The 57,232-nt window shown below is 74.8% G+C and carries 48 protein-coding genes, 1 tRNA gene and 1 other RNA gene (2 of these 50 cut by a window edge); 14 read left to right on the plus strand and 36 right to left on the minus strand.

Annotated features, from left to right (window positions below):
• The 5 genes from C229_RS0119780 to C229_RS0119795 all read right to left on the minus strand — a co-directional run.
• A protein-coding gene (locus C229_RS0119780) for a hypothetical protein (protein WP_018656839.1) crosses the window boundary here: on the minus strand, nt 1-363 show its 5' portion. It extends 57 nt beyond the left edge of the window; only the first 363 of its 420 coding nucleotides appear in the window; it begins with the start codon at nt 361-363; the stop codon falls past the left edge of the window.
• Between the two features lie 107 nt (nt 364-470).
• An RNA gene (gene rnpB / locus C229_RS33060) (RNase P RNA component class A) lies at nt 471-863 on the minus strand.
• A gap of 29 nt (nt 864-892) precedes the next feature.
• Nucleotides 893-1,990: a bifunctional RNase H/acid phosphatase gene (locus C229_RS0119785; protein WP_018656840.1), complete on the minus strand. Its 1,098-nt coding sequence runs from the start codon at nt 1,988-1,990 to the stop codon at nt 893-895.
• Nucleotides 1,987-2,730 (minus strand): zinc ribbon domain-containing protein, encoded by a 744-nt coding sequence (locus C229_RS0119790; protein ID WP_018656841.1) that lies wholly within the window; start codon nt 2,728-2,730, stop codon nt 1,987-1,989. The genes C229_RS0119785 and C229_RS0119790 overlap by 4 nt, the downstream gene beginning before the upstream one ends.
• Nucleotides 2,727-3,545, minus strand: a complete 819-nt coding sequence (locus C229_RS0119795) for a Nif3-like dinuclear metal center hexameric protein (RefSeq protein ID WP_018656842.1) — start codon at nt 3,543-3,545, stop codon at nt 2,727-2,729. Before C229_RS0119795 ends, C229_RS0119790 begins: the two co-directional genes overlap by 4 nt.
• A gap of 144 nt (nt 3,546-3,689) precedes the next feature.
• Here C229_RS0119795 and C229_RS0119800 point away from each other — a divergent pair, with 144 nt between their 5' ends.
• From C229_RS0119800 to C229_RS0119810, 3 genes are read left to right on the plus strand one after another with little or no spacing between them, the layout of a single operon-like run.
• Nucleotides 3,690-4,205 (plus strand): pyridoxamine 5'-phosphate oxidase family protein, encoded by a 516-nt coding sequence (locus tag C229_RS0119800; RefSeq protein WP_018656843.1) that lies wholly within the window; start codon nt 3,690-3,692, stop codon nt 4,203-4,205.
• Nucleotides 4,206-4,251: 46 nt separating this feature from the next.
• Nucleotides 4,252-4,599 (plus strand): DUF6191 domain-containing protein, encoded by a 348-nt coding sequence (locus C229_RS0119805; RefSeq protein ID WP_018656844.1) that lies wholly within the window; start codon nt 4,252-4,254, stop codon nt 4,597-4,599.
• 43 nt (nt 4,600-4,642) lie between these two features.
• Entirely contained in the window at nt 4,643-5,008 is a 366-nt protein-coding gene (locus C229_RS0119810) for a hypothetical protein (RefSeq protein WP_026313959.1), read from the plus strand.
• Between the two features lies 1 nt (nt 5,009).
• Here C229_RS0119810 and C229_RS0119815 read toward each other — a convergent pair whose 3' ends face one another.
• The 4 genes from C229_RS0119815 to C229_RS0119830 all read right to left on the minus strand — a co-directional run bounded on the left by C229_RS0119815 (nt 5,010) and on the right by C229_RS0119830 (nt 15,488).
• On the minus strand, nt 5,010-6,242 hold the full coding sequence (locus C229_RS0119815) for a glycosyltransferase (RefSeq protein WP_155884940.1): 1,233 nt from the start codon (nt 6,240-6,242) through the stop codon (nt 5,010-5,012).
• Between the two features lie 349 nt (nt 6,243-6,591).
• Nucleotides 6,592-6,864 carry a hypothetical protein gene (locus C229_RS31195; RefSeq protein ID WP_018656847.1) on the minus strand — a complete coding sequence of 91 codons (273 nt, stop codon included), beginning with the start codon at nt 6,862-6,864 and terminating at the stop codon, nt 6,592-6,594.
• Complete coding sequence (locus tag C229_RS31200; RefSeq protein ID WP_033424572.1) at nt 6,861-14,273, minus strand: acyltransferase domain-containing protein; 7,413 nt, start codon at nt 14,271-14,273, stop codon at nt 6,861-6,863. Before C229_RS31200 ends, C229_RS31195 begins: the two co-directional genes overlap by 4 nt.
• A gap of 111 nt (nt 14,274-14,384) precedes the next feature.
• Complete coding sequence (locus C229_RS0119830; protein WP_018656849.1) at nt 14,385-15,488, minus strand: alpha/beta fold hydrolase; 1,104 nt, start codon at nt 15,486-15,488, stop codon at nt 14,385-14,387.
• A gap of 278 nt (nt 15,489-15,766) precedes the next feature.
• Here C229_RS0119830 and C229_RS31205 point away from each other — a divergent pair, with 278 nt between their 5' ends.
• Nucleotides 15,767-17,515: a RelA/SpoT family protein gene (locus C229_RS31205; protein ID WP_018656850.1), complete on the plus strand. Its 1,749-nt coding sequence runs from the start codon at nt 15,767-15,769 to the stop codon at nt 17,513-17,515.
• A 19-nt stretch (nt 17,516-17,534) separates the two neighbouring features.
• On the plus strand, nt 17,535-18,473 hold the full coding sequence (locus C229_RS31210; protein ID WP_205624519.1) for a hypothetical protein: 939 nt from the start codon (nt 17,535-17,537) through the stop codon (nt 18,471-18,473).
• Here the strand turns inward: C229_RS31210 and C229_RS0119845 are convergent.
• Nucleotides 18,361-19,035 carry a hypothetical protein gene (locus C229_RS0119845; protein ID WP_018656852.1) on the minus strand — a complete coding sequence of 225 codons (675 nt, stop codon included), beginning with the start codon at nt 19,033-19,035 and terminating at the stop codon, nt 18,361-18,363. The genes C229_RS31210 and C229_RS0119845 overlap by 113 nt on opposite strands.
• Nucleotides 19,036-19,263: 228 nt before the next feature.
• Here C229_RS0119845 and C229_RS0119855 point away from each other — a divergent pair, with 228 nt between their 5' ends.
• The gene (locus C229_RS0119855) at nt 19,264-19,887 is read left to right on the plus strand and encodes an ArsR/SmtB family transcription factor (RefSeq protein ID WP_205624520.1); all 624 of its coding nucleotides are present in this window, start codon (nt 19,264-19,266) and stop codon (nt 19,885-19,887) included.
• Between the two features lie 66 nt (nt 19,888-19,953).
• On the opposite strand, the gene glnII is transcribed toward C229_RS0119855, so the two are convergent.
• Nucleotides 19,954-20,973, minus strand: coding sequence for a glutamine synthetase (glnII, locus tag C229_RS0119860; protein ID WP_018656855.1), 1,020 nt, complete (start codon nt 20,971-20,973; stop codon nt 19,954-19,956).
• A gap of 234 nt (nt 20,974-21,207) precedes the next feature.
• Here glnII and C229_RS0119865 point away from each other — a divergent pair, with 234 nt between their 5' ends.
• On the plus strand, nt 21,208-21,477 hold the full coding sequence (locus C229_RS0119865) for a hypothetical protein (protein ID WP_018656856.1): 270 nt from the start codon (nt 21,208-21,210) through the stop codon (nt 21,475-21,477).
• A gap of 80 nt (nt 21,478-21,557) precedes the next feature.
• Complete coding sequence (locus tag C229_RS35830) at nt 21,558-22,544, plus strand: pentapeptide repeat-containing protein (protein WP_155884941.1); 987 nt, start codon at nt 21,558-21,560, stop codon at nt 22,542-22,544.
• 34 nt (nt 22,545-22,578) lie between these two features.
• Here the strand turns inward: C229_RS35830 and C229_RS0119875 are convergent.
• The 3 genes from C229_RS0119875 to C229_RS0119885 all read right to left on the minus strand — a co-directional run bounded on the left by C229_RS0119875 (nt 22,579) and on the right by C229_RS0119885 (nt 23,902).
• Nucleotides 22,579-22,651, minus strand: a tRNA-Val gene (locus C229_RS0119875).
• A gap of 83 nt (nt 22,652-22,734) precedes the next feature.
• A complete protein-coding gene (locus tag C229_RS31220; protein WP_155884942.1) occupies nt 22,735-23,133 on the minus strand; it encodes a response regulator transcription factor in 399 nt (132 codons plus the stop codon).
• Entirely contained in the window at nt 23,126-23,902 is a 777-nt protein-coding gene (locus tag C229_RS0119885; RefSeq protein ID WP_169513852.1) for a HisA/HisF-related TIM barrel protein, read from the minus strand. The genes C229_RS31220 and C229_RS0119885 overlap by 8 nt, the downstream gene beginning before the upstream one ends.
• Nucleotides 23,903-24,342: 440 nt before the next feature.
• Between C229_RS0119885 and C229_RS0119890 the strand changes: the two genes are divergently transcribed.
• Complete coding sequence (locus C229_RS0119890) at nt 24,343-25,095, plus strand: AfsR/SARP family transcriptional regulator (RefSeq protein ID WP_018656860.1); 753 nt, start codon at nt 24,343-24,345, stop codon at nt 25,093-25,095.
• Between the two features lie 7 nt (nt 25,096-25,102).
• Here C229_RS0119890 and C229_RS0119895 read toward each other — a convergent pair whose 3' ends face one another.
• Nucleotides 25,103-26,350, minus strand: coding sequence for an FAD-dependent oxidoreductase (locus C229_RS0119895; RefSeq protein ID WP_018656861.1), 1,248 nt, complete (start codon nt 26,348-26,350; stop codon nt 25,103-25,105).
• A 172-nt stretch (nt 26,351-26,522) separates the two neighbouring features.
• Between C229_RS0119895 and C229_RS0119900 the strand changes: the two genes are divergently transcribed.
• Genes C229_RS0119900 through C229_RS0119910 form a run of 3 tightly spaced genes read left to right on the plus strand, consistent with a single transcriptional unit; the run spans nt 26,523 to nt 28,875 of the window.
• Nucleotides 26,523-27,221: a hypothetical protein gene (locus tag C229_RS0119900; RefSeq protein WP_155884943.1), complete on the plus strand. Its 699-nt coding sequence runs from the start codon at nt 26,523-26,525 to the stop codon at nt 27,219-27,221.
• Nucleotides 27,218-27,874 (plus strand): hypothetical protein, encoded by a 657-nt coding sequence (locus C229_RS33050; protein WP_018656863.1) that lies wholly within the window; start codon nt 27,218-27,220, stop codon nt 27,872-27,874. Before C229_RS0119900 ends, C229_RS33050 begins: the two co-directional genes overlap by 4 nt.
• Nucleotides 27,871-28,875, plus strand: a complete 1,005-nt coding sequence (locus C229_RS0119910) for a zinc-dependent alcohol dehydrogenase family protein (RefSeq protein ID WP_081639956.1) — start codon at nt 27,871-27,873, stop codon at nt 28,873-28,875. Before C229_RS33050 ends, C229_RS0119910 begins: the two co-directional genes overlap by 4 nt.
• A gap of 21 nt (nt 28,876-28,896) precedes the next feature.
• Here the strand turns inward: C229_RS0119910 and C229_RS0119915 are convergent, their stop codons facing one another.
• The 3 genes from C229_RS0119915 to C229_RS0119925 form a co-directional block, all read right to left on the minus strand.
• Nucleotides 28,897-31,965, minus strand: coding sequence for a non-ribosomal peptide synthetase (locus C229_RS0119915; RefSeq protein ID WP_018656865.1), 3,069 nt, complete (start codon nt 31,963-31,965; stop codon nt 28,897-28,899).
• A 49-nt stretch (nt 31,966-32,014) separates the two neighbouring features.
• On the minus strand, nt 32,015-32,686 hold the full coding sequence (locus C229_RS0119920; protein WP_018656866.1) for a hypothetical protein: 672 nt from the start codon (nt 32,684-32,686) through the stop codon (nt 32,015-32,017).
• Between the two features lie 151 nt (nt 32,687-32,837).
• Nucleotides 32,838-34,037, minus strand: a complete 1,200-nt coding sequence (locus C229_RS0119925) for a metal-dependent hydrolase family protein (protein ID WP_018656867.1) — start codon at nt 34,035-34,037, stop codon at nt 32,838-32,840.
• A 354-nt stretch (nt 34,038-34,391) separates the two neighbouring features.
• On the opposite strand from C229_RS0119925, the gene C229_RS0119930 reads away from it, so the two are divergent.
• Nucleotides 34,392-35,624, plus strand: coding sequence for a histidine decarboxylase (locus tag C229_RS0119930; protein ID WP_018656868.1), 1,233 nt, complete (start codon nt 34,392-34,394; stop codon nt 35,622-35,624).
• A 41-nt stretch (nt 35,625-35,665) separates the two neighbouring features.
• On the opposite strand, the gene C229_RS0119935 is transcribed toward C229_RS0119930, so the two are convergent.
• Genes C229_RS0119935 through C229_RS31230 form a run of 18 tightly spaced genes read right to left on the minus strand, consistent with a single transcriptional unit; the run spans nt 35,666 to nt 56,093 of the window.
• Entirely contained in the window at nt 35,666-36,721 is a 1,056-nt protein-coding gene (locus C229_RS0119935; RefSeq protein WP_018656869.1) for a C45 family autoproteolytic acyltransferase/hydrolase, read from the minus strand.
• The gene (locus C229_RS0119940; protein WP_018656870.1) at nt 36,718-37,332 is read right to left on the minus strand and encodes a GNAT family N-acetyltransferase; all 615 of its coding nucleotides are present in this window, start codon (nt 37,330-37,332) and stop codon (nt 36,718-36,720) included. Before C229_RS0119940 ends, C229_RS0119935 begins: the two co-directional genes overlap by 4 nt.
• A gap of 2 nt (nt 37,333-37,334) precedes the next feature.
• On the minus strand, nt 37,335-37,595 hold the full coding sequence (locus tag C229_RS0119945) for an acyl carrier protein (protein ID WP_018656871.1): 261 nt from the start codon (nt 37,593-37,595) through the stop codon (nt 37,335-37,337).
• The gene (locus C229_RS0119950; RefSeq protein ID WP_018656872.1) at nt 37,585-39,081 is read right to left on the minus strand and encodes an AMP-binding protein; all 1,497 of its coding nucleotides are present in this window, start codon (nt 39,079-39,081) and stop codon (nt 37,585-37,587) included. Before C229_RS0119950 ends, C229_RS0119945 begins: the two co-directional genes overlap by 11 nt.
• The gene (locus C229_RS0119955) at nt 39,078-41,060 is read right to left on the minus strand and encodes a class I tRNA ligase family protein (RefSeq protein ID WP_018656873.1); all 1,983 of its coding nucleotides are present in this window, start codon (nt 41,058-41,060) and stop codon (nt 39,078-39,080) included. Before C229_RS0119955 ends, C229_RS0119950 begins: the two co-directional genes overlap by 4 nt.
• The gene (locus tag C229_RS0119960) at nt 41,057-42,103 is read right to left on the minus strand and encodes an NAD(P)/FAD-dependent oxidoreductase (RefSeq protein ID WP_018656874.1); all 1,047 of its coding nucleotides are present in this window, start codon (nt 42,101-42,103) and stop codon (nt 41,057-41,059) included. The genes C229_RS0119955 and C229_RS0119960 overlap by 4 nt, the downstream gene beginning before the upstream one ends.
• A gap of 4 nt (nt 42,104-42,107) precedes the next feature.
• Entirely contained in the window at nt 42,108-43,415 is a 1,308-nt protein-coding gene (locus C229_RS0119965) for a lysine N(6)-hydroxylase/L-ornithine N(5)-oxygenase family protein (RefSeq protein WP_018656875.1), read from the minus strand.
• Nucleotides 43,416-43,459: 44 nt separating this feature from the next.
• The gene (locus C229_RS0119970) at nt 43,460-44,596 is read right to left on the minus strand and encodes a saccharopine dehydrogenase C-terminal domain-containing protein (RefSeq protein ID WP_018656876.1); all 1,137 of its coding nucleotides are present in this window, start codon (nt 44,594-44,596) and stop codon (nt 43,460-43,462) included.
• On the minus strand, nt 44,589-45,632 hold the full coding sequence (locus tag C229_RS0119975) for a saccharopine dehydrogenase (RefSeq protein WP_018656877.1): 1,044 nt from the start codon (nt 45,630-45,632) through the stop codon (nt 44,589-44,591). Before C229_RS0119975 ends, C229_RS0119970 begins: the two co-directional genes overlap by 8 nt.
• Nucleotides 45,625-46,758 (minus strand): cytochrome P450, encoded by a 1,134-nt coding sequence (locus C229_RS0119980; RefSeq protein WP_018656878.1) that lies wholly within the window; start codon nt 46,756-46,758, stop codon nt 45,625-45,627. The genes C229_RS0119975 and C229_RS0119980 overlap by 8 nt, the downstream gene beginning before the upstream one ends.
• Nucleotides 46,755-47,930 (minus strand): acyl-CoA dehydrogenase family protein, encoded by a 1,176-nt coding sequence (locus tag C229_RS0119985; RefSeq protein WP_018656879.1) that lies wholly within the window; start codon nt 47,928-47,930, stop codon nt 46,755-46,757. The genes C229_RS0119980 and C229_RS0119985 overlap by 4 nt, the downstream gene beginning before the upstream one ends.
• On the minus strand, nt 47,927-50,014 hold the full coding sequence (locus C229_RS0119990) for an iron-containing redox enzyme family protein (protein WP_026313968.1): 2,088 nt from the start codon (nt 50,012-50,014) through the stop codon (nt 47,927-47,929). The genes C229_RS0119985 and C229_RS0119990 overlap by 4 nt, the downstream gene beginning before the upstream one ends.
• A 5-nt stretch (nt 50,015-50,019) precedes the next feature.
• A complete protein-coding gene (locus tag C229_RS0119995; protein WP_018656881.1) occupies nt 50,020-50,700 on the minus strand; it encodes an SGNH/GDSL hydrolase family protein in 681 nt (226 codons plus the stop codon).
• A complete protein-coding gene (locus tag C229_RS0120000) occupies nt 50,693-51,820 on the minus strand; it encodes a ferritin-like domain-containing protein (RefSeq protein WP_018656882.1) in 1,128 nt (375 codons plus the stop codon). Before C229_RS0120000 ends, C229_RS0119995 begins: the two co-directional genes overlap by 8 nt.
• Nucleotides 51,820-52,794 carry a transglutaminase-like domain-containing protein gene (locus C229_RS0120005; RefSeq protein ID WP_018656883.1) on the minus strand — a complete coding sequence of 325 codons (975 nt, stop codon included), beginning with the start codon at nt 52,792-52,794 and terminating at the stop codon, nt 51,820-51,822. Before C229_RS0120005 ends, C229_RS0120000 begins: the two co-directional genes overlap by 1 nt.
• Nucleotides 52,791-53,027 carry an acyl carrier protein gene (locus C229_RS0120010; protein ID WP_018656884.1) on the minus strand — a complete coding sequence of 79 codons (237 nt, stop codon included), beginning with the start codon at nt 53,025-53,027 and terminating at the stop codon, nt 52,791-52,793. Before C229_RS0120010 ends, C229_RS0120005 begins: the two co-directional genes overlap by 4 nt.
• The gene (locus C229_RS0120015; RefSeq protein ID WP_033424573.1) at nt 53,024-54,634 is read right to left on the minus strand and encodes an AMP-binding protein; all 1,611 of its coding nucleotides are present in this window, start codon (nt 54,632-54,634) and stop codon (nt 53,024-53,026) included. The genes C229_RS0120010 and C229_RS0120015 overlap by 4 nt, the downstream gene beginning before the upstream one ends.
• A gap of 40 nt (nt 54,635-54,674) precedes the next feature.
• Nucleotides 54,675-56,093 (minus strand): DHA2 family efflux MFS transporter permease subunit, encoded by a 1,419-nt coding sequence (locus C229_RS31230; protein WP_081639957.1) that lies wholly within the window; start codon nt 56,091-56,093, stop codon nt 54,675-54,677.
• Between the two features lie 599 nt (nt 56,094-56,692).
• Between C229_RS31230 and C229_RS31235 the strand changes: the two genes are divergently transcribed.
• A protein-coding gene (locus tag C229_RS31235; RefSeq protein ID WP_018656887.1) for an ArsR/SmtB family transcription factor crosses the window boundary here: on the plus strand, nt 56,693-57,232 show its 5' portion. The gene runs 159 nt beyond the window's last position; the window shows 540 of its 699 coding nt (coding positions 1-540); the start codon lies at nt 56,693-56,695; its stop codon lies beyond the right edge, outside the window.

Consider the following 57,232-nt stretch of genomic DNA (forward strand, 5'->3'; position numbering starts at 1 on the left):
GTCCTTCGCGAGCGGAATCCCCTGCTCGGTCGGCCGGATGCCGCCCTCTTCGCGCATCCCCGGCGTCTTGAGGTACAGGCCGACGAGCCCGCCCGCGAACCCGGTCAGCGCGGCGCCCGCCACCGCCGTCGGGACGAACGGCGCGAGCAGTGCGGCCCCGATCGCGATCTCCGCCTTGGACAGCGTCGCGGTGAACCGCTGCGGGTCCTGCTCCTTGAGGAACGGATACGCGCCGGACGCGAACCCGTGCAGCCCCTCCGCGGCCTCCCGGTCGGCCTTGGCCTTGGTCAGCCCCGAGTTGAGAATGAACGCCCCGGTGGCGATCCGGGCGGGCCACTGATGAAACCGAGCGAACAACGACATGAGTCCTCACCTGCACAGACGTCGAATGGATCACGACCACCGACGGTGATTCCCCGCCCCGCCCACCCGGAATCCCCCACCGCGGCACGGTTCGGCCGAGGGGGCGGCGGACGAGGCGGCCTGTAAGCCGGGTTCTGTGCCCGCCCCCGGGGGGCGGGTGACGGTCATCCATCTCGGACCGCCGTTGCCGGCGGCCTCCAGCGGTCTACCCGCAGGCTCGGGCGGGCCGCCCTCAGGCACCTGCGCGGAGCTGCTGCGCGGCTCCTTCTTGACCTTGCTCCGGGTGGGGTTTACCTAGCCGCCCACGTCACCGTGGGCGCTGGTGAGCTCTTACCTCACCGTTTCACCCTTACCGCCGGGCCGGAGCCCGGAGGCGGTCTGCTTTCTGTGGCACTGTCCCGCGGGTCGCCCCGGGTCGGCGTTACCGACCACCCTGCCCAGTGGAGCCCGGACTTTCCTCGACGGGAATCGCTTCCCGACGCGACCGTCCGGCCGGCTCGTCCGCCGTGCGCACCACCCTAGCGCGCGATCACGCCAGATGATGCGTGTCGTTGAACGCCCGCAGCGACGCCGGGCCGTCGTCGAACCACTGCACCGACGACAGCGACGCCACGTCCAGATGCATCCGGAACAGCGCCTCCATCGGCGCGCCCAGCGCCGCCCGCACCAGCAGCTTGATCGGCGTCACGTGCGACACCACCAGCACCGTCCGGTGCCGGTACCGCACCTTCAGCTTGTCCAGCGCGGTGCCGACGCGGCGCGCGGTGTCGGCGAAGCTCTCCCCGCCCGGCGGCGCCACGTCCGGACTGGCCAGCCACGTGTTCAGCGCCTCGGGCGTCCGCTCCCCGACCTCCGCGAACGTCAGTCCCTCCCAGGCGCCGAAGTCGGTCTCGCGGAACCCCGCCTCGACCCGCACCTCCAGCCCGAGGACGTCCGCGACCTCGGCCGCCGTCGCCCGGCAGCGCGTCAGCGGCGACGACACGATCGCGTCCACGCCCCGGCCCTTGAGCGCCTGCGCCGCGTCCCGCGCCTGCGCCAGGCCCCGCTCGGTCAGCGGGTGGTCGCCCGTGCCCGCGAACCGCTTCTGCACCGACAGCGGCGTCTCACCGTGCCGCAGCAGCAGCGTCGTCGTCGGGACGGTCGACGGCGGCGCCCACGCCGCGACCGGCGGCCCCGGCTCCTCGACCTCGGCCTTCTCCCACTGCTCGCCGCGCGCCGCCGCGTCCATCGCCTCGTTGGCGAGCCGGTCGGCGTCGGCGTTGCGGGCGCGGGGAATCCACTCGTAGGTGACCGACCCCAGCGACGAGGCGATCTCCCGCGCCTCCAGCGCCAGCGGGATCATGTCCGGGTGCTTGATCTTCCAGCGGCCCGACATCTGCTCTACGACGAGCTTGGAGTCCATGCGGGCCTCGACCCGCGCCGTCTTGTCGAGCACGGCCGCCGCCCGCAGGCCCGCGATGAGCCCCCGGTACTCGGCGACGTTGTTGGTGGCGTGCCCGATCGACTGCGCGTGCTCGGCCAGCACCTCGCCCGTCAGCGCGTCCCGGACGAGCGCCCCGTACCCGGCGGGCCCGGGGTTGCCGCGCGATCCGCCGTCGGCCTCGACGATCAGCCTGCGGCCGCTCACAGCCCGGACTCGGGCGTGCGGACGAGGATGCGGCGGCACTCCTCGCAGCGGACGACCTCGTCCTCGGCGGCGGCGCGGATGCGGTTCAGGTCGACCGTGTTCAGCGCCAGCCGGCAGCCCTGGCACGAGCCCCGGTGCAGCACCGCCGCGCCGACGCCGCCGAACTGGGCGCGCAGCTTCTCGTAGAGGGCCAGGACGTCGTCCGGGACGTCGCCCGCGACACCGGCGCGGGCCTTGCGCGTCATCTCGGCCTCGTCGTCGATGGACCGCTGCGCCTCGTCGCGGCGGGCGGCGAGGGCCGTCAGCTCCTCCTGCGCCTTGGCGCGCTCGTCGCGGAGCGCGCCGACGCGGGCGTCGGCCTCCTCGCGCCGCTCCATCACCTCCAGCACGACCTCCTCCAGGTCGCCCTGGCGGCGCTGGAGCGAGGTGATCTCGTTCTGGATGTTGCTCAGGTCCTTCGCGGAGGTGACCTGGCCGGAGTCCAGGCGCTTCTGGTCGCGCTCGGCGCGGGACCGGACCTGGTCGACGTCCTGCTCGGCCTTGCGCTGCTCGCGGTCCAGGTCGCCGACGGCGGTCTCGGCGGCGACGATCGCGTCGCGCAGTTCGGTCAGCGACGCCTCCAGCCGCTCGATCTCGGCGAGTTCGGGCAGCGTGCGGCGGCGGTGGGCCAGCCGGTCCAGCGAGCTGTCCAGCTCCTGGAGGTCGATCAGACGCTGCTGCGCGTGCGGTGCGGCTTTCACTTCACTCCTTCGTGGTGCAGGCGCCACGCGTCGGTGACGAGCGTGGAGACCCGGGTCTCCAGTGTGCCGGGCGGCAGTGCCTCCGCGAGCCGGGACGCGGCGTCGGCCAGCCATGGCCATTCGGTCGCGAAGTGGGCGGCGTCCACCAGGGCGGGGCCGTCGTGCTCGGCGAACTCGGACGCGGGATGGTGCCGCAGGTCGGCGGTGACGTAGGCGTCCACGCCGGCGGCGCGGGCGGTGTCGAGCAGCGAGTCGCCCGCGCCGCCGCACACGGCGACGGTGGACACGGGACGCTCGGGGTCGCCCGCGGCGCGGACGCCCCAGGCGGTGCCGGGCAGCCCGGCGGCGACGGCGGCGGTGAACGCCGCCAGCGGGACCGGCTCGGGCAGGGTGCCGATGCGGCCGAGGCCGCGGCGGGGATCGTCGGGGCGCGGCACCATCGGCCGCAGCTCGCCGGTGAGGCCGACCGCGCGGGCCAGCGCGTCGGAGACGCCGGGGTCGGCGACGTCGGCGTTGGTGTGCGCGGTGAACAGGGCGACGCCGCCGGTGACGAGCCGGTGGATCAGGCGTCCCTTGGGCGTGGTGGCGGCGACGGAGGTGACGCCGCGCAGCAGCAGCGGGTGGTGCGTGACGATGAGGTCGGCGCCCCAGCCGAGCGCCTCGTCGACGACGGCGGCGAGGGGGTCGACGGCGAACAGGACCCGGCGGACCTCCTGCCCGGGGTCGCCCACGGTCAGCCCGACGGCGTCCCACGACTCGGCCCAGGCCGGTGGGTACAGCTCGTCCAGGGCCGTGATCACGTGGGAGAGGCGCACGCCCCGCAGGCTACCGCCCCGGAGCGTTCCAGCCGAGCCACCCTGCGCGACGCACGCGCGGCGGGCGGGGCGGGCGCTGTGGTGCGGCGCGCGGGCGGGGGTGTTGCATGGTGGTACGCAGGGGTTCGCCGAGGGGAGACGCTGATGACGGGGTCCACGCCGCCGGAGCCGGACGCCGACCGTCCGTACATGCCCGGCTACGGTACGCTCGGACCGGACGAGGGAAGCGGCCTGCTGCCGTGGTCGTGGGCCGTCGAGCGGATCGCCGCGAACCAGTACTACTGGCTGTGCACCGTCCGCCCGGACGGTCGCCCGCACGCGATGCCCGTGTGGGGCGCGTGGTGCGGGGAACGCTTCTGGTTCAGCAGCAGTGCGGCCTCGCGCAAGCTCGGCAACCTGCGGCTGAACCCGCAGGTGGTGGTGACGACCGAGGAGGCCGAGGAGCCGGTGGTGATCGAGGGCGAGGCGGAGATCGTGACCGAGCCGCGCGAGCTCCAGCGCTTCATCGACCTGGTCAACGCCAAGTACTCCACCGGCTATGGTGTGGACTTCCTGGACCCGGACGTCAACGCCACCGTCGCCGTCCGGCCCAGCCGGGCGTTCGGGCTCCGGCAGGCCGACTTCGCCGGTTCGCCCACCCGCTGGTCGTTCGGGACGTGATCCGCCCGGCGGGATCAAATCGAGGCACCATCGCGTTGGAGTGTGTGTGAAGTCACCCTTTCGCCGCCGCAGGCGCGTCAAGGGCCGTGCGATCAAGCGCACGCCCGTCGAGCAGGAAGTCGTCGAGTGGCCCACCGAGGGCACCGGCAAGTCGTCGCTGATGGGCGCGATCCGGGGCGACGGCGAGACGGGCGCGGGCTTCGGCGGCGGCATGTTCGAGGACCTGGCGTCCGCGTTCGAGGGCTCCCGCAAGGTCAAGATCGAGGAGCAGGAGGCGCAGAAGGTGCGCCGCCAGGACGACCTCCAGCAGGCCGGCGGCGGCCGCGACGACCTCGACTCGGGGCGCATCCGCATCCGCCGCGCGGGTTCGGAGGAGGCCGGCGGCACCGCGTGACCGCACTCGAACATCTGTTCGGCCGCCGGGGTATCCTGGCGGGGTGAGCACCTCTGTCCCGTCCGGCTGGCCGCCCCAGGTGCATCCGCCGGGCTCGGAACGCTTCGCCGACACGGCGCTCACCTGGCTGCTGGAGATCGTCCCGCCGGAGTACCGGCGGTACGGCGTGCTGCGCCGGTACCCGTCCGCGCTGGCCCGCATGGCCCGCCACCACGTCGAGGCCGCCGTCGAGGCCGCCCGGACGGGTTTCCGCACGGCCCGCGTCGACCTGGCCGCCACGGTGCCCCCGCACGGTGTCGACGCCGTCATGGACGCCTACCGCACCGAGGGCACCCGGCTGGCCGAGCTCGCCCGGGCCGTGACGCTGGTCGAACGGGCGCTCCGCGCCGAACGCCCCCCGGCCGTCTAGGTCAGGTCAGCTTCTCCAGGCGGTCGGCGGCCGCACCGGCGCCGCCCGCCTCGGCGAACGCGTCGCGGACGGTTCCGGCGGCGGTGCGGTACGCGTCGTCGCTCAGGACGTCGAAGAGCGCATCGCGGATGTCGTCGGCGGTGACGCGGCCGAGCCGGAGCCGGACTCCGGCCCCGGCGGCCTCGATCTGACCCGCGACGACGGGCTGGTCGTCGCGGACGGGCGCCACCACCATCGGCACGCCGTGCGTCAGTGCCTCGCCCACGGCGGTGTGGCCGCCGTTCGTCACGAACGCCGCCGACCGCTCCAGCAGCGCCGCCAGCGGCACGCGCGGGCGGGCGACGACGCCGTCCGGGACGGCGCCGAGCGCCTTGCCGGGCGCCGCGACGACCACCTGGGCGTCCAGGCCGGCGGCGGCCTGGACGGCCGCGCGCAGGAAGCGGCGGCCCGGCTCGCCCGCCGTGCCGTGCGAGCCGAGCCAGATCGGGACGAGCGGGCGGTCGTCGTCCAGCGCGTCCCACGGGAAGTCGGTGTCGAGGGCCCGGTGGGACGCGGGGCCGACGAACGCGATGTGGTCGGGGAAGAACGACACGTCCCCGATGAGTGCGCCGGTGGAGAAGACCAGGACGAGGTGGTCGGAGAACCGCAGGTCGATGAGGTCTTCGATGCCGTGTTCGTCCTGGAAGTCGCCGATGAGGTCGCGGACCCAGCCCTCGACCGCCGGGAAGGCGGCCAGCGGACGGGTGAACTCGGCCGACGTCGGCGCCAGCGTCGCCCACGGCAGTCCCCTGAGCCGCGCCGCGACCGGGGCGGCGAGGATCTGCTGGTCGCTGACGACGACGTCGGGCCGGAACCGGTCGATCGCCGCCTGGACGCCGGGCAGCATCGCGTGCCCGAGCGGGACGAGCACGTCCTCCCACAGCGACCGCAGCGCGGCGGGGCCGCGCAGGGCGTGCGTCGCGGCGGGCGGCTCGACGCCGTCGGCGTGCAGGACGCGGGCGCCGGGCGGCAGCACCGCCTCAAGCCGTGCCTTGGGCCCCGTCCAGGTGACGCGGTGCCCGCGCGCCGTCAGCTCGGCGGCGACGGCCGCGGCGGGCCCGACATTCCCGGCGACCGGCGGCACGGCGAACAGGAACCGCCGCCGCACCGGCTCCTCCGGCGGCGGCTCCGGCGCCCCGCCCATCCCCGGCATGTCCCCCAGCAGTGACGGCACCCGCACCCGACGCGCTCTCACGACCCCTCCCCCACACTCACAACGACCCCGACCCGACCCACGAACCACCCAGCTACAACGGCGACACCACCCCGACGACACCTCGCGGACACCGCACCGACAGCGACCCCGGGACGGCATCCCTCTCCCGCACGTCGCGAACGGTGGACGCGGCGTCGCCACCGGCCGCGCCGGGGCCGGACATCGCCACCCCGTGGCGACGGCCTCTCGCGAACACCGAGCCGCCGTATCAGAGCGGCGTGCTTTCCCTGCGCGTCGCACGCGCTCGGCGGGCGCCGCCGCCTCGGGTGGCCCGCCGGGTTTCGTGTGTGCTGGACGGGCCGCGGCCCGGCTGGTCGGGGCGTGGGCATCAGGCGTCCGGGGCGTCGATGTGGGCGGCGAGGTTCCCGATCGTGAGGGCGATCAGCTCGTCGATGTCGAGGGCGGCGAGCAGGCCGGGGACGTCGGCGTCGTCGCCGTAGCGGGCGGCGAGGCGGTCGGTGAGGTCGGTGAACTCGGCGGGCTCCAGGTCGAGGTCGCCGTGCAGCGTCGTGTCCGGGCCGAGGGCGGCCCGCGGCTCGTGGCCGATCACCGCGACGAGCATCCCCTTGATCTCGTCGAGCGTGCTCTGCGGCTGGGTCATCGTGGTGGCTCCCCCGTGGCGTCGTCGTTCGGTCGTGCGGCATCGGTCGGCGGGGCGGCGATCTCGCGCAGCAGCGCGGCGGCGGCCGTGTCCGGGTCGTCGGACGGCACCGGGTCGGCCACCAGCACGCGCGCGCCGGTCGTGGCCCGCCAGGCGGGCGCGACGCCGGGCGGCGAACCGTCGGCGGACCGCCCCCGCTTCACCGCATCCGACCCGACCGGCGCGACGTCGGCGGATCGTCGAGACTCCCGTCGCGCCGCATCCGGGCCGTCCGGCGCGGCCCCGGGCGGCGGGACCTCAACGGATACGGACTCTTCACCCCGTTCGGCCCCACCCTCGCCCGGCAGAGCGTCAGCGGGGCGACGAGGTTCCCGCCCCGCCTCCGCGAGCTCGACCGGTGCGGTTTCGGGCTCGGCCGGGGACGTGCCCCGAGCCGCATCATCCGCGCCAGGTCCGGCGTCCTCGCGGGCGCGGGCACTCGGACCGACCGGCCGTGCGGGCGCCTGCTGAGCCGTATCGCTCCCGTCGGCCGCCAAGTCGAAGCCGCCGTCGCCGCCCGTACGGACGCTCGGGTCAATTGATCGTCGGGCCGCGTCGTGTGCTTCCGTCGGTTCGTCGTCGTTCGCCAGAGCGTCCGGCGCCGCGGGTGGCGCGGGGGTAGGTGGGGCGGGTTCGGTGTTGTCGCGCTGCGTCTGGGGGCTCGGTTCGGACGGCGGCGGGGCGGGTCGCGTGGGTGCGGTGCCCGGTCGGGGGTTCGGCGCGGCCGGGGTGTGGCGGGACGGACCGCTTGCGTCGGGGCCGGGCGCCGGGTCGGGCGGGGTGGTGAGGTCGGGGAGGGACGCGAGGATGCGGGCGCGGGTGGCCTCGTTCAGGGGCGGGTGCGGGTGGGCGGGGCCGGCGCCGAGGAGGCCGAGGACGACGTCGCGCTGGGCGGCGGCGAGTTCGCGGGTCGCGCGCAGGTACTCCACGACCGCCTGGGCGGTCTCGGCGGAGGGCTGCGGGACGGGGTCGGCGGACGGCGCGGGCGGTGCCGGGGCGGTGCGGGAGCCGTCCGGGGCGCGAACGACGGGGCCTTCGACCGTCCACGTGGGCGCGGGCGGCGCGGCGTCGAGGACGTGCGCGTCGCGGCCCGCGAACAGGGCGTGCGCGTCGACCGGGACGCCCACCGCCGCCAGTTCGGCCAGCGTCAGCAGCAGCCGGGGCACGCCGGGGTCGCCGGGCACGTCGCAGGCGACGGCCGTGTGCGGGCGGTCCGCGAGGATCTGCCGGACGAACCCCGTCAGCGTGTCCCCGGGACCGGCCTCCACGAAGATCCGCGCGCCCGCCGCGTACATCGCCTCGATCTGCTCGACGAACCGGACCGGCGCCGCCACCTGCCCGGCCAGCGTCGCCGCCAGCTCCACCGGGTCGGCGTCGTAGGGCGCGGCGGTCGCGTTGGACCAGACGGGGAACGCGGGCGAGCGCAGGTCGCGGCGCGCCAGCTCGCGCCGCAGCGGCGTCGCCGCCCCCGCGACGAGCGGACTGTGGAACGCGCACGCGGCCGGGACCGGCTCGGCGTCCAGCCCCTGCTCGGCCAGCCGGACGAGCGCCCGCTCCAGCGCGGGCGTCGCGCCGGAGACGACGACGTGACGCGGCGCGTTGTGGTTCGCGACCACCACCTGCGACACCTCGGCGATCGCGGCGCGCACGTCCTCCAGCGACGCCGCGACGACGGCCATCGCGCCGCGGTCCTCGTGGGAGTCGCCGCGCGCGGCGGCGGCCCCCAGCACGGCGCCGGCGCGCGCGGCGCCGACGGCGGCCAGGTCGTCCTCGGCGATGACCCCGGCCGCGCACAGTGCGACGAGTTCGCCGTACCCGTGCCCGGCGGCCAGGTCGGGCCGGACGCCCAGCTCGGTGAGCAGCCGGTGCACGGCCACCCCGGCGGCCCCGGCCCGGTGCGCGCTCGCGTGGCGCAGCAGCCGCTGTGAACGGGGGAAGGCGACGAACAGGTCGGTGGGCACCGGGACGCGGCCGACGTCCCCGCCGGGGAACAGGAACGCGACCGCGCCGGACGTGCCGCCGCCCGTGAACACCCCGCCGCCGGGACGGAACGCGCGCGCCCGCTCGGCCGACGCGACGACGTCCGCGACGTCCGTCGCGACGAACGCCGCCCGCACCGGCCCCGTGGACTCCGCGCACGTCCGGGCCAGGTCGCGCAGCCGCACCCCCGGCCGCCGGGCCAGCGCGGCGAGCCGGTCGAGGACGTTCCGCGCGGCGTCGTCGTCGGCGCCGCGCACGACGAACAGTTCGGCGGGCCACTCCGCCACGCCCGACACCGGTTCGGGCGCCCCGCCGTATCCGGCGATCACGGCATGGAACGCGGTCCCGTCCGCGTCCGCGCCGACCCCCGCATACCGCTCCTCAGGCGCAGCAAGCCACGCCCGCACACCCTCCCCCACACCACACACAGCACCCGGCCCGCCCCCAAGGTGCACGCCGCCCGACCCAACCCGGGTTTCCACGGCACCCGGCCCAACTCCGGCGTGGACGCCGCCCGGCCCGGCTCCGGGGTGCACGGCACCCGCCCCGACCCCGGCGTGCAGGACGCCCGGCACGGCGCCGGGGTGCACGGTTCCCGGCACGTCCCCAGGGTGCACGTCGCCCCGCCCGACCCCGGCATGCACGGTTCCTGGCGCGACTCCGCCGCGCACGGCACCCGGCACAACTCCGGCGTGCCCGCCGCCCGGCACGACCCCGGCGTGCACAGCGCCCGGCATAGCCCCGGGGTGCACGGTTCCCGGCACGTCCCCGGGCTGCATGGCACCCGGCACGGCCCCGGTGTGGACGGTGCCCGGCGCGACCCCGGGGTGCGCGGTCCCCGGCACGTCCCCGGGGTGTACGGCGCCCGGCGCGGTCCTGGGGTGTACGGCGCTTGGCAGGACGCCGGTGTGGACGGCGAATGCCGCCGTGATGATCGCCGCCAGACCGGCCGCGCCGCCGTCCCCATCGAACTGCGTGGCGTCCACCGGGGCGGAGGGGGTGCAGCCGTCCCGTTCGGTTCGCGCCGGGTGGAAGGTGCCGTCGTCCGCGTGCTTCGCCGCCGCGTCCGGCGTGGTTCGACCGGGCGCGCCCGTCCACGCCTCGCGCGCCAGGGACGCGCCCCTACCGCTGGCCGCCCATCCGGTGGCCTCGACCCGCGCCGACGGCACCCCGCCGCCCGCAACCGGGTCACCCGCACCCGAACGCGCACCGGCCGTCTCGACGGGGTTCGCCTGCGCGTCCGCATCGCCGGGGTTTGTCCCAACAAGGTCCGCCGAGGACGCCCGTTCGCGGGATTCGTCCCCCGCGCCCGCTCCCGCGAACGCGCGGCCATCGGACCGCTCGGGGGCGGACGCACCCGCCCCGGCGGCGCCGAACGCGCCCGCGCCGCCCGGTGCGGCATCGCGCATGGCCCGCCCGGACGACCCGTCACCCGGGACTCCCTCGGCCCGCGCATGATCGCTCACGGGCCCGCGCGCCACTGCGGGATGAGCCGCGTCCGCGTCTCGCGGAGCTGCGGGGATGGGTGGCTCGTCGCCGGGGGGCACGGCCGTGCGTGGGGGGTTGCTCGTGTGGGCGACGTCTGGTGCGTTCGCGGGATGGTGCGGCGCTGCGGGAGGGGGCGTCTCCGCGCCGCGCGACGCTGCCAGGCCGGGTGCCTGGTCGTTCGGGGCCGTCACCGTGCGCGCGGGGGCGGTCGTCTGCGCAACGTCCGACGCGTCCGCGCCGCGCGATGCTGCTAGGCCGGGTGGCTCGTTGCCCGGGGCCGTCACCGTGCGCGCGGGCGCGGTCGTCTGCGCAACGTCTGACGCGTCCGCGCCGCGCCACGCTGCCAGGCCGGGTGGGTCGTTGCCCGGGGTGGTCGGCGGGTGCGCGGGGGCGGTCGGCTGCGCGACGTCCGACGTGTCCGCGCCGCGCGGTGGTGCCAGGGCGGGTGGATCGTTGCTCGGGGTGGTCGGCGGGGGCGCGGGGGTGGTCGGCTGGGGGACGTCCGGTGCGGTCGCGGGGTGGTGCGGTGCTGTGGGAGGAGGGGTGTGGGCTGCGGGGGTCGGCGGATTGTCGTCGCCGGTCGTCGCCTGGCGTGCGGGGTCGCTCGTGTGGGTGGCGTCCGGCGGGTTCGTGGGGGTGGGGTGCCCGTTGGTTGCTTCGTGGGTTGTGGTCGTTGTGGTGAGGAAGGTCGCCTTGGTGGGTGGGACTTTGGCCTGGGTCCAGGCTCGGGTCAGGGCTTGGTGGGGTGCGTTGGGGCCGGTGGCGGCGGTGACCGATTTGAGGACGGCGTAGACGCGGTCGCCGTCGCGTTCGGCGTCGGGGAGGCGTTTGAGGGCGAGGCAGCCGATGCCGTCGTTCGGGGTGGGGGCGGGGTGGAGGTCGGCGGCGCCGCACAACACCAGGTCGCTGCCGCCGGAGGCGAGTTCCTTGCACGCCGTGTCCAGGGCGGCCAGGGCGGACGCCTCGCCCGCCGCGATCGTCGCGTGCGTGCCGCCCAAGCCGAGGGCGGCGGCGACGTTGCCGGGGCGCGGCCCGGCCGTCCCAAAGAGCACCGAGGCGCGGGTGCGGTCGAACGGGCGGTCGGCGTAGCCCGCGTCGGCCAGCGCACGCCGGGCGACTTCGACGGCGAGCAGGCCCGCGGCGTCGTGCTCGGCCCCCGGAGCGGGCTCCCCGACCGCGACGGACGGCAGCCCACCGGCGGAAGCCGCCCCCTCGGAGCCGCCCCCGCCCAGACGCGGAGCACCCGCCGACCCCGATCCCGCAGCGCCGACGTGCCCCCCGTCCGCGCGGATCGAGGGAGCGCCCGCTGACCCCGACCCCACGGCGCCGTGCCCGGCCCCGCCCGGAGGGAGCGTGGTGGCCCCGCCCGCGACCGGCGCCGAGCCCTCTGCGCCGTGCCCGATCCCGGCCGGAGGAAGGCTGACGGCCCCGCCCGCGCCACCGCGCCCCGCACCGGGCATCGACGCCCCGCCCGCGACCGGCGCCGAGCCCTCTGCGCCGTGCCCGATCCCGGCCGGAGGAAGGCTGACGGCCCCGCCCGCGCCACCGCGCCCCGCACCGGGCATCGACGCCCCGCCCACAACCGGCGCCGAGCCCTCTGCGCCGTGCCCGATCCCGGCCGGAGGAAGGCTGACAGCCCCGCCCGCGCCACCGCGCCCCGCGCCGGGCATGGACGCCCCGCCCGCGACCGGCCCCGAGCCCCCTGCGCCGTCCCCCATCCCGCCCGCAGCGCCGGGCATGGACGCCTCGTCCGCGAGCGGCTGTGAGGCACCCGCCGATGCCGGGCCTCCGGCGCCGTGGGCCGGTGCCGGAGCGGCGGAGGCCGGGGCGGAACGGGTGGGCCTGAGGGTGCGGGACCAGTGGGCGGCCGCGTCCGGGGCGCCGGGCAGGACGCACGCCATGCCGATGACGGCGATGTCGAGCGGTTCCGGCCCGGCGGGCGGTTCGTCCGGGTCCAGGGTGAGGGCGGCGGCGCGGTCGGCCAGGAAGCGGGTCGCGCCGCTGGTGAGGTGCTCGTGCAGGCTCGTGACGCCGGTCGTCGCCGAGCGGAGCGCCGCCGCGTGGCCGAGCGGGTACAGGCCCTCGCGGTACTGCGCGGCGGCCTCGACGGGCGCGCCGCCGCGCAGGCCCCGCGCCGCGACGGCGATCCGCCCGGGAACATCGTCGGTGACGGCGTCGGCGGCGGGCGTCCGGGCGCATCGGACGGGGCCGACCACGACCGTCCCGTCGCACTCCTGCGCCACCCGCTGGTAGCCGGGCGTGATCGCGCCGGACGCGACCGCCTCGTAGGTGAACAGGTACGCGGTACCGGCGAGGACGCGGACGTCGACGCCGCGCTCGGCCAGCGGCCCGGCCAGCGCCGCGACCATCGCGCCGGACCGCTCGTCGTGCACGCCCCCGCCGAACAGCACCGACAGGTCCTCGGCGGAATGATCGTCGAGGAACGCGGACAGCCGCGCGAGCCGCGCCTCCCACAGCGCGAACGCGCCGGGCGCGCCGGACGGCACGGCCCCCTCGGCCCCGGCGAACACCAGCCGCCGGACGCCCGCCGCCAGGAACCGGTCGAGCGTGCCGGGTCCGGACGCGTACAGGTACGCCCGGACGCCCGCCGCCTCCAGCGGCGCGGCCTCCTCCGGCCCGCCGCCGTCGATCAGCGCGTACGGGCACCGCGCCTCCCGCACGGCGGCGAGCTGCGCGGCCCGCACCACGGGCGGCACGAACCCGGCGATTCCGGCGGCCCACGGCCGGTCGCCCAGCCGCTCGGCGGCCGAGGCCAGCAGCGCCGAGGCGTCCGCCCCGTCCAGCAGCCCGAGCGCGACGCACGGCAGCCCGCCGTCCTGCGCGACGACGGCGGCGAACGACGCGCGGTCGGTCACGCCGGGGATCGGCGCCTGCACGACGGGGTAGTCCCGGCTGACGGCCGCGCCGGGCGGACGGTCCCGGGGCGCGAGCGGCGCGGCGCGGACGGCCGCGCGCAGGTGCGCGCCGATCCCGTCCCGGACGGCCCGCACGACGCCGCCCGCCGTCTTGTACCGGCCCGCGAGCGCGGCGGCGAGGAACCCGTCCTGCCCGACCGGCAGCAGGTGCGTCCGCAGCCCGCCGGGCCCGAGGCGGGCGGTGAGGCCCGCGAGGTCGAGGCAGGACAGGTCGAACTCGGGCAGGTCGGGCCGCGCGTAGACGCGGTGGCCCTCGACGATCCGCGTCTCCGAGCCGTCCATGGCGGCGAGCGCGGCGGCGACGTCGGCGGGCGGCTCCATCTCGCGGACGAGCGCGAGCTGGGTGTCGAGGACGACGCCCGCCGCCCCCGCGGCGATGGCGGCGGCGGCCGTGTGCGGGCCGATGCCGCCGGACGCGAACACCGGCGCGTCGATCCGCCGGTCGCCGAGCAGGCGTTGCAGCAGGACGGCCGTGGTCGGCTCACCGATCCGGCCGCCCGCCTCGCTGCCCCGCGCGATGAGCCCGTGCACGCCCGCGCCGCCGTGGGCGGCGGCCAGTTCGTCCCCGAGCGCCAGCGCGAACTCGGCCTCGCGGACGTCCACGACCTCGACCAGCACCCGGCGGCCCCGCGCCCAGGCGGCCAGGTCGGCGGGGGCGGTGGCCGGGCGCAGCGCGGCGGCGTCGACCAGGACGGTGTCGGCGGCGGGCGGCAGCTCGCCGGGACGGACGGCGCATCCGGCGGGCAGCCGGACGCCGAACCGGCCCGGCCACCAGCGCCCGACGTCGGTGAGCGCGGCCAGCGCGGCGGCGCGCCCGCCGCCGAGGTCCAGGACGCCGAGCCCGCCCGCGCGGGCGACGCCGACGACGGTGCGCGGCGCGGGCCGCCCGAACGGCCCCACGCCGATGATCTCCACCGGCCGCCGGTCGCGGCGGGCGTGGCGGGCACCGCCCGTTCGCTGATCCACCGTCCCCGCCCTCCGGTCGCCTGCTCGCGCTGCGCCACACTACGTTCGGTGACAATGTGATCGCAGGGGCGACACACCACGAACGGCGGATCGGGCGGGAAACCGTCCGGCTCAGACGGAGGCGACCGCGCCGCGCCGCGAGGGCCGGATGCCGTGGCGGCGGGTGCCCTCGTCGAGCCAGGCGTCCAGGTGGGTCCAGGTGGTGCGGCGCGCCGAGCGGCCGGTGAGGACGCCGAGGTGGCCGCCGTCGGCCTCGGTGAACCGCACGTCCGGCGACGACGACAGCAGCCGCGTCAGCGGCTCCACCGCCGCGACGGGGGCGACGCCGTCCCGGCGTCCGGCGACGGCGAGGACGGGCACGCGCACGCCGTCCAGCCCGACGCGCCGTCCACCGATCACGAGGCCGTCACCGGCGAGCGCGTTGTCGGCGAGCAGACCCCGGTAAAGCTCCGCGAGGGTGCGTCCGGGATAGGCGGTCATGGCGTCGGTGAAATGGTCGACCGCCTCGATCTGCGCGAGAAACTCGGCATCGTCAAGATTGGTCAGCATCTGATACGGGCGCTGCACGTATTTGTCGATCGCCAGGAGCTGATATCCGCGTTTGACGACCGGGCGCGGCAGTCCGCCGAGCAGCGCCCCGGCGAGCGCGGCGGGCGCGCCGCCGGTGACCCGCGCGAGCGGGCGCAGCGGCGCGGCCGGCGGGACGGCCGACACGTCCACCGGCGTCGCGATCGCCGCGACGGACGCGATCGGCAGGCCGGGCTCGTGCGCCGCCGCCAGCAGCGCGAAGACGCCCCCCAGGCACCATCCGACGAGCTGGACCGGCTGGCCCCCCGCGTCCGCGCTGACCGCCCGCACCGCGCGCGGCAGCACCTCCCCCACCCATTCCCGCAGCCCCAGGTCACGGTCGCCGTAGTCGATCGGCCCGTAGTCGAGCAGGTAGCTCAGCCGCCCCGCCTCGACCACGTGCTCGGCCAGGCTGCACCCGCGGCGCAGGTCGTAGCAGCGGGCGGGCGCGGCCAGCGGCGGGACGAACAGCACCGGCGGCCCGGCCGGGACGACGCCCCGCGGCGCCCGGTACCGGTAGACGGCGGACCCCTCCACCTCCTCGATGAGCGCGGCGGGCATCGGACGCAGATCGGCCAGCGGGCCGTAAAGGACTTTGTGGACGACGTTCCCGGCGGCGGCGCGCAGCGTGCGGGGGGAGGGAATCATCGCACCATCATCCATCTCCATTCGGCGCGCCTCACGGGTGCGCGACTGACCAAACCCGGCCTGACCATGACACCCACACTCCTACCTCGGAGAAGATGCGAGCAGAATCACTGTCCTATGAAGCGCGCGTTAATTCGTCTTGACAGCACCGGGCGTGCACGGAGCGCGACCGCCGCCGCCCCGCCGACCCCGCCCATGGCCACCGCGCGGACCCTGTCGCATACTGACGGTGACGACCCGTGGCACCGGCGCCGCGGGCAGGCGTTCAGGCGGTTCCCATGACGACGCTTGAGACGGCGGTGTCCCCGCGACGGCCGGCCCGCGCCCCGGCACGGGGCGCCCCGCCCGGCCCGCCACCGGACGAGGCCGTCGCCCCGCTGCTCGCCCTGCACGCGGCGCAGCGCCCCGGCTCCGACCTCACCCCGCTGCGGCGCGCCTACGAGGTCGCGGAGCGGATGCACCACGGCCAGACCCGCAAGTCCGGCGAACCGTTCGTCACGCATCCGCTGGCCGTCGCCACGATCCTCGCCGAACTCGGCCTCGACACCACCACGCTCGTCGCGGCGCTGCTGCACGACACCGTGGAGGACACCGCGTACACGCTCACCGAGCTGCGCGCCGACTTCGGCGCCGAGGTCGGCGTCCTCGTGGACGGCGTCACCAAGCTGGACGGGCACCGCTGGGGCGAGCGCGCCGAGGCCGAGACGTACCGCAAGATCGTGCTGGCCGCCGCCGCCGACCTGCGCGTCCTGGTGATCAAGCTCGCGGACCGGCTGCACAACCTGCGCACGCTCGGCGCGCAGCCGCCGCACAAGCGCGCCCGCATCGCCCGCGCCACCCACGAGCTGTACGTGCCGTTCGCGGAACGGCTCGGCATCCACGTGCTCAAACGGGAGATGGACGACCTGGCGTTCGCCGCCGGAGACCCCGCCGGGTACGCCGCCGCCGAACGGGCCGTCCGCGTCGCCCTGCGCGACCCGGCCGCCGCGTTCGGGCCCGCGCTGGCCCGCGTCCGCGCCTCGCTGGACGCGCACGGCGTGCCCGGCGACCTGTCGGTCCGGCGCTCGCACCTGTACGCCGTGCACCGCGCGACCGGCGGCGACGTCGCCGGGCTGCGCGCCTGCCAGGTCGCCCGGCTCCAGCTCATCGTCGACGGCCCCGACCGCGACTGCTACATCGCGCTCGGCGCCGTGCACGCCGCCCTGCACCCCATCCCCGGGCAGGTCCGCGACTTCATCGCGATGCCGAAGGACAACCTGTACCGGTCGCTGCACAGCCGCGTGATCACGCCGGACGGCGACCCCGTCGAAGTGATCATCCGCAGCGCCGCCGCGCACCCCGTCGCGGAGTACGGCATCGTCGCGCACATCCGCGACGCGGGCACCGTCGCCGACGCCGTCACCGGCCGCCGCGACCTGGAATGGCTCGGCCGCCTGCTCGCCTGGCAGCGCGGCGCGTCGTCGGCGGAGTTCCTGGAGGGGCTGCGGGCCGGGCTCAGCGACGGCAGCATCGCGGTGTGCGCGCCGTCCGGGCAGCTCATCACGCTGCCCGCCGGGGCCACCGCCCTCGACGTCGCCTACGCCCTCGGCCCCGCCACCGGCGACCACTGCATCGGCGCGCTCGTCAACGGACGGCACGCCGCGCTGTCCGCCGAGGTGCGCAGCGGCTCGGTCGTCCAGGTCCTGACCGACCCGGCGGCCGCGCCGTCGCCCGGCTGGCTGGACTCCGCCGTCACCCCCGCCGCGCGGACGCGGGTGCGCACCTGGCCCGAGCGGCGGCACGGCCCCGAGTACGCCGGGCGCGCCGCGCTCGCCCGGGCGTTCGCCGCCCGCCGCCGCGACCTGCCCGCCGCCGAGGCGCGCGGCGACGCGCTGGCCGCCGCCCGCGCGCTCGGCCACGGCGACCCCGGCCCGATGTACCGCGCCCTGCACGAGGGCACGCTGCGCCTCGCCGACCTGCTCGACCGCTTCCCCGCGCCCGTGCGCGCGCCGGATTCGGGCGGTGACGATCGGGGCACGTCTCGGTGAGACGGCGAAGGGGGCGGCCATGGCGGACTCGTTTCTGACCGGGGTGGACTGGACCGGCACCGTGCTGACGGTCGCGGGCACGCTCACCGGCGCGCCGGGCCCGCTGCGGCTGCGGCTGCGCGAACGGGAGGACGGCCGCGTCATCGACTGCCCCGGCACGTGCGTCACCGCCGCACCCGACGACGGCGCCGCGACGTTCCGCGCCGAACTGGCCGTGGCCACCGCCGACTCCGGCGGCCCGCTGCCGCGCGGCCTGTGGGACCTCCTCCTCGTCGACGGCGCCGAGATCCCCGTCGGCCCGCTGCGCGACCCGGCGCTCGACCTCGGCCCGCACCGCGCCTTCCTGCCCGGCGGCACCACCGTCACCGCCTACCTCAGCCTCGCGGGCACGCTCGCGCTCGACGTCGGCGGCGACCCGCACGCCGCCGGCACCGTGCCTGCGCGGCGGCTCGCCTGGAACGACGCCGACGACGAACTCGTCGTCGGCGGCGAGATCCCGTTCGAGCCCGGGGAGAGCCCCGTCTCGGCGACGATGGCGCTGCGCGAACGCCGCACCGGCCGCGTCTACGAGGTCATCGCCGCGCTCCACCCCGGCCCCGCGTGCCTGGGCTTCACCGCGTCCGTGCCGCTCACCCGCGCGTTCGTGGACGATCCGCTGCCGCGCGGCGTCTGGGACGTCTACCTCGTGCTCGGCTTCGCCGGGCTGCACCGCGAGCTGCGCGTCCTGGCGCCGGGCGAGCCGATCGAGCTTCAGGTGTGGCGGCGGCTGCACCCGGTGCGCGTCACGTCGACGCGGGCGCCCGAGCCGCTGGCCGTCACGGTCGGGCGGTTCGCCGGGCGGCGGCTCAACGGCGGCGCCGGCGACGGCGCGTCCGGGGCCGCGGCCGGTCCCAGTCCCGCGACCAGTCCCGCGACCAGTCCCGGCCCCACTCCCGGGACGCCGCCGCGAGTGTGGTGAGCGACCCGACGATCATGATGCCGCCCGCCAGGTTGAACGACGCGGTCCCCGCGATGGCGTCGGCCGGGGCGCGCACCGTCAGCGGCAGCAGCGTCACCAGGCCCACCACGATCGCGCCGATCCAGCCGAACGCGCGCACCGGCCGCGCCGCCGTCCCGATGAGGACGTGCAGCAGCGCGGTCGCCTGGAGCGTCGCGGCGCCCGCGCAGACGCCGTAGGCCGTCGCCGCCTCGCCCGCCCCGGCGCTCGCCGCGACGAACACGGGCATCTGCGCGTCGAACAGGGACCGCAGCAGGTACGCGGTGAGGCTCGCCAGCCCGGCCGCGGCGGCGGCCAGCGCCGCCCCGCACAGCCACAGGCGGCGCAGCGAGATGCGCGGCGGCTCGGCCAGCGCGTCGTGCAGGGCGACGAAGTCGTCGTAGCGGTGCATCAGCGGGTCGGCCGCGGGCTTGACGGCCGCGCGGCACCGGAACGACCGCCGGTAGGACGCCGGAAGGCCGGGAGCCCCGCGTCCGCGGTGGGCTCCGCCGGACGACGACGCGCCGGGCCTGCTCTCGCTCATGCGTCCCCTCCCCGATCCGGACGATCGGAGTGCTACCCGGGGCCGTTCCGGCGGACTCCCGACCGCTTCGCCTCTTTGTCGTCATTTGATCGTCCCCGGGGGTGTCGCGCCCGTTAGGATGATCTTGCCCCCGTGACCGGAAGGCGGACCACGCCCCGTGCCTCCTCCCCCCTCCCCCGAACCGCCCGAGGACGACGAGTCCGGCACCGCCGTCGGCCGGTTCCTGCGGTGGCTCGCGCCGCCCGGCGAGCACGACGACTGGCTCGAACCGGACCTCGATCCGGACGGCGAGAACGAGTCCGGCCCCGGCGACGGCCTACTGAAATTCCGGAATTCCGATTAAGCTGGAGCGGGTCACCGCCGCCGATCTCCGAGGGGTCCGCCCTGAGCAGCATCGAGGACCGCGTCCGCGCCCTTGAGGAGCGCGTCGCCGCGCTGGAGGCGCGCGCCGCCGAGCCGCCCGCCGCGTCCGCCCCGCCCGACGAGACCGGGCACATCGCCTACGGCGGCAAGGCCGAACTCGGCGGCTACGGGTGGGAGTGGAACTCGGTCCGCTCCCCCGGCGCGCTGCTCGGGCTGCCCGCCGCGCCGCTCGCCGCCGTCCTGGCCGCCGCCGGGCACCCCGCCCGGCTGGAGGTGCTGCGCGTCCTCGCACTCGGGCCGCGCGGCGTCGCCGACCTTCAGGCCGAGCTCGGGCTCGGGTCGGCCGGGCAGCTCTACCACCACCTCAAGGCGCTCACCGGCGCCGGGCTCGTCGAGCAGACCGAACGCGCCGTCTACCGGCTGCCGGGACGGGCCGTCTTCCCCGTCCTGGCACTGCTCGCCGCCGCCGCCGACGTCTCCCGGACGTGAGAAACGCCCGGAGGGAGCGCGGCGAACCGCGATCCCTCCGGGCGTTCCGCGCCGGAAGGGGGGAGATCAGACCTGGCCGGCCTTCTCCAGCGCCGCGCAGCAGGTGTTCACCAGCAGGCGGGTGACGTTGTACGGGTCGATGTTGGCGTTGGGGCGGCGGTCCTCGATGTAGCCCTTCTTGTCCACCTCGACCTGCCACGGGATGCGCACCGACGCGCCGCGGTTCGAGACGCCGTAGCTGTACTCGTCGAACGGGGCGGTCTCGTGCTGGCCGGTGAGCCGGTCGGCGATGCCGTGGCCGTAGCCCGCGATGTGCTCCTCGACCTTGCCCTCGGCGCCCATCGACTCGCAGGCCGTCACGATGGCGTCGTAGCCCTCGCGCATCGCCTTGGTGGAGAAGTTGGTGTGCGCGCCCGCGCCGTTCCAGTCGCCCTTGGCCGGCTTGGGGTCGATGCTCGCCGCGACGTTGTGGTCCTCGGCGATGCGGTACAGCAGCCAGCGCGCGACCCACAGGTGGTCGGAGACCTCCAGCGGGCCCGCCGGGCCGATCTGGAACTCCCACTGGCCGGGCATGACCTCGGCGTTGATGCCGGAGAGCTTGAGGCCGGCCGCCAGGCAGGCGTCCATGTGGTCCTCGACGATGTCGCGGCCGAACACCTCGTCGGCGCCGACGCCGCAGTAGTACGGGCCCTGCGGGGCCGGGAAGCCGGTCTCGGGGAAGCCGAGCGGGCGGTCGGCCTTGAAGAAGGTGTACTCCTGCTCGATGCCGAACCAGGAGTCCTGCGCGGCGTACTGCTCCGCGACCGGACGCAGCTTGGCGCGGTTGTTCGTCGGGTGCGGGGTGCCGTCGACGAGGTAGACCTCGCACAGGACGAGCTTGTGGTCACCGCCGCGGATCGGGTCGGGACACGAGAAGACCGGCTTGAGCACGCAGTCCGAGTTGTCGCCCGGGGCCTGGTTCGTGCTGGAGCCGTCGAAGCCCCAGTCGGGCAGCGGCACGCCGTCGGCCACGATCTTGGTCTTGGACCGCAGCCGGGCGGTGGGCTCGGTGCCGTCGATCCAGATGTACTCGGCCTTGTAGGTCAACGTCGGGTTCCCTTCGTCCGGCGGCCGTGCGGTGAGGTTCGGCCGAGAACGAGGTTGACAACCCGGGGTTTCACACCTGTTGCCCATATGTGAACGGCATGTAAAACACCATCTGACCTGGTTTAACACTCCGGAAAACGGTCACGGATGTGGCCTGTTTCACTCTTCTCGCCCCATGGGAGCCCCAAACGATCACCCCTGGACGCGGCCCGGCGGCCCCGCCAGACTGACCGCGTGACCCCCACCCCCGCCCGGCGCCGCCTGCTGGAGGAGCGCCACGTCTACACCCGCGACCTGGACCGCGACCCGGCACTCCTGGACGACTGCCCGCACCGCTACATCTTCGTGATCGCGACGCAGCGCATCCTCAAGCTCGCGCCGCTCTCCGGGGCGCTCCCCGCGCTCCTCGCCACCGTCGAGTCCCTGGAGGCCAAGGGCTGGGAACCCGTCGCCTGGTCGCTGGAATCGCAGTCCGACTCCGGTGTCGTCATGCGCCGGCGTTGACATGTTCGTCACCTTGAGTGACTGAACTGAGCCGCGGCCATCACTTTCCGTGACCGTCACCGAGGTGGTGTCATGACCTCGTGCGTCAGTTGAGTCGGCGGGTGCGGCAGCGGGCGTGGCCGGTGCGGCGGATCGCCGTCGCCTGCGGCATCGTGCTCTTCCTCGCGGGTCTGCTCGTGTTCCTGTGGCGGGGCCCGTGGTGGCTGGACGGGGAGTTCCTCAGCCGCGCGCGGTTGCAGGAGGGCGGAGCCGGTCTCGTGACGGGGTTCCGCGCGACCGTCGTGCAGGTGCTGATCGGGGCGGCGGCCGTGACGGCGCTGTGGTTCACCGGGCAGAACTACCGGCTTGCCCGGCGCGGCCAGGTCACCGACCGGTTCATCCAGGCGCTGGAGCGGCTGGCCTCCGAGGAGGTGTACGTCCGGTACGGGGGCGTGCTCGCGCTGGCGCAGATCATCGACGACGACCCGGCGCAGGGCATGCACGCGACGCAGGTGCTCGCGGCGTTCGTCCGGCAGCGCGCGCCGCGCCACCCGGCCATGGCCAAGGCGGAGGGGCCGTCCCCGGCGCGACTGCCCGGGACGCCCGACGAGGACGTCCAGGCGGCGCTGAGCACCCTGACGTCCGGGGCGTACCGCCGCCACGCCGAACGGGACACCGTGGACCTCCAGAACGTCCACCTGGCGGGCGCGAACCTGCCCGGCGCCGACCTGCGCGGCATCCGCCTGGGCCGCTCCAACCTGACCGGCGCGAACCTCACCGGCGCCGACCTCGCGGGCGCCGACCTGACCGGCGCGGATCTCAGCGACGCCGACCTGCGCGGCGCGCTCCTCGACGACGCGCACCTCATCCGCTCGCTGCTGGCCCGCGCCGACCTCACCGGCGCCCGGCTGCGCGGCACGGACCTGACCGGCGCCGACCTGCGCGGCGCCGTCCTGGCCGGGGCGGACCTGCGCGACGCCCACCTGTCGGCCGCCGACCTGCGCGCCACGTCCGGCCTCGATCCCGACGCCTACACCGGCACCCACCACGACCACGCCACCCTCGTCCCCGAGGGCCTGGAAACCTGAACGGAAGAGGAAAGGCAGGGAGAGGTGAATTCGGTGGGGCTGGCCGGGCTCGAACCGACGACCTGCGAGGTGTAAGCTCGCTGCGCTCCCAACTGCGCTACAGCCCCTGGCCGTCCCGACGATACCGTCTCGGGCGCCGATCGAGGTACTCGGGTTTTCGGAGCCGCCCGCGCTTCGCGGCCGCCGGTGCTCAGAGCTTGAGGATGCCGTCGCGCATGGCCACGACCGTCGCCTCGGTCCGGCTGCGGACGCCCAGTTTGCCGAACACGGCGTGCAGGTGATTACGGACCGTCCTCTCGGAGATTCTCAGGTTCCGGGCGATGCCGCGATTGGCCAGGCCCGTCCCGGCGAGCACCAGCACCTGACGCTCGCGTTCGGTCAGCGCGCATCCGGGGACGGGACCGTGCTCGGCCGGCGCCGGGCCGCCGGAGTCGGCGGGGCCCGCGAGGGCGCGGGCCCGGGCGGCCTCCAGCGTCCGCAGCAGTTCCTCCTGCTCGCGCAGCAGGCCGCGCGCCCGGACGATCGCCGCGTCGAGCTGCACCAGCGTCGGCCGGTGTCCCCGGCAGCACGGCTCCTCGGGCTCAGCCATCGGCGAGGGCGGCGCGGACGTGGGCCTCCGCTTCGGACACCGTGTGGCTGCCGTCGTGGAGCATCTTCTGGGTGAGGGCGTAGGCGGCCCCGGCGGCCAGTCCCTCGTGCAGGTGCCGGAGCGTGCCGCACCCGCCGGACGCGATCACCGGGACGGGCACGGCCTCGGTCATCGTCCGCACCAGGTCCAGGTCGTACCCGGCGCCGGTCCCCTCCTGGTCCAGGCTGTTGGGCAGGATGTGCCCGGCGCCCAGGTCGGTGAGCATCCGGGCCCAGGTGACGGCGTCCAACGGCGTCTCCACGTCCTCCCCCTGGATGACGACGTTCCACCGCCCGTCCGCCGTCCGCTGCACGTTCATGACGCCGAGGACGCGGTCGGAGCCGTACCGTTCGACGACGTCGTGCAGGACGGAGGGCCGTTCGACCGACGTGGTGCTGAGCCCCACCGCGTCGGCCCCCGCCTCGTACAGCCGTTCGAGGGCGTCGGCCGACGGCGCGATCCCGTTGGCGACCGTCACCCACAGCCGGACGTCGTTCGCCCGCGCCCGCTCGACGACCTCCAGCCCGGCGGCGCTGCGCTCCCAGGAGTCCTGCACGTCGATGAAGATCCGGGTGGCCCCCTGCGCGCGATAACGCCGGATGATCTCGGCCGGGTCCGAGGGGTCCACGAGCCCGGGAATGCCCGAGGGCGCCGTCGCCCGCCCGCCGACGATGTCGATCGTCGGAATGATCAGTGAATGCCCCGCTCGATCGCCACTCGCCACCATCATGTCTCCTTTCGCGGCGTCCGGCATGGTCTTTCCCGCAGTTCTGACGCGAACCTGACGCTCCTCTGATGCAGGGCTGATCGCGTTTCTCCGCGCCACCGGGAACGGTCCTCCCGTCCGGCGCGCCCGACCGGCATCACCTGCGTTCCGCCCGGTGTCGGCCGCCTCCGGCGCACCGGCCCGGACGGTCCCGGCGCGCCGGGGTCACGTCCTCGGCGGACGCCGCGCGGGGCGGCGGAAGAAACGAACACCGCCGCCCGGAGTTTCCCGCCGAGAAGTGGGGAGGGCGGGCTTCGGCCACGGCCGCCGCGTCCGATTGCCGGAGACGATGATTTTTTTGCCGCTAAGCCGTCGTTAATGGTATCCTGAGACTCGCGGTTCGATCATGAGATGATCGTTCATCTGCAATGCCCGGCGAGGGATGAGCCTTGGCATCTTTAGAATTGCTGGGTGAGCTGTGCATCCGCAGCGACAAGGCGAGACTGCCGGTCAGGGGAACAAAGCAGCGCAGTCTGCTGGCGGCGCTGACCATCCGGGGCAACGTCACGGTTTCGGCCGAAGATCTGGTGCTGGAGATTTGGGGCGATGAGCCGCCCGTCGGCGCCGAGAACGCTCTCCAAGCCCATATTTCCCGAATTCGGGCGATATTGGCCACACAACAGGGGATGGCACGGTTCCGGCTGCGCACCCGCTATCCCGGATATCTGTTCGAGTTACCGGAGGGGAGCGTCGACAGCTCCCGGTTCCGCCGCCACTGCGTCCGCGCCCAGGCGGTGAAGAACTCCGCACCCGAGCAGGCCGCCGCCCTCTACCGCGCCGGGCTGGCGCTCTGGCGGGGGCCCGCCCTCCAGAACGTGCCGCCGGGCCCGATCAGGAACGCGGAGGTCCGCCGGCTGGCCAGCGAACGCCGCACGGCGGTCGCCAGCCTCGTCGAACTCGACCTCGACCTCGGCCGCCACCTCCAGGTCATCCCCGATCTGGAACAGCTCGTGCTGGAGCACCCGCTCGAAGAGCGCTTCTACGCCCAGCTCATGGTCGCGCTGACCCGGTCCGGCCGCACCGGAGACGCTCTCCAGGTCTATCAGCGCGCGCGGCTGACGCTGGCGCAGGAAGCGGGCCTGTCCCCTTCGCCCGCCTTACAGCGGCGCATGCGGATGATCCTGCACGACTCCGGCCACGACGACGAGACGAGCTGACCGGCGCTCAGCCGGTCAGGCGCGTCATGCGCGGCGCGTCCGGCGCGATGCGCCCGGCCACGTCGATCGCCGAGGTCACGGCCGACTCCTGACTGGCGACCCAGTTGGTGTGGTTCCCGGCGAAGTGCAGACCGCCCCGGCCCTGGAGACCGGCCAGCCGTCGCTGCGCGCGCACGGCGCCGGGCGTGATCATCAGGTGCCGGAAGTCCGCGCGGCACAGCACCTGGTCCGGCAGCACCTCGCGGTGCGCGATCTGGCTCTTGAAGACGTCGACCCCGTGGACGGGGCCGTACCAGTCGCAGCTCTCGCACCAGCCGTCGTGCACGGACAGGTTGGTGGTCGCCCAGTGGCGCTCGTCGGCGGGCATGTAGGCGGGGTCCAGGTGCAGCGCGTAGGCGGTGTCCACGTACGCGAAGGAGCCCAGGACCTCGCACAGCGCGGCGGTGCCCGCCAGCGGCGCGACGAGGTCGCGGGCGACCGGGGGCGGCACCGCGAACACGACCTCGTCGACCAGGTGCGACACGCCGGTCGAGTCGGTCAGCTCATAGCGCCCCTCGGTGCGCCGCACCCGCTCCAGGGCGGCCCCGGTGCGGACGCGCAGCCGGGGCGTGTCCGCCGCGAGAGCCCAGGCGAGGCTCTCCAGGCCGGGCGCGAGCTGCTCCCACGGCGGATCGGCGGACTCCCCCACGTAGAACGCGATCGCCGCCCGCGCCGACAGTTCCTTGGCCTCCTCCAGGTCGCAGCAGAACAGCGACGCGGGGCGCGCGTAGAGCACGTCCCGCTTGAGCGCGTCGGAGACCGGGAGGGGTTCCACCAGCTCGGCCAGCGGGACGCACCAGTCGACGTCGCGGTCGTGCCACTCGGCGGCGCGGTCGAGGAACAGGTTCACCGCGTCCCACGCCGGGCCCAGCCGCGTGGCGCTCGGCCGGTCCGCTCCCTCACCCGCCGGGGTGACCAGGCTCGGCACCCTCTCCCCGTCCCGCGTCAGCGACAGGGACGCCGGGATGCGCCGGACGTCCGCCGCCGTGTAGCCGAGAAGGGAGAGGAGCCGGCGATGCCGGGGGAACATCTCGGCGGAGATGTCCTGGGAACCGAGTTCCACCGCCACGGTCTCCCCGCCGAGCCGCACCGGAAAGGACCGGGCGCTTCCGCCGACACGCGACCGGGCTTCCAGAAGAACGCACTCGTGTTCCTCGCCGAGCAGCCACGCGACCGTGAGTCCGGCGATTCCGCCGCCCGCAATGCCCACGCGCATCGCCCACCCCATCCCGGGTCGCTCTGTCCAGCGGTGACCAGGGCACGAGCCTAGCCGCGCGCGTCCTTCCCGCAATGGGCCGATCGTCCTAGAACACAGTCACCAGCTACCGCCGATTCGTGCGGGGTAAAGGCCAAGTCAGTCGAGTGACGATGAGCGAATGGGGCGGTGCATGCCGGAATCAGGATCGGACCGCGCGTCGGCGGCGGAGCTGGTCACCGAACTGGCGCGTCTGCGCGGCGCGGAACCGCTGCGCAATCCGATGCTGGAACTGGCGCGGAACGGCCTCGTCACCGTTCACCATCTGCGCAGGGTGGTGCTGGTGGAGGACATGTACCACCGTGCCGAGCTGGCCGCCTACGGCCTGCTGCTCGCGCGCTTCCCGCACTCCCCCGCCGACGTCCTGCTGCTCGACGTGGCCCGTACCGTGCAGGGCGCCCGGGGCAGGCTGGCGTCGGTCGCCCGCAGCCTCGGCATCACGCTCGGCGCCGCCACGCCCACCGCCACCGCGCTGCGCCGGGACGTCGCCGCCCACGGCTTCTGCGGCTTCGTCTCCTGGCTCGCCGTGAACGGCGGCCAGTCGGCGATGGCGCTCGCCCTGTACTCCGAGCCCGACGGAATCTATTACGGCGGCGGGGCGGCGATCGTGCACGAGCTTCGCGGACGCGGCCAGGACGTGCCCGACGACTTCGCCGAGTACTACACCGGGGTTCCGTCGGAGGAACAGAACGACCGAGCGCTGGAGGTCGTCCAGAACGGTCTGGACAGCGGGGAATCGCCGAGCGCCGCCCTCGACGCCGGGCGGTTGTGCGACCAGTACATGGCGCTCCTGTGGACGACCGCGGCCTTCGCCGGGAAAGGTGAACGATGACCCTGTCCGCTCCGCGACACGACACGGCCCGCGCGGTGGCCGAGGAACTCGCTTCAGCGCGCGCACCGCGTCCGGCCGGGAACGACTTCCTGGTCCGGCTCGGCGAAGACCGGGTGACGGCCGACGACCTGCGGCGCCTCGTGCGCGCGGAGACGGCGTCGGCCGCCGGTGAACTCAGCGCGTACGCCGCGATGGCGGTCCGCTATCCGCACCCGGTCTTCCCCGCTCTGCTCGACATGGCCTACAGGGCCGTGCCCAGGATCGCCGCGTGCGCGCGGGCGACGGGTCTCGACGCCGACCGGCTCGCGCGGCCACCGACGCGGTTCTCGGCCTACGCCTATCCCGCGTACCTGTCCTGGCTCGCGTTGAACGCCGGCCGCGCGGGGATCGGTGCCGCGATCTACGCCGACCTGGACGGCTACTACGCCGACGGTCTCCTCGTGGCCGAGGGATTGCGCGCGTCCGGAGCGAAGGTGCCCGGCGAACTCGTCGACTACTACTCCGCGCCCGTGCCCGACGGCCTGTGCGAGGGAAGCCTGTCACTCCTCCAGGAGGGGCTGGACGCCGGTGACGACGCGGCGGACGCGCTGCGCCTCGGCCGGATGATGCAGAAGTCCCTGGACGGGTTCTGGCGATCGGCGCTGCCGGAATGACCGCTAGTCCGCCCGGATCGGGCCGTGGCGTGATGCGCGCCGTCACGTTCGGGCGCACGGGTGAGCCCGCCGACGTCCTGGAGCTCGCGCGGGTGCCGGTTCCGCTCCCCGGCCCGGGCCGCGTCCGGGTGCGGATCACCCTGCGTCCGGTCAACCCCTCCGATCTGCTCTTCGTCCGCGGGCGTTACGGGCGGCGCCCCGAACCGCCCTCTCCGGTGGGTTTCGAGGCGGCCGGCGTCGTGGACGCGTGCGGTTCCGGCGTCGGCCTGGCGCCGGGCACCCGCGTCGCCGTGGACGCGCCCGGCACCTGGCAGGACTATGTGGTCGCCTCCCCCGATGATCTCGTGCCGCTGCCCGACGACGTCACCGACGAGGCCGGATGCCAGCTAACGGTCAACCCCGCCACGGCGGTCCTGCTGGTGCGCGAGCTGGCGGCGCGGCCCGGGCAGTGGCTGGTCCAGACCGCCGGAGCCTCGGCCGTGGCCCGGATGGTGACGCGCCTGGCGGTCTCCGGCGGCGTGCGGTGCCTGAACGTCGTCCGCGACGACCGCCACCGCGACGACCTGGCGGCGCTGGGCGCCGAGACGGTCGCGGGGCCACCGGAGACGATCACCGAGCAGGTCGCCCGGTACACCGGTGACCGGGGGGCCGCCGCCGTCCTCGACGCCGTGGGCGGGAGCGCCGGGAGCGCGGCGGCACGGTGCCTGTCCCCGGGCGGGCGGCTGCTGGTCTACGGGATGATGTCCGGCGATCCGCTCACCCTCGACCCCGACGACCTGGTCTTCCGCGACATCGAGGTGCGGGGTTTCTGGCTTCCCGAGCGGCTGCGGCGGCTCGACGCCCCGGCGCGCGCCGACCTCACCGCGACCGTCCTGGACGGGGCGCGCTCCGGCGCCCTCGTCTCCCCGGTCGAGGCGAGGTACGGCCTGGCCGACTTCGCCGAGGCGCTGCGGCATGCCGACCGTCCCGGCCGCACCGGGAAGATCCTGCTGACCGCCTGAGCCCCGCGCGCCGCATCGCGGTCAGTCGCGCGACGGCGGCCGCAGGAAGCCCGCGTCCAGGAGGGACCGCAGGTACGCGTCCAGCAGCGCGGCGTCGACCGGCGGGCAGCGGTGACCGGCGGCACGGGCGGTGTTGGCCCGGTCCGGCTCGGGCATGTTGCCGGAGAAGTAGCTCTCGAAGACCGAGAGGCCCGTACCGGCCGACCGTTCCCGGAACAGCGGCAGGTAGGCGGCCAGCGGGCCGGCCGGGTCCTCGGCCACGTGCTCCGCCATCGCCCGGGTCCACTCCTCGTAGGGCAGCGCGCGGACCCGGTAGCCGAGGACGGCGGCGCGCTCGGCGAGCAGCGACAGCGACGCCGGCGCGGGGTTGACGACGTGGTAGACGTGCCCCTCAGGCGGCTCGTGGAGCACCAGGTGCGTCACGACCTCGGCGGTGTGGTCGACCGGGACGAAGTCGAGCGGCATCGGCACGTCCGGGGCCGTTCCGGTCTCGACGACCGCCTTGACGAACGCGCTCATCAGGGTGCCGGTGTTCTGCGCCCCGCCCTCGCGGGGCCCGGTGATCTCGTGCGGCCGGTAGACGCTCAGCGGCAGGCCCTCGTCCGCCGCCGCGCGCAGCATCGTCTCCGCGACCCATTTCGTCTCGGCGTACCCCTGGCCCAGCAGGCGGGGATCGCCCAGCGGTCCGTCCTCGGCGGCGCGGTCCACCCCCTGCGTGCCGAGCCCGGCCAGGACCGCCACGGAGGAGACGTAGTGGAAGTCCTTCAGGTGGTGGCGCGTGGCCAGGGCGAGCAGTTCGCGGACGCTTCCGACGTTGGCGGCCGCCAGCCGCGCGTAGGGGTAGAGGAAGTTGACATGCGCTCCGTTGTGCAGGACGACCCCCACCCGGGCGGCCAGCTCCTCGAAGGCCGGGTCGTCCATGCCGAGGCGGCGTTCGGCCAGGTCGCCCGGCACCGCGCGCACCCGCTCGGACAGGCCCGACAGGGACAGGCCGGAGCGGCGCAGCGCGGCGCCGATCCGGCGCAGGCCGTCCTCCGCGCCGTCGGCCCGCACCAGGCAGAACACCTCCGCGTCGGCGGCGTCGAGGAGCCGGCGCAGCAGGAACGCTCCGACGTAGCCCGTGGCGCCGGTGAGCAGGACGGCGTCCGGAGCGGCGGCCCTCGTCAGGCCGGACGCGCGGAACCGCAGGCCGGGGTCGGGTTCGGCCTCCCGCCGGAAGTCGACGGCGGACTCGCCGGGGTCCTCGCGTCCGGCGCGGACGGCGTCGAGACGCGCCGCGTACTCGCTCAGGACGGGAGTGTCGAGCAGGATGCGGACCATCTCCCTGCCGGGGACGCGCTGGAGATCGAGCCGCTCGCGGACGGTGGCGACGGCGCGGACCAGGTGCAGCGACTGGCCGCCCAGGTCGAAGAAGTCATCGGTACGGCCGATCGGACCGGTGCCGAGCAGGTCCGCCCAGACGCGGGCGACGGCCCGCTCGGTGTCGCCGTCCGGCGGGTCGCCCGCCGGACGCTCGCCGGACTCCCGCGTCAGCTCCCGCACGGCGGCGGGGTCGACCTTGCCGGTGCGGCCGAGCGGCAACCGGTCGGTGACGCCGATGCGCGCGGGCAGCATGAAGTGCGGGAGGCGGTCCTGGAGGAACCCGCGCAGCCGCCGCGCGAAGGGCCGCCGTCCGGCGTCCCCCACGGACTCGCGGGGCGCGGCCCACACGACCAGGGACCTGTCGTCGGAGCCGGAGTCGTCGACGGCCACCTTGGCGTCCTGCACGTCGGGGTGGGCGGTGACCGCCGCCTCGACCTCGGCCGGTTCGACCCGGTAGCCGCGGATCTGCACCTGCCGGTCCAACCGGCCCAGGTACTCCAGCACCCCGTCGCGGCGCCACAGCGCGCGGTCCCCGGTGCGGTACATGCGCGCGTCGTCGCGGCCCGCGAAGCGGTCGGGCAGGAACCGCTCGGCGGTGCGCTCGGGGTCGCCGAGGTAGCCGATCGCCACGCCGTCCCCGCCGACGTACAGCTCCCCCTCCTGTCCGGGCTCGCACGGATTCCCGTCCTCGTCGAGGACGTAGCACGTCGAGTTCGCGATGGGGCGCCCGATCGGCACGGTCCGCGCGTCCTCCCCCAGCTCGATCACGTGGTGGGCGCTGGAGAACGACGCGTTCTCGGTGGGGCCGTAGCCGTTCACCAGGTGGCGCGGCGGGGCCGCCGCCAGGACCGCCCGGACGCACTCGGGGCTGACGGTGTCGCCACCGGCGATCAGGTACCGCAGGGGGCCGAACATGCCCGGCTCGGCGAAGCCCAGTTGATGGAACAGTCCGGCCGTGAGCCACAGGACGGTGGCGTGGTGCCGCTCGATCTGCGCGGCCAGATCGGACGGCGACAGGAGCGTCTCCGGGTCGGGGAGGACCAGCAGCCCGCCGTGCAGATGCGCCCCGAAGATCTCGAAGCAGGAGATGTCGAACGTGGGGTTCGTGGTGGCCAGGACGACGTCCTGCGGGCCGAGGTCGACGTAGTCGGTGCCGACGACGAGCCGCACGGGCCCCCGGTGCGGCACGACCACGGCCTTGGGCGCGCCGGTCGAGCCGGAGGTGAACATGATGTACGCCGGGTCGGTGGCGGCGGCGGGTGAGACGACCGGCTCCGGCGCCGGGGCGAGCGGTTCGTCCACCACGACGGCGGGCGCGGCGGGCAGCCTGTCACGCCAGCGGTCCCGGGTGATCACGCACGGCGCGTCGAGGCGGTCGGCCATGCCGCGCAGCCGGTCGGCGGGCTCGTCCGGGTCCAGGGGGACGTAGGCGCCGCCCGCCTTCAGGACGCCCCAGACGCCGACGATCGCTTCGGGCGAGCGTTCCAGCAGCAGCGGCACCGGGGTGCCGACGCCCACGCCGTGCTCCTCGCGGAGCGCGTGCGCGAGGGCGTCGGCGCGCGCCGACAGGTCGCGGTAGGTCAGCGTGACCGTCCCGTCCGTCACCGCCGGGGCGTCGGGCGTTCGCCGCACCTGCGCCTCGAACAGCCCGGTCAACGACGCGTCGCGCGGGTACGGGCGCGCGGTGTCGTTCCACCGTCGCAGGTGCTCGATGGACCGCTCTGACATGTCCGGCTCCTTCGGGTCGGGGACGGGCGCGCACACGCGGTGGGCCGGGTCATCCGGCGGCCGCCGCCGTCCAGAACCTGCCGAGGTGTTCCTCCAGCAGCCGTGCCCTGCGCACGGCGACGTCGCCGTCCTCGCCGTGGTCCAGGCCGTACTGGACGACCTCCAGGGCCTGCCGCTCCAGCTCGTCGGACTGGCCGCCCGCGTAGTAGTCGACGAACTCCGGCGGCACCTTCAGGTCCGTGTCGCGCAGCCGTTCGACCAGGGCCGTGCAGCCGGGGAAGTACACGGTCATGTCGCAGTACAGGGCGAGCGCGTTGTCGGCCTGGCCGCCGTGCAGGGCCAGCCAGGAGATGTAGTTGCCGAAGGCGAGCGCGTCCACCCCGGACGGCCACTCACCGATCCGCTCCGCGGGGATTCCGAGCGCCGTCGCGCAGTCGCGCAGCTTGAAGTGCGCCTCATGGACCAGCCGCGCGACCGCCAGGTACAGGCCGGTGGTGGGGTGATGGGGATACCTGGCGATCATGGTTCCGTAGGTGGCCAGCTCCGCTCGATGGGTCCGCAGCTCGACGCCGACCAGCCGCCGGAGGTGCTCCATCTCGATGTCGCCGCGCTCGGCCAGATCCAGGAGGGGATGGGCGACCGGCGCCTCCTGCCGGAGCCGGGACAAGGCGTCGGCCAGTGAGCGGGCGCCGGGTGTGGGCTGCTGTGGGGTGGGGCCCATCGGGGTGCTTCCTTCCGTCCGTGACGAGGTTGCCTGGCTGGCTTCGTTCCCGGACGGCTGACAGGGTCGTGACGGCGGCCTGACGTCGGCCCACGCGCGGCGCGGAGGCTCGGCCGCGCGGCGAGCGGCCGGGTTCGCGCAGGTCGGAGGCTCAGGGGTGGCGGTGGATCGCGCCGTCCTTCATGACGAAGGACACGTGGCCCATGACGTCGATGTCGTCGAAGGGGCTGGCGGGCACGGCGACCAGGTCGGCGCGGGCGCCGGGCGCGATGCGGCCGAGATCGTCGCGGCCGAGGAGACGGGCGGCGACGACGGTCGCGGCGCGCAACGCGTTCAGCGGGCTGAGCCCGGAGCCGACCAGCGCGGGGAACTCACGCCAGTTGTCGGCGTGGTCGAACGTTCCGGCGTCGGTGCCGAAGGCGATGACGGCGCCGCCGCGGACCTGCCGCCTGCGCCCGGCCAGCAGCGCCTCGGCGTGCGTACGGATCTGCCGGCGCACGTTGTCGGCCTTGTCGGTCCAGAAGTCCTCGTCGTCGAGCTTTCCGACGAACACCGTGACCGCGTGCTGGGTGGGGATCAGCGCGACGCCGCGCTCGGCCAGCAGGCGCAGGGTCTCCTCCGTCGCCAGGTGCCCGTGTTCGATGCTGGTGACCCCGGCCAGCACCGCGCGGCGCACTCCGGCGTCCGCGATGGCATGGGCGGCCACCGGCAGCCGCCGGTCGCGGGCGGTGTCGACCAGCGCCCGCATCTCCCGCTCGCTGTAGCCGACGATGGTCGGGTCGTCGACGCTGGTGGAGAAGCCGCCGGTGGCGGCGAACTTGATCCAGTCGGCGTTCTGGCGCGCCTGCCTGCGGACCGAGCGGATGATCTCGTCGACGCCGTCGGCCACCTCGCCGATCTCGCAGCCGCAGGCGCCGGCCTCGTCGCTGTGGTCGCCGTGCCCGGAACGGGCGCTCATCAGGCGCGGAGCCACGATCATGCGCGGGCCGGGCACCAGCCCCGAATCGACGGACCGGCGCAGCGTCAGCGTCACCGGCTCGGGAGTGAAGCAGCCGAGGTCCCGGACGGTGGTGAAGCCGTTGTCCAGCAGGGTGCGCAGCACCGGCAGCGCCTCCAGCGCCGGCTGGGCCGACGACGTGTTACCGGCCACCGTGTGCACGTGGCAGTCGATCAGCCCCGGCAGCAGCACCGCCTGGCCGAGGTCCACGATCCGCGCGCCGGCAGGCCGGTCCGCGCGGTCCTCGCAGGCGACGATCCGTCCCTTCCGCACCACGACCTCGGTGTGCCCGCGCACGTTCTCGGCGCGGCCGTCCCAGCATCGCCCGGCCACGATCACCGTCGTATCGGTCATGGGCACTCCCCTTTGAGCGATCATCCCAACGGCACCGCGAAAGGGGCGGCGGGCCGAAACGATCGCGGCATGACCCACCCGAGGAATTCCGGCGCACAGCGGACCCGAGAACATGATCCCTATATGCCATCAGAGATCTTCCACAGGGTGCGTAAATGATCAGACCAATGATTCCGAGTGGACCCGAACGTTCTCACGGCCGCCCCATCCTGTCAATGACAGTGACCACTTGACCCGAACGGAGAATATGACAACACTGGGAATTCCCTTCCCGTGCGATCAATCAGCACCTGATGAACCTGGACGGGACGCCCGCAGTGGCTCGCGAACAGGTCGAAAACGGTCAGGAGCATCATGGACCTCCCCCCGAACCTTTCGCCTGACCCGGCCCCCGACGATCCCTCGATCCCCGCCACGATCTCCTTTCGCGACGAGGATCTGGCCATCGGACGGCATCCGGCGACCGGAAGCGACAACGGCCAGACCGATGACGATCTCCTCCGGTTCCTCGCGCACTGGGGTCGTCGCCAGCAGCAGTGGATGGCGGGCTTCCCCGTCAACCTGGACTTCGACTACCGGCCGCTGGCCGAATTCCTGGCCGTCCCGCTCAACAATGTCGGAAGTCCCTACGACACGGCCGGTTACAACATCTCCACCCGCCCCTTCGAGCGACAGGTCCTGGCATTCATCGCCGGCCTGGCGGGCGGCGAGACCGATCGGGTCGCCGGATACATCACCAACTGCGGTACCGAGAGCAACCTGTTCGGTGTCCACCTGGGTTTCCGCCGCTATCCGGATGCGGTCTTCTACACCTCCGCCGACGCCCACTACTCCGTCGACAAGATCACGTCCGTGCTGGGCGTGGACACCGTCAAGATCGACGTCGACGACGACGGCGCCATGGACCTGGACGCGCTGGCCGAGGCGTGCCGGGCCCACGCCGACCGGCCCGCGGTCGTGCAGGCCACCGTCGGCACGACCATGACCGGCGCCGCCGACCCGGTGGCCGCCCTCCGTCCGCGGCTGGCCCGCGCCGGTGTCGACCGCGTGCACCTGCACGTCGACGCCGCCTTCGGCGGGCTGATCGTCCCGTTCATCCCCGGCTTCGGGCCCTGGGGCTTCGACGCCGGCGCCGACAGCCTGGCCGTCAGCGGCCACAAGATGATCGGACTCCCGGTGCCCGCCGGTATCGCGCTGGCCCGCCGTGAGCATCTGCGGCGCGTCGGTTCCCACGTGGCCCAGGTCGACGTCGACGACTTCACCCTGCTCGGTTCCCGCGACGGCCTGAGCCCGCTGCTCCTGTGGTGGGCGCTGCGTCGCCTGGGCCTGGACGGCCTGGCCCGCCGCGCCGAGCACTGCCTGCGCGTCGCCGCCCACGCCGAACGCCGTCTCCGCGAATGCGACGCGGAGCCCAGGCGTTCGCCGAACTCCGTCATCACCAGCTTCCGGCGCCCCTCCGACCGGACGATGAACGCCTGGCACCTGCTGCCCTCGGGCGACCGCACCCACCTGATCGCCATGCCGCACGTGACCGAGGAGCACATCGACCGCTTCTGCCGGGACCTGCTGGCCGACAGGACGGGGTAGGCCACCGGGCCTGCGGGCCGGGTGGGGCCCGCAGGCCGGGGTCAGGAGGCGGCGGGCGCCGCCGTCGGGGTGAGGTGGAAGGTGCGGGTCGTGGTGAGGGCGGGGTCGCCGGGGCGGAGGTGGAGGGTGCCGGCGGCGGGGTCGAGGACGACCGCCGCGACCGTGCGCTCCCGGCGGACGTCGCCGTGGTCGGGGACGCGGATCGGAGGCGCCGCGAGCACGGCGAAGTGCGACTCGGCGTCGGCGGCCGGGGGAAGCGACGCCAGCCGTTCCGCGCACGCGGCGTGGCGGCGGTGCGAGGAGTTGGCCGCGAACGGGTTCAGCTCGTCGGACGGCGTGAAGTCGGGGTGCAGGAAGTGGTTCGCGTGCACCGTCTCGGGGGCGCGGTGCGTGCGCAGCTCGCCGTCGAGGACCTCCACCCAGAGCAGTTCGTCGCCGTCCAGCAGCGTCAGCGAACGGGAACTCGACAGGCGCATGCCCCGGAGCAGTTCGACGGCCTCGGCGGCGCCGCGCGCCGTGTCCAGCAGGTGCCGGATCGCCAGGTACGGCGGCACCCCCGGCGTCCAGTCCCCGCCGAGGACGAGGTTCAGGCCGACGGCCAGCCCCGCCGAGTTCACGCCGAGATAGCCGAGCAGCCCGCCGAAGCTCAGGACGAGCGCGTCCGGCCCGGCGCGTCCGGCGACGTGCAGGACCGCGATCTGGTCGTCCAGGTCGCCGTTCAGGTCGACGGTCTGGGCGAGGACGCCGTCGGCGGCGCGGCCGTAGGTGGTGCAGTCCCCCATCGTCGGGATCTTGCTGTAGCCGAGGACCTCCCGGCGCACCTGGAGCAGCCACGCCTCCCGCTCGGTGAGACCGGCCCCGGCCGCCAGGCCGCGCACCTCCTCCGCCAGGGCCGGGACGTCCTCCTCGATCACCGCCCGGTGCGCGTCGATGGCGGGTGCCAGCTCGGCGAGGCCGCGCGGCGCGGGCAGGAGGCGGTCGAGGCGGGTCAGGCCGTCGTCGAGGAAGCCGCGCAGCCGCCCGGCGAGCGCCGCGCCGTGGGCGTGGCCCACGGCGAACGGCGTGCCGGACGCCCGCACGAACGGGACGTCGGTCATGCCCGGGGGCCCGCGTACGACGGCGCCGGGGTCCGCAGCAGCGTCTCCTTCACGCGCGGCCACTCCGCGCGCAGGACGCTGTAGAACACCGCGTCGCGGCGCCGCCCGCCCGGCATGTAGTTGTAGCTGCGCAGCACGCCTTCCTCGTGCGCGCCGATGTTGCGCAGGCCGCGCCGGGCCTGGGTGTTCAGCTCGTCGGTCTTGAACTCGACGCGTTCGGCGCCCAGTTCCTCGAACGCGTGCGTGAGCATGAGCAGCTTCGTCCACCGGTTGAGGAAGGTGCCGCGAAAGTCCGAGCCGAGCCACGACCAGCCGACCTCGATGCGCGCGTCGGCCTCGTTCAGGTTGCCGAAGCTCGTGCTCCCGGCGACGTGGCCGCTCGCGCGGTCGACGACGACGTACACGGCGCGGCGGCCCGCGGCCTGGTCGGCCAGGGCCTCGGCGAAGTAGCGCGCGTAGTCCTCGTCGGTCTCGACGAGGGTGACGAAGTAGTGCCAGATGTCCGGGTCGAGGGCGATCTTGCGGAGCGGTTCGCGGTGCTCCTCGGTGATCGGGCTCAGCAGGACGTGCTCGTTGGACAGCTCGGTGGAGGCGCGCGTCGTCCAGGACATGCTCAGGCTCCCTGCGGCAGGTGGTGGGTGAGGACGTCGACCAGGTCGCGCAGCGTGTTGAGCCGCGCCAGGTCGTCCTCGGTGAAGCTGCCGAGGTCCACGCCGGTCTCCGCGCACAGCGCCGTGACCAGCATGACCTTCTTCAGCGAGGTCAGCCCGTACTCGTAGGCCATCTCGGCGTCCGGGTCGAGCGCGTCGGGGGCGACGCCCTCCGCGACCTCGGCGAGGCGGGTGCGGGCGAGGGATTCCACGTCAGTGGTCATGGAGACCTTCCTTGGGGTCGTTGATCCGGTCGGCGTAGGCGTCGAGGATCTGCCGCCGGCGCGGCTTGTACTGGGAGGTGAGCAGGCCGTTGCCGATGGAGAACGGCTCGTCCGCGACGATGACGCGGCGGACGCGCTCGTCGGGGTCGGCGGCGGCGTTGACGGCGCGCAGGTGCGCGGTGAGCGCGCCGGGTCCGGCCCCGTCCGGCGCGGGCGAGACGACGGCGACCAGCTCGGTCTCCCCCGGGCAGAACACGACGCACTCGGCGATGGCGGGATGGTCGCGCAGCCGTTCCTCGATCGGGCGGACGACGACCTTGCGCCCGTTGCCGAGGACGAGGGTGTCGTCGGCGCGGCCGAGCACGTACAGGAACCCGTCCTCGTCCACCCGGCCGAGGTCGCCGGTGCGGACGATCCCGCCGGGCCGGAAGATCCGCTCGGACGCGCCGGGCTCGGCGTAGGTGTAGCGGGTGTCGACGGGGAAGTCGCTGCGGACGTTGATCACGCCGTCCGCGTCGATGATCACCTCCTTGCCGGGCAGGACGCGCCCGACGCTGCCCTCCCGGTGCGCCCCGGGGTGGTTCTTGGTGACGATGCAGGTCTCGTTGAGCCCGTACCCCTCGTAGATCGGCAGGCCGCGCGCGGTGAGGAACGCGAGCGTGCCGGGGTCGGCGGGCGCCGAGCCGGTCCACAGGTAGCGGACCCGGTCGCCGAACACCTCGCGGGCGGCGTGGTCGAGCGCCTCCGGCCCGGCGGTGCCCGCCCGGCGCTCGATCTCGGCGCGGGCGGCGTCGAAGAAGGCGGGCACGCCCATGACGACGGTCGGCCGGGTCCGGGCGAGCGCCGGGAACGCCGCGACGTAGCTGGTCAGCGTGACGTCGTGGCCGTGCAGCAGCGCGGAGTAGATCCAGTAGCGCTGCTGGAGCAGCGAGAGCGGGAGGAACACGAACAGGTTGTCGCCGGGGCCGTGCTCGAAGATCTGCTGCACCGCCGCCATCGAGCCGTCGATGCTGCCCGCGGTCGCGCCGAGGCCCTTGGGCGTGCCGGTGCTGCCGGAGGTGAACTTGACGGTGACGACGTCGCCGGTCCGGTAGGCGACGGGCGGCACCGGCGGCTCGGGGCCGTCGGGGGCGGGCACGTCGGTGATCGGGACGATGCCGGGGCCCTCGGCGTGCTGGTCGGTGAAGAGCAGGCGCATGCCGTAGCGCTCGCGCAGTTCGGGCGTCGCGGTGAACTTGCCGGGTTCGAGCCCGGCCGTCTGCACCTTGAGCCGGAGCGCGGCCAGGTCGAGCAGCACCCATTCCAGCCGGTTGGCGGCCAGGATGCCGATGCGGTCGCCCGCGCGCACGCCGAGGCCGGTGAGGTAGGCCGCGACGTGGCCGGACAGCCGGTACAGCTCCGGCAGCGGGATCTCCCGCGTGCCGCCGAGCCCGGCGAGCAGGAGCCGCCCCTGTTTGGGCGGCCCCTCGACCAGTTCGTTGATCATTGCGGCGCCTCCGTGAAGAAGACCGTCTCGGCCAGCGCGATCTTGGTGCCGGGCGGGACGAGTTCGACCGTGCTCGGCCACTGCTCCGGTTCGGGCTGCCCGAGCGCGGTGGCCAGCCGCCGCGCGAAACGCGGCATGACGGGCGCGGCGCCGTGGGCGAGGAGCCGGGCGGCGGCCAGTTCCAGGGCGACGCCGGTCCGGGCCGCGTCGGGCAGCCCGGCGGCGTTCAGCAGCGTCTCGCTCCGCGCGAACCGCACCACGTCGTCCACCAGGCCGTCGAGTTCGGCGGCGGCCTCACCGAGCGAGAATCCGTCCGGGCCCAGGCTGCCGCCGAGGGCGTCCAGGCGCGCGCCGAGCCGGGCCAGGAAGGCGCGGTGGACGGGGGTCCACTCGCCCGCGTCCGGGGCGGTGCCGTCGTGGTCGTCCGCGACGCGGCGGCCGAGGTCGGACGTCCACGCCTGCCAGGTGCCGATGAGCCGGTCGCGCACGGCCGCGTCGAACGCCTCGCGGCGGAAGTCGGTGCGCTCGCTCTCGGCGCGGGTGCGCGACAGGAAGTACCGGACGGCGTCGACGGTGTCCTCGGTGAGGATCTCCTTGCCCCAGATGGCGTGCCGCCTGCTGGTGGAGAACTTGCTGCCCTCCAGCAGGTAGAACTCGTTGACGTGGTAGTCGATGTCGGGCCGCCAGCCGGGGAACGCGGCCCGGTACAGCACCGGGTACAGGATCGAGTGGTAGAAGCTGTTGTCGTAGCCGAAGAAGTGGACGATCTTCCAGTCCTCGGCCGGCTCGGACGCCCGCCACGGCTCGCCCAGGCGTTCACCGAGCCGCTGGATGCCGTGCAGGAAGCCGAACGCCATCTCCGGCCAGACCCAGACGACCTGGTCCTCGACGGCGTCCTCGGCGGGCGCGATGCCCCACGTGCTCGGGTGCGTGACGGGGATGTCGACGCTGTCGCGGCGGAACAGCCGCGCGGCCAGCTCGCGGAGCCGGGCCGGGACGCGTCCGTCGAGGTGGTGTTCGGTGACGGCGTCGCGGTGCTCGTGCAGCGGCAGCATGTAGCGGACGACGGTGCCCCGCACCGGCGCGGCGGCGGACGGCTTGGCGACCGGGTCCGTCAGGTCGGTGACGGTGTTGGGCTCGCCGCACTCCTCGCAGATGTTGCCGTTGGTGCCGTTGCCGCAGCCGGGGCAGCCGCCGCTGACGTCGACCTCGTACAGGTAGCGGCCGTCGCCGGGGTCGAACAGCGCCCCGGCCTCGCGCGCCGTGACCGCGCCGGAGGCGACGATGCGGGAGAAGTAGTCGCGGAGCCCGGCCGCGTAGGTGGTGTCGGTGCCGGTCACGGTGTACTGGTCGAGCGGGATGTCCATCGCCGCGAGCGTCGCCGCGATCTCCGCGCTGTAGTGGGCGGCGACCTGCGCGGGCGGGCGGCCCTCCTTGACGGCGAGGCTCTGCACGTAGCTCTGGTAGTCGTCGCTGCCGGTCAGGTGGTAGGCGCGGGTGCCGTTCATCCGCTGGAACCGGACGAAGACGTCCGCGCCGAGGTAGGGGCCGGACAGGTGGCCGAGGTGCAGGTCGCCGTTGGGGGTCGGCGGGGTGGAGAACACGAACACCGGGCGCTGCCCGAACGGGGACCGTCCGGCGGTGCGCGCGGCGGACGCCAGCGCCCGTTCGGCGTCGCGCCAGTACTGCGTCACGAAGACCAGGTCGTCGTCGCCGGTGTTGCGCAGGACGTGCGACTCGAACGGCTCGAAGCGGGCGACGGTGCCGGGACCGGCGGCGTGCCGCTCGCCGTCGACCACCAGTTCGCCGGTGCCCGCGACGATGACGAACATCTCCTGCTCGTCGTGCCGGTGGATCTCGGTGGCGCCGCCGGCGGGGACGCGTCCCCAGGCGGCGCCGACGCCGAGCCCGTCGATGGCGGCCATGCCGATGCCGAACGCCTCCTGGAGGCGGTCTTCGGCGTACCTGTCGATGATCATGTGTGCTGTCCTTCGGGCGAGGCCGGGAGGCGGTCGAGGAGGTCGAGGGTCTCGGCGGCGATGGCGGGCGCGAGCCGGTAGCCCGAGCCGTTGGCGGCGCCCGCGACGACCACCCGCGCGTCGGCGGCGAGGGGCCGCACGAGCGGGGTCCGGTCGGCGCTGTAGGCGTCGCAGAAGACGCGGCCGGAGCGGCACCGGTCCGCCATCGCGGGCGCGTAGCGGGCGAGCAGGTCGCGTCCGGCGGCCAGGTCGGCGGGGGCGAGGCCGCCCAGGTCGCCGGGCGTCACGTCCCAGTCGGTCGAGGTGTAGCTGAGCAGCCAGTGCCCGCGGTGCGGGAACGGCAGCAGGAAGGCGTCCTCGGCCTCGAAGACGATGACGGGATCACCGAGCAGGGGCGGCACGTCCACGTGCAGCGCGACGACCTTCTTCACGCGGGCGCGCGGCGCGTCGTTCCACGGCGAGGACGGCAGCCACGGCCCGACCGCGACGACGACGCGCGGCGCGCTCAGCGTCTCGCCGGTGGAGAGCCGCACCGCCGCCCCGTCCGCCGAGGGTTCCACGGCCTCGACGGCCGTTCCCTCCCGGAACGTCACGGTGTCGCGCAGTTCCCGGGCGATCCGGGCGGTGAGGCTCGGGACGTCGGCGTAGTGGCAGCCCGTTCCGGTCCAGGCGGCGTGCCCGGCGGGCACCGCGACGGGCGCCGCCGACGCCGGGGTCAGCCGCGCTTCGGGCAGGTACGTCTCGTGCAGCGCGGCCTCGTGCCCGGCCGGGGCGACGATGGTCATCCCGAGCGACTGGAGGGGCGTGCCGGGATCGGCCGCCTTCAGCTTGGCGTAGTACTCCTGGCTGTGGGCGGCCATGGCCCGCACCCGCGCGGTCGAGCCGCGCGGGAAGTGCAGCCCGGCGGAGTACCGGGTCGCTCCCCCGCCGATCTCGCGCTGGTCCGCGACGACGATCCGGGCGCCGGGTTCGCGGGCGAGCGCCTCGCGCGCGACGAGGCAGCCGACGATGCCGGCGCCGACGATGATGAGGTCCGCGTCCATGCGATCAGCCCGCCTTGGCGGACCAGCGCAGGAACGAGTCCAGCGGTTCGCGGGTGTGGGTGCCGGTGATGCGGTCCGCGATGCGGCGGCTGCGCCAGGCGTTCAGGCTCAGGTTGGGGTCCGCGAGGCCGCGCTGACGGCGGACGGCGTTCTGGAGGAAGACGCCGCGGTCGGACGGGCCGTCCCAGCGGACGGCGAAGTCGTGGTCGACGACGTACTCGTCGCTCTCGCGTTCCAGCCGGCCGGCGAGCGGGGCGAGGAAGTCCATCGTGCCGGTGACCATCCCGGTCGCCCAGATGACGACGTCCGCCTCGATGTGCTCGACGGCGCCGGTCTCGATGTTGTGCCGCACCTCCAGGTCCCAGCCGCCCGGCGGCTGGGCCGTCATCCCGACGACCTCGCGGTTGGGGTAGAGGCCGGTGGTGAGGTGCTCGGCGCCGTTGACGAAGCGCTGGAGGTAGAGCGCCTGGTAGATGGCGCGGGCCGTCTCGCCGGAGATGCCGTCGCTGGCGAGCAGGTGGCGGAAGATGAAGTCCTGCCGGGCGGGCAGGGCGAGGTCCGCGAAGTAGTCGGAGTAGCCGGGGGTGAAGAACTCGTTGGTGAAGGGCGAGTCGTCGATCGGGAGGTAGTTGGAGCGCCGGGTGATCCAGGAGATGCGGCCGGGGAGCTGCCCGCTCGGCCGGGACACCAGGTCCAGGAACGCCTCGGCGCCCGACTGGCCGCCGCCGACGACGGCGACGTCCAGGCCCGCGAGGCTGTGCGCGCGGGTCATGAACTCGCTGATGTGGAGCTGGGTGGTGCCGTCGAGCCGGTCCCGGGCCATCAGCGGCACCCAGGGGCGGCTGCCGACGCCGACGACGACGTTCTCGGCGATGACGGTCCGGCGGTCGGTCTCGACGACGAAGTCGGTGCCGTCGAAGTCGACGGCGCCGACCGTCTCGCCGTAGACGACGTTCTCGTTGCGGGCGGCGGCCCATTCGAGGTAGTTGCGGTACTCCTGCCGGGGCAGGCTCTCGAACTGCGCGTTGAGGAAGTGGTAGATGCGGCCCTGGTCGGCCAGGTAGTTCATGAAGGAGAACGGGCTGGTCGGGTCCACGAGGGTGACCAGGTCTTTGACGTGGGACACCTGGAGCTTGGCGTCGGGCAGCATCTGCCCGTCGTGCCAACTGAAGGAGGGCTTGGCGTCCAGGAACAGGTTGGGCACGGCGGGGTCGCCGTGCAGCAGCGAGGCGAGGCTGAGGTTCGCGGGACCTGCGCCGATACCGAGGCATTTGACACGAACGGGCTTGTTCAGCGCGTGCTCATGCGACATGCGTGATTCTCGCTTTCGTCGTGCGGGGGAATGGGGGGCGCCGGTCAGGCGCGGAAGGGACGGAGGGAAAGTCCGTGGTCGTTCAGGAAGGCGAGCCAGGACGCGGCCTCGGCGGCGTCGTGGGCGGCCGTCCGGACGCCCGCCGGCACGGCGCCCGCCAAGACGCGGGTGACGCCGCAGGCGACGGGGAGGGAGACGCAGCGCGCCATCGCGGATTCGGCCGGGTCGCCGGTCACGTCGAGGAGGTACCCCTCGTGCCAGGTGCCCGCGCGGCCCTCGACGGCCAGTTCGACGGAGAGGACGACGCGGTCGCGGTCGTCCGGCCCGGTCGGGTGCCGTTCGGCCAGGTCGGCGGCGAGCGCCGCGATGGCGGCGGGGTCGCCCTCCGCGACGGTGGCGAACACCGGCTCCCAGGCGCGCGACCAGCCCGCGTGGCGGAGGGTGCCCCGCACGAAGGTCCGGAGCGGCCAGCCGTCCGGCAGGCCGTAGCGGGCGATGTAGGGGAGGCTGTCCCGGTTGGGGTACGCCTCGAACTCCTCGTCACCGACCCGCAGGGTGCGGACCGCCTCCCAGGGGTGCCGGACGGTGCGGTCGGCGCCGTCCGCCCGGTGCCGGGCGGGGGCGGCGAGCGCGGCCAGCACGCCCTGGGGCGCCCAGCTGAACCGGTACCGGAACGCGTTCGGCACCGCCGGGACTCCTCCGCAGTACGACAGGAAGTCGGCCGCCTCCACGTCGTCGCCCACGGCCTCGCGGGCGCGGGCGACGAGCAGGTGCGCGGCGAGGTGGTCCAGGCCGGGGTCCAGACCGGACTCGGTCAGGACGACGAGTCCCCGGCGCCGGGCCTCGGCGTCGGCGGCGGTCAGTGCGTCGGAGACGTAGCTGGAGCACACGAAGTGCGCCCCGGCGTCCAGGCACAGCGCCAGCAGCCGGGGGTGCTCGGTCGCCGGGAGCATCGACACCAGCACGTCGCCGGGGGCGAGCGCGGCGGCGAGGTCGTCGGCGTCCAGGCCGCGCGGGGCGGCCAGGCCGGCGAGGTCGGTCCGGGCCTCGGCGCGGGCGCGGGTGCGTCCCCACAGCCGCACGTCGGCGGCGGACGCGGCGACCGCGCGGAGGCCGCCGGGGCCGGTGGACAGGCCGGTGCCCACCCAGTGGACGGTTCCGCTCGCGGTGATCTCAGCCAACGCGGGCCTCCCGGCGCAGGGTGTCGACGAAGGCGTCCTCGCACCGCTCCCAGACGGGACCGCCGCGCGGCAGCCCCTCCAGCAGCGGCGTCAGGTCCGCCGAGAACGTGGTGCTGGCCTCGGCGGGCAGCAGGGACGGCAGGTTGTCGATCGCGATCACGTCCAGGGCCGGGTCGCCGTCGCGGACCCGCAGGACCGGGTCGTCCCAGCTCGTCGTGCGGTCGTAGAACGGCAGCAGGTGGCAGTCGGAGCCGACGTCGCAGGTCACGTCCGCGACCGTCGTGAGGCGCCGCGCCGGGTCGTCCAGGTCGCTGGCGGTGAGGAACGGGCGGATCGGCCGGGTCACGCCCACGGCGTGCACGAGCAGGTCGTGGGCGAGCAGCGCGCGGCGGTCCAGCCGTTCGGTCTCGGCCAGGTCCCAGCGGGAGACGTCCACGCCCGCGCGCTCCAGGGCCGCGACGGCACCGCCGCCGCAGCGGCCGAGCGCGCCGGTCACCACGGCGCGGGCGCCGAGGTCGGCGGCGGCCAGGGCCGCGTCCAGGTCGTCCCGCGTCGTCGGGCGCAGCGGGTCGGGCAGGCGACCGGCCAGGTGCAGGACGGCGAGCGCGGCGCCGACGTATCCGGCCCAGCGGCCGAACGCCGCCAGCCGCCGCCCGCGCTCGTCCACCAGGTACTCCAGGTCGAGCAGGACGCCGCCCCCGGCGGCGAACCGCGCCAGCAGCGCCGCCGCGTCGCGCTGCCCCTTGTAGGCGTGCGCGAAGTAGACGTGCCGGTGGCGCAGCGGCTCGTCCGACGCGGGGAGTTCCTTGAGCCCGAGGACGCAGGCGTCGGCGGGCGCGTCCGGCCAGGTGCCGGGCGGGACGAGACGGCACCCGGCCGCCGCGTAGTCGGCGTCGGGGAACACGCGGGCCGCGGACTCCTCGACGGTCACGCGCGTCCCGGCCGCGACGAGCCGGGCGGCGTCGCCGGGGACCAGCGGCGTCCGGTGCTCGTGCGGGTAGGTCTCGTGGCGGAGCCACAGGTGCGGTTCAGCCATCGGTGCGCGACACCTCCCGGGCGAAGTCGGGAATCCGCGCGTTCGGTGACGGCCGGTAGGCGGCGTGCCGGGGCACGTCGGCGGCCGGGTCGAACCCGGCGTCCAGCAGCGCGCCGACCGCCCCCGCCGTGATCGCCGTCGCGAGGTCCGCGCCGGGGCAGGCGTGGGCGCCGACGCCGAAGGTGAACAGCGCCGGGTCGGCGCGGTCGGGCGCGAACCGGTGCGGGTCGGGGTTGACGGCCGGGTCGCGGTTGGCCGCCGCGAGCAGGACGAGGACCGCGTCGCCGCGCTCGACGCGCCGCCCGCCGCAGTCGGTGGCCTCGGCCGCGAACCGGCGGGTGTTCTGCACGGGCGCGTCGTGCCGGGCGACCTCGCGGACGAACGGCTCCAGCCGGGCCGGTCGGCCGTCGTGGCCGGCCAGCGCGCGCAGCGTGTTGCCGATCAGCCCGGCCGTCGCGTCGAACGTCTGCGACAGCAGGCCGACCGCGTTGGCGGTCACGTGGGCCGGGGCGACCAGGGCGCCGCGCACGGCGGCGGCGGTCAGGGCGCCGAGCAGCCCGTCGGCCGGGCGGGCGGCGGGGTCCATCAGTTCGCGGAGCCGTTCGGCGGCGGCGTCCGCCGCGCGCAGCGCCGCGTCGTCGGCGTCGGGACGCAGGCAGACGACGAAGTCCGCGATGAGGCGGGCGGCCTCGTCGGCGTCCTTGTCGGGCAGCCCGCAGAGCGCGGCCACGACGCGGGCCGGGACGGCGAACATCAGCTCGTCCAGGGCGGGGCGCCCTCCGGCGGCGGCGACGGCGTCGGCCGCGAGTTCGGCGGCGTGCCCGGGGTCGACGGTGGCGAGCGCGGCGGCGACGACCTCCTTGAGCCGCGCGTGCGCCGCGCCGTCGTTCATCCGGACGAGCGCGCCGAAGACCTCCCCGGCGGGCGTCCCGGTGATGCCCGGCGGGACCGGCTGCGCCGGGGGACGCACGCGGAGCCGGGGGTCGCGCAGGACCTCGGTCACCGCCGCCGCGCCCGCCGCGACCCACAGGCCGAGCCCGGGGTCGAAGGCGAACGGGCGCTCGGCGACGAGACCGGCGTAGTACGGGTAGGGGTCGGCGGCGGTGACCGCGTCGAGCGGCGTCATGGTCGGCGCTCCTTGTTCCGGGGGCGGGGCAGGGTGTCCGCGATCGTCGACCGCAGTACTTCGGACGTACCCTCGTAGATGCGCAGCGAGCGGACCTGACGGTAAAGGCGTTCGGTGACCGCGCCGGGGACCAGTCCCGCCGCGCCGAAGACCTGGACGGCGCCGTCCACGATCTCCTGCGCGGCCTCGGTCGCGTACAGCTTGGCGGCGGCCGAGCGGGCGCCGACGCCGCGTCCGCCGCGATCGGCCTCCCACGCGGCGCGGCCCACGAGCAGGGCGGCGGCCGACAGCCGGACGTCCAGGTCCGCGAGCGAGGTGCGCACCGCCGGGACGTCGAAGAGGCGGCCGCCGTAGATCTCCCGTGCGCGGGCGTGTTCCAGCGCGGCCTCCAGCGCCCGCCGGGCGAGGCCGGCGGCGGCGGCGCCGACCGTCATCCGCACCTGCTCCAGCACGTCCATGGCGACGACGAACCCGCCGCCGGGACGGCCGAGGACCGCGTCGGCGGGCACCCGGCAGCCGGTGAACTCCAGCCGCGCGAAGGAGCGCGGCGCGATGAAGTCGATCGGCTCGGCGCGCAGGCCCGGCGTGTCCGCCGGGACGAGGAACGCGGTGAGGCCGAGCGCGCCCGGTCCCTCGCCGGTCCGGGCGATGACGCAGACGACGTCGGCGACGGTGCCCTGCGCGATCCACGTCTTGTGGCCGTCGAGCACGTAGCCGCCGTCGTCGGTGCGTTCGGCGCGCAGCGCGACCGCCGCGACGTCGGACCCGGCGCCGTCCTCCGACACCGCGAACGCGCCCGCCAGGTCGCCGCGCGCCATCGCGGGCAGGTACCGCTCGCGCTGCGCGGCGGTCCCGTACCGGCGGATCGGCAGGGAGGCGAGGAACTGGACGGCGTAGGTGTGGTCCGCGAGGTCGTCGGCGTGCGCCATGACCTCGCGCAGCACGCACACCGAGCGCAGGTCGGCGGTGCCGTCGTCCGGGTCGGCCGACCGCAGCCAGCCGCCGTCCCCGAGTGCGCGCAGCAGCCGCGCGGCGGCCTTGTCCGGCGGCGCGGCGCGCGTCTCCTCCCACAGGTCCGCGCGCTCGGCGCACCACGCCGTCGCGGCGGCGGCCAGGTCGCGGTGGCGGTCGTCGTAGAAGGGGAGGTCCAGGGTTCCCGCGAACGCGCTCACGCGACGCCCGCCATCAGCCGCCGGACGAGCCGTTCCTCCACGAACAGCGCGAACGAGGCGTAGCCGCGCCAGATCCGCCGCCACCGGGCGGCGACGACGTCGGCGCCCGCGTCGCGGCGCAGCAGGTCCAGGTGCGCGTCGATCGCCTCCACGGCCTGCCGGGCGTGCCCGGCCGACAGGTTGTCGATCGCCAGGTGCGCCTCCTCGTAGGAGACGTCGAAGCCGTGCGCGGCCAGCTTCTGCTTCTCGTGCAGCCGCAGCGCGCCGAGCCCGAACATCTCGATGCCGAGGTTGTAGCCGAGGATCTCGGGGTGGCGGCTGTCGGGGAACAGCGCCAGGCAGAGCTGGTAGACGGCGAACCGGTAGCCGCCGTCGGGCAGCTCGCGCTGGTCCAGGAACTCTTCGGTCCGGATGTGCGGGAGCGTGACGCCCATGCTGGCCAGCACCTGCCCGATGAGCTGGATGTGGTTCTTGGGCACCTCGCCGCGGCCCATCTCGTCGGCGTGCACCGCGTACAGCATCGCCTCGCTGCGCCGGTGGTAGCGGCCGAGGACGCCGCTGCGGTGCGCCCACGCGCCGTCGATGAGGCTGCCGAGCGCGAACCGCTTCTGCCCGGCGATCACGGCGTCGCGGCCGGGGATCTCCGCGAGCGGCACGTACGGATCGACGAGCTTCGTCCAGTACAGGTTCTCGACGTGGGCCGACAGCGCCTCGGGCGAGTACTCGAAGAACGTCGCGTCGGTGTACTTGCCGCGCGCGCCGACGGTGAACAGCGCCTCGGACTGGTCCAGGACCTCCGCGACGTGGTCGCGGGCCAGGTCCAGCACGTTCGGGAACCGCTCGACGTTGACGAGCCGGTGGAAGAGGTGGCGTTCGTCCGCCGGGGCGGGCCCGCCCGTGACGACGCCGGGCGGCGCGGCGGACCGCAGCGCCTCCTCCCAGCGGGCGGCCGTCGCGTCGCCCGCCGCGCACGGCTCGAAGTCAAAGTCGGGCTCCTCGCCCGCCGCGACCGCCGCCTCCCACGCGGCGAGCGTCCGCGCCTCGGCCTCGTCGAACACGCCGAACATCGGGCCGCCGAACTTGGTGGCGCGGACGAACGGGCTGTCGCCGTCGCGGCGGCGCAGGTACTCCGAGTCGCGCAGCTCCCAGACGACCTGGCGGGCGTCCTCGTCCGCGAGCGCGTCCGACAGCAGCCGCCGCCCCACCCGCACCGGGCCGTGCTGGCGGCCCGCGAAAGGGGCGTGCCGCGCGACGATGCGGGTGACGTGGCCGTCCAGCGGCAGCGCCCGCTCCCAGGCGGCGACGTCCGCGAGCATCCCGACCAGCGCCGCTTCCAGCTCCAGGACGAGCCGGAACGCGGCGGTGGCGCGGGCGCGGTCGGCGCGCGGCGCCGACGCCCAGTACTCGGTGAGGATCGGCGCCGCGTCCGGTCCGGGCGGCGTGCCGAACAGCACGCCGTCGACGCCGAGCACGCGGAACGCGCAGTACACGCCGACGACCTCGGGCAGATGGCTCGCGGGCACCCGGCACAGCGCCAGGTGGAGGCAGGCGGCGACGACGGTGAGGCGCCGCGCCCCGGCGCGGTCGAGGAAGTCGGCGGCGTCCAGGTCGGGCAGCGTGACGCCGCGCTCCTCCAGCGCCCGGCGCCGGTGCGCGGCCGTGCTCCGCTCGGGCACGCCCCGGCCGCGCAGCGCGAAGTGCTGCTCCAGCAGCCGGTTGACGATCAGGGCGGGCTGGGTGGCGGGCTGGGACAGCGTGTCCAGCCAGCAGCCCTCCAGCAGTCCCACCGCCGCGCGCTCGCGGAGCGTCGCGGGGTCGCCGCGCAGATCGTCCAGCGTTCCGGCCAGGCCGTCGCGGACGGCCGCGGCCTCCGCCAGCAGCTCGGCGGCGGTCGCCGCCTCGCCGGGCTCGGGCAGGAACGCGGCCAGCACCCGGTGCGCCAGCAGGAACGTCGCCTCGGACTCGGGTTCGGAGACCAGCCGCCGGAACATCTCGCGCGGCTCGGTGACCGCCGCGCACTCCCGCACCGCCGCCGCGCCCGCCATGATCGGCGCGGTCGGCAGCGACGTCGTCAGATCGTCCACGGCGGTCACCCCGTGCCGTTCAGGGCGGCCAGCCGCCGCGCGAGCGCGCGCATCTTGTGGGCGGCGGCGAACGCCTGCCCGCGCGCGTTCAGGTGCAGGCGGTCGCTGCTGTAGATGCCCGTGTCGGTGCTCAGCGGATGGTCGGTGAAGTGCACGTACACCGCGCCCAGCTCGTCCGACAGTTCCTCGGTGAGCTTGGCCAGCACCCGCGTGTTGTCCGAGACGTACCGCTCGAACTTGGCCGGGACGAGCCCGGCCTTGGTGATGTCGAGCATCCCGAACGTCACGACGTCCGCGCCCGCGTCGCGGAGCGGTCCCACGATGCCCGCCAGTTCCGCGCGGACGGCGTCGGGGGTGAAGCCCGGCCGCAGCATGTCGTTGCCGCCGCACATCACGAACGCCAGGTCGGGCTGGAACTCCAGCGCCGGGGCGAGCTGCGTCTCCCGGACCTCGGCGGCGACCAGGTCGCGGACGCCGAGGTTCAGCGCGGTGAAGTCCGGGTTCAGCCGCGCCAGCACCTCTTCGATCCGGTCGGACCAGGACAGGTCGCGGTAGCCGGGCGCCGCCTCCCTGATCCCGGCCGCGACGCTGTCCCCGAGCGTGACCATGCGGCGCCACGGCGCCCCGGCCAGCAGTTCGACGGCGGCGTCGGTGGTCAGCGCGTACTCGTCGGTCGTCTCATCCATCGTTGGCCTCCTGCCGGGCGTCCCGGCGGTCGTCGTCGTTCTCTCCGCGGGCGATCACGTCCGCGACCTCGCGGGAGCGGCCGAGCATCTCCATCCGGGCGATCTCCTCGGCGATGCGCTCGTCCTCCGCGCTGATCTCCGCACCGTCGAGCTGGCTGAAGCCGAGCACGCCGAGCCGGGTCAGGCCCTCCTGCATCCGGGGGCCGAACAGGTTGATGTCGCGCAGCGTCGGAACGATCCGGGAGAAGAGGCGGCGGCGGAACTCGCGCATGGCGGGCGACCGGCGCGCCAGCCGGATGCACTCGTCGGCGCCGTAGTCCAGGTGGCGCCACATCTCCTCGCCCGCGAACCGGTCCCGCAGCGACCAGCACGCCTCCAGCGCGAACTCCTCGCGCTCGCGCAGCTCGGACGACGACAGCTCGCGGTAGTAGTCGCGCAGCGCCAGCCGCCCGAACGCGACGTGCCGCGCCTCGTCCTGGAGGACGTAGGCGTTCAGCGCCCGCGCGAGCGGGTCGCGGACCCGGTCGCGCTGGATGCTGAACGACGCCAGCGCCAGCCCCTCGATCATCACCTGCATGCCGAGGTAGGTGATGTCCCAGCGCTCGTCGCGGATGATCGTGTCGAGCAGGTCGCGGAGCCCGGTCGACAGCCCGTACCGGATGCCGATCTTGGTGTTGAGCATCCGCTGGTAGACCTCGACGTGCCGCGCCTCGTCCATGACCTGCGTCGCCGCGTAGAACTTGGCGTCCAGGTCGGGGACGGTCTGCACGACCTTCGACGAGCAGATCAGCGCGCCCTGCTCGCCGTGCAGGAACTGCGAGTACAGCCAGCCCGCCATGTGCCGCCGGACCGTGGTCTTCTCCCGCTCGGGCAGGTCGCGCCACAGGTCCGAGTCGGAGATCCACACGAACTCGTCGGGCAGGCCCAGCGGATCGTCGGGGTCCACCTCGTGGGACCAGTCCAGCCGCAGTTCGGCGTCCCACTGCCGCTGCTTGCCCTTGCGGTACAGGTTGAGCAGCCGTTCGTTGCCGCCGTCGTAGTCCCAGGTGAACCGGGTGTCGCCGCCGGTGCCGATCGCCCAGTCCGGCAGCGCGCCGCCGATGATCTCCGGTGTCTCCATCAGATGCTCCTGCTCGTCACTGGACTGGCCTGCGCGGCGACGGCGCGCGCGGTGACGGCGCCGAACGCCCACTGGGGCGCGGCCGTGCCGTCGGGTGCGGCGATCAGCGGCGCGTTCTCCTCGGCCGCGCACGGCAGCAGCCGGTTGAGCCGTCCGCCCCGGCAGGCGGCGCGGAAGGCCGCCGCGTTGCCGCGCGCGTGGGTCGCGCCGAGGTGGGCGAAGACCGGGTCCAGGCAGCGCCAGGCGCCGTCCTCCCACACCTCGGTCCACGCGTGGTCGTTGCCGATCGGCCCGAGCAGCAGGCCCCGGCGGGTCCGCGCCCGGTATCCCGCCCGGCGCAGCCGGTCGGTCAGGACGCGGGCCGCGACGACGCAGTCCGCGACGCCGAGCGTCCAGGCGCGGCCGGGCGCGGCGCGCAGCCGCTCCCCGATCGCCTGGTAGACGACCTCGCTCGCGCTCAGCGGGCCGAGGACGTCGTCGAACAGGCGCTGCACGGCGGGGTCTCCGACGCGGTGGTCGTCGCCGGTGATCCGGACCCGGGCCCGGTACGGGCCGTCCTGGCGTCCGTCGGGGCCGGGGTCGACGCCGTCCTGGTCGAGCGCGCGGACGCCGTCGGCGGTCAGGTCCGGGACGGCGTACCGCCAGGACGCGCCGCGCGGGTCCGCGACCGGGCGCACGGCGACCGTCCACTCCAGCGGCGTGTGCCAGCCGTCCGGGTCGCCCGCCGCGAACCGCATGAGCAGCCGCTGCGCCAGCTCCGGCACGGTCATCCCGGTGCCCTGGCGCAGCGCCGTGTTGACGACGTCGCTGTAGTCGAACAGCGGGCCGTGGTCGGCGTCGCGGCGGTGCTGGAGCCCGGCGGCGGCCAGTTCGTCCGCCACCTCGGGCCCGGCGCGCAGCAGCTCGGCGGCCTCGGCCCCGGTGGTGTCGAAGACCGCGAGGTCCCCGGGGGTCTGCCGGAACGGAAGCCTCACACCAGCTCCGTCACCAGGCCGGCCAGCTCCCGCGGCGTGGACGCCGAGAACGCCACGTCGTCGGGGATCGTGACGTCGAGGGCGTCCTCGACGTCCACGACGACGTGCAGCATCACGACGGACTCCATGGCGGGGAGGTCGCGCAGCGGCGCGTCCGGGTCGATCTCCGCCGCCGGGATTCCCAGCCGCTTCCCCAGCGCTTCCAGCACGGCCTGCTCGGCGTTCCCGTTCATTCCGCAATCCCCTTATCGGTCGTGACCTGCGTGTAGAGCTCCCGGGCCGCCTGGCGGCGGACCTTGCCGGAGCTGGTCTGCGGGATGGTGCGCGGCGCCACGGTGAAGACCCGCGCCACGCCCGGCCCGAGGTCGGCGTTCACGGCCTTCTCCAGCCGCTGCGCCAGTTCCCGCGCCGCCGCGCCCTCCAGCGACGTCTCGACGAGCACGGCCAGGTGCTCGTCGCCGTCGCCCCCGGCCTCCAGGGCGGCGCAGCGCCGGACCCCCGCGTCCGGGACGCGCCGGACGATCTCCTCGACGTCCTCGGCGTAGTAGTTGCGGCCGTGGACGATCGCCATGTCCTTGAGGCGGCCGGTGACGTACAGGTCGCCCTCGCGCACGAACCCGAGGTCGCCGGTGCGCAGCCAGCCGTCGTCGGTGAACGGCTGGCGCTCGCGGGGCAGGCCGAGGTACTCCGTCATGACGGCGTCGCCGCGGATCTGGATCTCACCGACGTGGCCGTCGCCGGGCGCGTCGATCCGCAGGTCGATGCCCGGCACGGCGGGTCCGTGGCCGACCAGGACGCGCGCGGCGGGGTCCTCCTCGGGGACGACGCCGATCCGGTCCCCGAGCCCGAGGCGGTGCCGGTCCACCGCGAGCGCGGCGGGCCGCGCCTCCAGGTCGGGCCACGCGACGAGCAGCGTCGCCTCGGCCATGCCGTAGCAGGGCTGCATCGCCTCGGCGCGGTAGCCCGCCGGGGCGAACGTGGCGGTGAACCGCTCGATGGTGCGCCGCTGGACGGGCTCGGCGCCGTTGAAGGTGAGCCGCCAGCGCGACAGGTCCAGGCCGTCCGGCAGGCCGTCGCGGACCGACTCGGTGATGAGGTCGTAGGCGAAGTTCGGCATGGGCACGGCGGTGGTGGGCGACGCGGCGCAGCTCACCAGCCATTCGCGGGTGCGGCGCGCGAACAGGGTGGTCGGCCACAGGCAGACCGCCGCGCCCTTGAAGAACGAGCTGAGCAGGCTGAACAGGCCCATGTCGTGGAAGAGGGGCAGCCAGACGCCCATGCAGTCGTCGTCGGTCCACCGCAGGCTGTCGGTGATGACGGTGAGCCCGGCGGCGACGTTGTCCGCCGTCAGCGCGACGCCCTTCGGCTGCGACGTGCTGCCCGAGGTGTACTGGATCACCGCGTAGGGGTCGGTGCCCTCGGGGACCGGTCCGGCGGCGTCCGGAACGTCGGTGATGTCGACGACGTCGACGTCCGGCAGCGCCTCCCGCAGCGCGGGGATCAGCCGTTCCACCGACGCGTCGACCAGCAGCGTGCCCAGGCCCGCGTCGGCGGCGATGCGGCGGACGTGCGCGAGGTAGTTCTCGATCCCGCCGAACGCGACGGGCAGCGCGATGGGGACGGCGGCCGTCCCGGCGCGCAGGCAGGCGAGCAGGCCGCGCACCCACGGCTCGCCGTTCTGCATGAGCAGCCCGGCGCGGCCGGGGGCGGTCAGCCGGGCGGCGGTGCGCTCGGCGTCGTCGAGGAGGCGGCGCATCGGCACCGAGCGGTCCTCGGCGGGGAGGTGGAGGACGGTTCGCGGTCCTGCGGCGGCATGCAGGACAGCCCAAAGTGATCGCATGGTTTCCCTTGGGAGAGGAGGTTCGCGTGGTGGGGCCGGGTCAGCGCGCGGGCGCGGGCGCCGGCGCGGTGCGCAGCAGTGCCAGGCCGCCGAGGGCGGCGACGGCGCTCATGACCGCGGTGAACAGGAAGATCGAGCGGAAGGCGGCGCTTCCGGTGCCGGTGGCGGCGGCCACCGAGATCATCGCGACGCCGGCGACGCCGAACGCGCCGCCGACCTGGCGGATCGCGTTGTGCAGGCCGGTGCCGGTCGCGAAGCGGGCCGGGGGGACGGCCAGCGCGGCCGTGGAGTTGAGGCCGGTGAGCGTCAGGCCGATGCCGGTGCCGCCCAGGAGGCCGGTGGCGAGCCAGAGCGGCAGGAAGGCGGGCCGGTCGGTGAGCGCGAGCCACAGCCAGACGGCGTTCGCCGTGAACAGCACCATGCCGACGCTGACGGCGGCGCGCTGGAGCCCGCGGCGGCGGATGCGGGCGATGCCGATCGCCGCGACGGCGGAGGCGAACGCGCCGGGCGTGACGGCCAGGCCCGCCTTGAGGATGGAGTAGTCCCAGACGGTCGCGACGAACAGCGGCGTGGCCAGCAGCCAGGCGAACATCGCGACGGCCGTGGGGAACGCGACGAGGTTCGCGATGCGGAAGTCGCGGCTGCGCCACAGGTCGAACTCGACGGCGGGCGCCGCGTGCGAGCGCGAGCGGAACAGGGCGGCGGCGATGAGCAGCGGACCGGCGACGGTGAACAGCAGCGTCCCCGGCGCGGTCCAGCCCCAGTGCTCGCCGTTGGTGAGGCCGAGGACGAGCGCGCCGACCCCGGCGGTGAGCAGGGCGGTGCCCGCGAGGTCGGGCAGGCGGTGCGTCCGGCGCTGGTCGGGGCCGAGCGTCCGCGCCGCCGCCCAGACGATGGCGAGCGCGAGCGGCACGTTGATCATGAAGACGGCGCGCCAGTTCACCGCGTCGATGAGCAGGCTGCCGAGCACGGGACCGGCGGCGGCGGCGAGCGAGCCCGCCGCGCCCCAGGCGCCGAGCGCGCGCAGGCGGCGCTCCGGCGGCGTCTCGTGCAGCAGGACCGCGAGCGCCGCCGGGATCATGCCGCCGGCGAACGCGCCCTGCGCGGCGCGGGCGGCGATGAGGACGGGCAGGTTCGGCGCGAGCGCGCACAGCGCGGAGGCCACGGCGAAGCCCGTGGTCGCGACGAGGAGCTGACGGCGGCGGCCGACCACGTCGGAGAGGCGTCCGGCGGGGATCAGCAGGGCGGCGAACAGGATGGCGTAGGCGGTGATCACCCAGGAGAGGCCGGTGGTGGACGCCTCGGGGAAGCTCGCCCGCATCGGCGCGAACGCGATGTTCACGACCGTGGTGTCGAGGTAGGCCAGGAATACCGTTCCACAGGAAAGGGCGAGAACAGTTCCCGTGCGACGGTCCGGAACGGGTGAGGCTTCGTCTTCTAATTCCTTCGACTGGGACACGGTCGGAGTTTATGCCCAGTGATCCAGTTCGCCGCAAATCGCCCGCCGACGCCGTGCCGGGCACCGGAAAGGGCGTGCTACCTGCGAGGATGTACCCGTCGGTAACCTCGCGCGGCGAGTGGTGTCCGGATACGGCCATGCACAGCTTGGGTCAAGAATTCAACCAACGAATGAACCAGAGTTTGAAAACACTGTTGGGAACGTTGCAAAAGCACATATCCGCAGGTGAGGGGCTTGCATGCGCTTAATTCGGACACGAGTCCTCGCGGCCGGAGCCCTATCTACCACACCTGTGGAACACCTCCCGCGCTGGTGAGAACGCGTTCGCCCGGCGGCGGCGAAGCGCACTCCAGGGGCCGCGCTCAAACCGAACGTGAATCAGTTTCCGTGCGCGGCCCGCCTATCACGCCCCTATCGCGACGGTCCGGTCCAGGACACCGGAACCCGCCGAAACAATCATCGGACGCGACAACGGATGACGTTTCCTTTCTGTTCTCCCGCGTGTCGCCCGCGCGACCGCTCACCGGCCCTTCCGCCGGACACGCTAGGCCCGCGAGGTTTCGGTGCCCGCCGAAGTGTCCGTGCGCCACCATGGGGGTGTGACGCTCACCGTGGCCAAGCTCCTCGCCGACGACACCCGCGCCGCGATCTGCGCCGCCCTGCTCGACGGCCGCGCCTGGACGGCGGGCGAGCTGGCCCGGCACGCGGGCGTCGCCGCGTCGACCGCGACCGAGCACCTGTCCCTGCTCGTCGCCGGGGGGCTGCTCGTCCAGGAACGCCAGGGCCGCCACCGGTACGTGCGGCTGTCCGGCGCGCCCGCCGCCGAACTGCTGGAACGGCTCACCGCCTTCGCGCCTCCCCCGCCGTCCGCCGCCGGCTCGCTGCGGCAGCACCGCGCCGACCGCGCCCTGGCGTTCGCCCGCACCTGCTACGACCATCTCGCCGGCACCCTCGGCGTCGCCGTCACCGACGCGCTGGCCGGACGCGGCGTCCTGGACGTCGACCTGGCCCTCACCGCCGACGGCCGCGCCTGGTTCGGCACCGTCCTCGGCGACGACCTCGCCCGGCCCACCCGGCGCCCGCTGTCCCGTCCCTGCCTCGACTGGACCGAGCGCCGCCCGCATCTGGCGGGCGTCGCG

It is taken from the genome of Actinomadura flavalba DSM 45200 (genome assembly GCF_000374305.1).
Taxonomy (GTDB): Bacteria; Actinomycetota; Actinomycetes; order Streptosporangiales; family Streptosporangiaceae; genus Spirillospora; species Spirillospora flavalba.

Coding starts and splice junctions, on each gene's coding strand:
- C229_RS0119800 (WP_018656843.1), top strand. CDS start 3,690: ATGACGGGGTCCACGCCGCCGGAGCCGGACGCCGACCGTCCGTACATG.
- C229_RS31195 (WP_018656847.1), bottom strand. CDS start 6,864: ATGACCCAGCCGCAGAGCACGCTCGACGAGATCAAGGGGATGCTCGTC.
- C229_RS0119830 (WP_018656849.1), bottom strand. CDS start 15,488: ATGATTCCCTCCCCCCGCACGCTGCGCGCCGCCGCCGGGAACGTCGTC.
- C229_RS31205 (WP_018656850.1), top strand. CDS start 15,767: ATGACGACGCTTGAGACGGCGGTGTCCCCGCGACGGCCGGCCCGCGCC.
- C229_RS31210 (WP_205624519.1), top strand. CDS start 17,535: ATGGCGGACTCGTTTCTGACCGGGGTGGACTGGACCGGCACCGTGCTG.
- C229_RS0119845 (WP_018656852.1), bottom strand. CDS start 19,035: ATGAGCGAGAGCAGGCCCGGCGCGTCGTCGTCCGGCGGAGCCCACCGC.
- C229_RS31220 (WP_155884942.1), bottom strand. CDS start 23,133: ATGGCTGAGCCCGAGGAGCCGTGCTGCCGGGGACACCGGCCGACGCTG.
- C229_RS0119885 (WP_169513852.1), bottom strand. CDS start 23,902: ATGATGGTGGCGAGTGGCGATCGAGCGGGGCATTCACTGATCATTCCG.
- C229_RS0119895 (WP_018656861.1), bottom strand. CDS start 26,350: ATGCGCGTGGGCATTGCGGGCGGCGGAATCGCCGGACTCACGGTCGCG.
- C229_RS0119900 (WP_155884943.1), top strand. CDS start 26,523: ATGCCGGAATCAGGATCGGACCGCGCGTCGGCGGCGGAGCTGGTCACC.
- C229_RS33050 (WP_018656863.1), top strand. CDS start 27,218: ATGACCCTGTCCGCTCCGCGACACGACACGGCCCGCGCGGTGGCCGAG.
- C229_RS0119910 (WP_081639956.1), top strand. CDS start 27,871: ATGACCGCTAGTCCGCCCGGATCGGGCCGTGGCGTGATGCGCGCCGTC.
- C229_RS0119915 (WP_018656865.1), bottom strand. CDS start 31,965: ATGTCAGAGCGGTCCATCGAGCACCTGCGACGGTGGAACGACACCGCG.
- C229_RS0119920 (WP_018656866.1), bottom strand. CDS start 32,686: ATGGGCCCCACCCCACAGCAGCCCACACCCGGCGCCCGCTCACTGGCC.
- C229_RS0119925 (WP_018656867.1), bottom strand. CDS start 34,037: ATGACCGATACGACGGTGATCGTGGCCGGGCGATGCTGGGACGGCCGC.
- C229_RS0119930 (WP_018656868.1), top strand. CDS start 34,392: ATGGACCTCCCCCCGAACCTTTCGCCTGACCCGGCCCCCGACGATCCC.
- C229_RS0119935 (WP_018656869.1), bottom strand. CDS start 36,721: ATGACCGACGTCCCGTTCGTGCGGGCGTCCGGCACGCCGTTCGCCGTG.
- C229_RS0119940 (WP_018656870.1), bottom strand. CDS start 37,332: ATGTCCTGGACGACGCGCGCCTCCACCGAGCTGTCCAACGAGCACGTC.
- C229_RS0119945 (WP_018656871.1), bottom strand. CDS start 37,595: ATGACCACTGACGTGGAATCCCTCGCCCGCACCCGCCTCGCCGAGGTC.
- C229_RS0119950 (WP_018656872.1), bottom strand. CDS start 39,081: ATGATCAACGAACTGGTCGAGGGGCCGCCCAAACAGGGGCGGCTCCTG.
- C229_RS0119955 (WP_018656873.1), bottom strand. CDS start 41,060: ATGATCATCGACAGGTACGCCGAAGACCGCCTCCAGGAGGCGTTCGGC.
- C229_RS0119960 (WP_018656874.1), bottom strand. CDS start 42,103: ATGGACGCGGACCTCATCATCGTCGGCGCCGGCATCGTCGGCTGCCTC.
- C229_RS0119965 (WP_018656875.1), bottom strand. CDS start 43,415: ATGTCGCATGAGCACGCGCTGAACAAGCCCGTTCGTGTCAAATGCCTC.
- C229_RS0119975 (WP_018656877.1), bottom strand. CDS start 45,632: ATGGCTGAACCGCACCTGTGGCTCCGCCACGAGACCTACCCGCACGAG.
- C229_RS0119980 (WP_018656878.1), bottom strand. CDS start 46,758: ATGACGCCGCTCGACGCGGTCACCGCCGCCGACCCCTACCCGTACTAC.
- C229_RS0119995 (WP_018656881.1), bottom strand. CDS start 50,700: ATGGATGAGACGACCGACGAGTACGCGCTGACCACCGACGCCGCCGTC.
- C229_RS0120000 (WP_018656882.1), bottom strand. CDS start 51,820: ATGGAGACACCGGAGATCATCGGCGGCGCGCTGCCGGACTGGGCGATC.
- C229_RS0120010 (WP_018656884.1), bottom strand. CDS start 53,027: ATGAACGGGAACGCCGAGCAGGCCGTGCTGGAAGCGCTGGGGAAGCGG.
- C229_RS0120015 (WP_033424573.1), bottom strand. CDS start 54,634: ATGCGATCACTTTGGGCTGTCCTGCATGCCGCCGCAGGACCGCGAACC.